The following is a 57,544-nucleotide window of genomic DNA, read 5'->3' as shown; positions in this document are numbered from 1 at the left end:
CTCGCACGAGGTGCTGATCGTCGACGAGGCCCATGAGCTGGTCTCCCGGGTCACCGGCGTCGCCACCGGCGAGCTCACCCCCGGCCGCGTCAACCGGGCCGTCAAGCTCGCCTCCCGGCTGGTCAACGAGAAGGCCGCCGACGCCCTGCTCAGCGCCTCCGAGGGCTTCGAGCGGCTGATGGAGCTGGCTCTCCCCGGCCGCCTGGAAGAGCTTCCCGAGGATCTCTCGTACGCCCTCATGGCGCTGCGCGACGCCTGCCGCCTGGTGCTCACCTCCCTCGGCGAGACCCGCGACCGCTCCGTCCAGGACGAGGACGCGGTGCGCAAAATGGCCCGCGCCTCCGTCGAGAACGTCCATGAGGTCGCCGAGCGCATCGTAGAGGGCTCCGAATACGACGTGCTCTGGTACGAGCGCCACGACCGCTTCGGCGCGTCGTTGCGCGTCGCCCCGCTCAATGTCTCCGGGCTGCTGCGGGAGAAGCTCTTCAACGAGCGCTCCGTCGTGCTCACCTCCGCCACCCTCAAGATCGGCGGCGATTTCAACGGGGTCGGCGCCTCCCTCGGTCTGCCGCCCGAGGGCACCCAGGGTACGGAGGACGAGGACCTGCCGGTGTGGAAGGGCCTCGATGTCGGCTCGCCCTTCGACTACCGCAAGCAGGGCATCCTCTACGTGGCCAAGCACCTCTCCCAGCCGGGCCGGGACAGCGGACGCGAGGACATGCTGGACGAGCTCGCCGAGCTGATCGAGGCGGCGGGCGGCCGCACCCTCGGCCTCTTCTCGTCGATGCGCGGCGCGCAGGCGGCCGCCGAGTCGCTGCGCGGGCGGCTCGACCACCCGATCCTGCTGCAGGGCGAGGAGACCCTCGGCGAGCTGATCCGCCGCTTCGCGGACGACGCCCGCACCTGCCTGTTCGGCACCCTCTCCCTCTGGCAGGGCGTGGACGTGCCGGGGGCGAGCTGCCAGCTCGTGGTCATGGACCGGATCCCCTTCCCGCGCCCCGACGATCCGCTGATGAGCGCCCGCCAGAAGGCTGTCGAGGAACACGGCGGCAATGGCTTCATGGCCGTCGCCGCCACCCACGCCGCCCTGCTGATGGCTCAGGGCGCCGGCCGGCTCATCCGTGCCACAGGTGACCGCGGCGTGGTCGCGGTCCTTGATCCCCGGCTCGCCACGGCCCGTTACGGCGGCTTCCTGCGCAACACGATGCCGGACCTCTGGTACACGACCGACCGCAACCAGGTGCGGAGGTCGCTGGCCGCCATCGACCTGGCGGCCAATGAGCCCGCGGCAGCTGCGGAAGCCGTGGAAGCCGTGGAAGAAGCCGCCGTAGAAGGCGACTGAGCACAACGCGGGGCCCCGAGACCGGCGCAGTGGTCTCGGGGCCCCGGTACTAGGGCGGGCCATGGTCAGACCCGGCGCAACACCGCCACCACCTTGCCGAGGATGGTCGCCTCGTCGCCGAGGATCGGCTCGTACGCGGAGTTGTGCGGCAGCAGCCAGACATGTCCGTCCTCGCGCTTGAAGCGCTTGACGGTGGCTTCGCCGTCGAGCATCGCCGCGACGATGTCGCCGTTCTCGGCGACCTGCTGCCTGCGCACGGTGACCCAGTCACCGTCCACGATGGCCGCTTCCGTCATCGAGTCACCGACGACCTTCAGCACGAAGAGCTCACCGTCGCCGACCAGCTGACGCGGCAGCGGGAAGACATCCTCGACCGACTCCTCGGCCAGGATCGGGCCACCGGCCGCGATCCGGCCGACCAGCGGCACATATGAGGCGGAGGGCTTGCCGGCGGTGTCGGTCGGCTGCACCGCCGAGGTGTCCGATCCGCGCACCTCGTAGGCGCGCGGCCGGTGCGGGTCACGGCGCAGGAAGCCCTTGCGCTCCAGGGCCATCAGTTGGTGGGCCACCGACGAGGTGCTGGACAGCCCCACCGCCTGGCCGATCTCGCGCATGGACGGTGGGTAGCCGCGGCGCTGGACGGAATCCCGGATCACCTCGATGACCCGGCGCTGGCGGTCGGTCAGGCCGGAGCTGTCCGCCCTGATTCCCGGAGGTCGACCGGGAAGCGAGCGTGCGGGCTTGGGTGTGTCGTCGTTCATCGCGTCCATTGGGCGTAGCCGGTCCTGGGAGCGGTCCTGGGCGGTCAGTGTGGCGCTGCTTGCGGTGGTGGTCACGGCGGCCCCTTTCGAGTGTTCTCCCTAGTACGACAACGGTAGTTGCTTTCGAAAGGTTGCGCCAAACACACGTTCGAGTGAATTTATACAGATCGGCTGACACGATCAAGAGATTGGGTGTATAGATCGAATGCGGATTCGAATGATCACGGAATTTCCATCGCTCCGTCGCTATTCGACCATCATGAGCGTGCCGTGACAATACGTACACCCAGCGTGTCGCCGCAGCCCCGCGTCATAGCCGGAACGCGACTTCGCGTAGGCTCCCTCCGCCCGGTGCGCTGCGACACGCGGTTCTTCGGGATTGGGCATCGGGCCACCAGATCTAGTGGTTACATAGGTGCCAGCCACCCACAAGTAGTGGTCCCGGGGTCTCTTCGGCCCGGGGGATCGCCTATGCTTGTGACAGCTTCGCGGGGCCCCGAAGGGCCCTGTGGGCCTTATTGTCGTGTGCTCACTCAGGGTGAGGAGGGAGAGGGAACATGCACTGCCCCTTCTGCAGACACTCCGACAGCCGTGTTGTCGACAGCCGCACCACCGATGACGGCACCTCGATCCGCCGCCGTCGGCAGTGTCCCGACTGCGGTCGCCGTTTCACCACCGTGGAGACGGCCTCGCTGATGGTCATCAAGCGCAGCGGGGTCACCGAACCCTTCAGCCGCAACAAGGTCATCGCCGGAGTCCGCAAGGCGTGCCAGGGCCGCCCCGTCACCGAGGACGCCCTCGCCCAGCTGGGGCAGCGCGTCGAGGAGGCGGTACGGGCCACCGGCAGCGCCGAGCTGTCGACCCACGATGTCGGTCTCGCGATACTCGGCCCGCTGCAGGACCTCGACCTCGTCGCGTATCTGCGATTCGCCTCGGTCTACCGCGCTTTCGACTCGCTGGACGACTTCGAGACGGCCATCGCGGAGCTGCGCGAGCAGACGCCGGACAAGAGCACCACCCAAGGGCCCGACGAGGACATGGACGTCCCCGCTCCCGCCCACGCCGCCGACTGACCGGCGACGCAGAACAACCACAGACTTGCCCGGGTGCCTGCGGCACCCGGGCGGCAGACAACACCGTGTCGCGGGGAAGACCGCGGCGCTCCAGGGCGTTTTGCCTGTATTGGGAGGCGGCACATGACTGAGACGACGAGCGGCCCGGCACGCGGCTCGCGCGCGAAGGCCGGCAAGACGGCGGCCGCGGCGGCGAACAAGGGCCTGCGCATCGAGCGCATCCACACCACCCCGGGGACGCACCCCTACGACGAGGTGGTCTGGGAGCGGCGTGACGTCGTCATGACCAACTGGCGCGACGGCTCGATCAACTTCGAGCAGCGCGGCGTGGAGTTCCCCGACTTCTGGTCGGTGAACGCGGTCAACATCGTCACCAGCAAGTACTTCCGCGGCGCCGTCGGCTCCCCGCAGCGCGAGAGCAGCCTGCGGCAGCTCATCGACCGCGTGGTCAAGACCTACCGCAAGGCCGGCGAGGACCACGGCTACTTCGCGTCCCCGGCCGACGCCGAGATCTTCGACCACGAGCTGGCCTACGCCCTGCTCCACCAGGTCTTCAGCTTCAACTCGCCGGTGTGGTTCAACGTCGGCACCGCCCAGCCCCAGCAGGTCTCCGCTTGCTTCATCCTCTCCGTCGACGACTCCATGGAGTCGATCCTCGACTGGTACAAGGAAGAGGGGATGATCTTCAAGGGCGGCTCCGGCGCCGGCCTGAACCTCTCCCGGATCCGCTCCTCCAAGGAACTGCTCTCCTCCGGCGGCAACGCCTCCGGCCCGGTCTCCTTCATGCGCGGCGCGGACGCCTCGGCCGGAACGATCAAGTCGGGAGGCGCCACCCGCCGCGCCGCCAAGATGGTCGTCCTGGACGTGGACCACCCCGACGTCGAGGCCTTCATCGAGACCAAGGTGAAGGAGGAGGAGAAGATTCGCGCCTTGCGCGACGCGGGTTTCGACATGGACCTGGGCGGCGACGACATCACCTCCGTCCAGTACCAGAACGCCAACAACTCGGTGCGCGTGAACGACGAGTTCATGGCCGCGTACGAGAAGGGCTCGAAATTCGGCCTGCGCGCGCGCATGACCGGTGAGGTCATCGAAGAGGTCGACGCCAAGGGCCTGTTCCGCAAGCTGGCCGAGGCCGCCTGGGCCTGCGCCGACCCCGGCATCCAGTACGACGACACGATCAACCGCTGGCACACCTCGCCGGAGACCGGCCGCATCACCGCGTCCAACCCCTGCAGCGAGTACATGCACCTGGACAACTCGTCCTGCAACCTGGCCTCGCTCAACCTGATGAAGTTCCTCGACGACGACGGCCAGGGCAACCAGCGCTTCGACGCCGTGCGCTTCGCCAAGGTCGTCGAGCTGGTCATCACCGCGATGGACATCTCCATCTGCTTCGCCGACTTCCCCACCCAGAAGATCGGCGAGACCACCCGCGCCTTCCGCCAGCTCGGCATCGGCTACGCCAACCTCGGCGCCCTGCTGATGGCCACCGGCCACGCCTACGACTCCGACGGCGGCCGGGCGCTGGCCGGTGCCATCACCTCCCTGATGACCGGCACCTCCTACAAGCGCTCCGCCGAACTGGCCTCGGTCGTCGGCGCATACGACGGCTACGCCCGCAACGCGGACGCCCACAAGCGGGTCATGCGGCAGCACTCCGACGCCAACGGCACCGCCACGCGCGTGGACGACCTGGACACCCCGGTCTGGGCCGCCGCCACCGAGGCCTGGCAGGACGTGCTGCGCCTCGGCGAGAAGAACGGTTTCCGTAACGCGCAGGCGTCCGTTCTCGCGCCCACCGGCACCATCGGTCTGATGATGGACTGCGACACCACGGGCGTCGAGCCGGACCTGGCCCTGGTCAAGTTCAAGAAGCTCGTCGGCGGCGGTTCCATGCAGATCGTCAACGGCACCGTCCCGCAGGCCCTTACCCGGCTGGGCTACCAGCCCGAGCAGGTCGAGGCGATCGTCGCCCACATCGCCGAGAACGGCAATGTCATCGATGCCCCGGGCCTCAAGCCCGAGCACTACGAGGTCTTCGACTGCGCCATGGGCGCGCGAGCGATCTCCGCGATGGGCCACGTGCGCATGATGGCCGCCGCCCAGCCGTTCCTGTCCGGCGCGATCTCCAAGACCGTGAACCTGCCTGAGACGGCCACCGTCGAGGAGGTCGAGGAGGTCTACTACGAGGGCTGGAAGCTCGGCCTGAAGGCCCTCGCGATCTACCGCGACAACTGCAAGGTCGGCCAGCCGCTCTCCGCCAAGAACAAGGACAAGGAGAAGGCGGAGGCCACCGAGAAGGCCGAGGAGACGATCCGGGCCGCGGTCGAGAAGGTCGTCGAGTACCGCCCCGTGCGCAAGCGGCTTCCCAAGGGCCGCCCGGGCCTGACCACCTCCTTCACGGTGGGCGGCGCCGAGGGCTACATGACCGCCAACTCCTACCCGGACGACGGTCTCGGTGAGGTCTTCCTCAAGATGTCCAAGCAGGGCTCGACGCTGGCCGGCATGATGGACGCCTTCTCCATCGCGGTCTCCGTCGGCCTCCAGTACGGCGTCCCGCTGGAGACGTACGTCTCGAAGTTCACCAACATGCGCTTCGAGCCGGCCGGCCTGACCGACGACCCCGACGTGCGCATGGCGCAGTCGATCGTCGACTACATCTTCCGCCGTCTGGCGCTGGACTTCCTGCCCTTCGAGACCCGTTCCGCCCTGGGCATCCACTCCGCCGAGGAGCGCCAGCGCCACCTCGACACTGGCTCGTACGAGGCCTCCGCCGAGGACGTCGACGTGGAGGGACTCGCCCAGTCCGCCCCCCGCCACATCGAGGCCCCGAAGCCGGCCGCCGTGCCCGCCAAGCCCGTGGCGGCCGTGCCCGCGCCCAAGGCGGCGCACAACTCCACGGAGCTGATGGAGATCCAGCTCGGCCTCAACGCCGACGCCCCGCTGTGCTTCTCCTGCGGCACCAAGATGCGCCGCGCCGGCAGCTGCTACCTCTGCGAGGGCTGCGGCTCCACCAGCGGCTGCAGCTGAGCCGTGAGCTGAGGGGCGGTGGGGCCATCGGCCTCACCGCCCTTCTTCATGTTCTTCATGGCCGGATCAGGACGGGCGGCTGCCCATCAGCTGGGCGAAGGACTCCGGGTCGGCGTCGAATCCGTGGACGTCCGGGTGGAATTCCCATTCCTCCGTGCCATGGCGGGCGAACTCGGCGATGGTGGCGGCCGTGGATCCGGCCACGCCGGAGAAGTCGCTCTTCGCCAGCTCCGTGTACCCCGTCTGGATCAACGAGGCGGGGTGCGCTATGTCGTCGAATGTCATCCGTCCGCCCGTTTGCTGGATGGCCACGCCGACGACGACGCGGGAGTACGAGGCCGAGAGCCGGTCGAGCTCCAGGGTCATGACCTCGTCCCAGCCCAGTCCCTTTCCGTTCACGCTGTCCCGGTTGAGGATGATGGTGCCGTCGGGCGACCGGCTGTCGAAGTGCACGAGATACGCGGGCCTGCCGTGAGGGTCGTTCGCGTAGTAGGTCGCCGCGATGATGTCGAGATCACTGGCGGGCGCGCCCAAGGGGCTGGGATCCCACTTGAGCTTCACTTCGACTTTCCGGGTCCCCTTGTTGAGGCTGGTCACCAGACTTCCCTTCCATCAAGATCATGTCCGCAACTGGCAAGGGTTTCACGTCCATTGACCATGATGCCGTGCGATTCTCCTGTTGTGCCCCGGCGATTGCGCCGAGAGCGTGCGCCGGTTCCCGCCAGTGCGGTGGGCGGGCACAATCCCTTGCCATGAGGCTCTTGATGCTGGGCGGTACGGAGTTCGTGGGGCGCGCCGTCACCGAGGAGGCACTCGCGCGGGACTGGCAGGTGACCGTGTTCCACCGCGGGCGGCATGATCCGCCGAAGGGTGTCACCGTCCTGCACGGCGACCGCGCCGCCGAGGACGGCCTGGCGGCGCTCGGCACCGGGGAGTGGGACGCCGTCGTCGACACCTGGTCCGGCGCTCCGTCGGCCGTGCGCGACGCGGCCCGGCTGCTGGCCGGCCGGGCCGGGCGATATGTGTACGTATCCAGCCGGTCGGTCTACGCCTATCCGACGCCGCCCGGGCTGTCGGAGGACGGCCCGGTGGTGGACGCGTCGGCCGACGACGGCGAGGTGGACTACGCGCGCCTCAAGCGCGGTGGGGAGCTGGCTGCCCTGGACGCCTTCGGCGAGCGGGCGTTGCTGGTGCGCGCTGGGCTGATCATCGGACCGTACGAGAACGTCGGCCGGCTGCCCTGGTGGCTCTCGCGGATGGCGCGCGGCGGTCCGGTGCTCGCGCCGGGGCCCCGTGACCTCGCGCTGCAGTACATCGACGTGCGCGATCTCGCGACCTGGATTCTCGACGCCGCCGAGCGCGGGCTGGGCGGTCCGTACAACCTGGTGAGCCCGCCCGGGCACACCACGATGGGCGGTTTGCTCGACGCGTGCGTACAGGCCACCGGCGGTGTCGCGGAGCTGCGCTGGACCGCGCCGGACGCGATCCTCGCGGCGGGCATCGAGCCCTGGACGGACCTGCCGGTGTGGGTCCCGCCGGGGGAGCTGTACGACACGGTGCACCAGAGCGACGTGTCCAGGGCGCTCGCCGCCGGGCTGCGCTGCCGCCCGGTCGAGGAGACGGCCGCCGACACCTGGCGCTGGTTGCGCACGCTGGGCGGACAGGCACCCCGGCGGCCCGACCGGCCGCCGGTCGGACTGGACCCGGCGATCGAGGCGAAGGTGCTCCGGCAGGCCGGTCAGTAGGACTGCAGTTCGATCAGGGTGCCGTCCGGCGTGCGCAGGTGCGAGGTGCGCAGGCCGGGGCCCCAGTCGGGGCGGTCCTGGGGCTCGGTGAGGAAGGCGGCGCCGTGGGCTGCGAGCTGCCGGGCGGCGGTGTCGACCTCGGCCACGCGCAGTACGAGCATGGCGCTGTCCTGCGCCTCGGCACGCGCGGGCAGTGTGTTGGTGCCGATGGTCATCGCGAGGTTGCGGCGGGCGTAGAGGACGAGAACGGTCTCGCCGTCCAGGTCCCAGTTGGCGTATCCCGCTTCGGGCAGGACCTTGACCGGTTCGATGGAGAGGAGGTCGCGCAGAGCTGCCGTCCAGAAGCGCGCGGCGGAGTCGAAGTCCTCGACGAGGAGGCGTGGATACAGGGCGTCCATGGGCCAGATCGTATTCCCTTACCCGTACGGGGAGTTGGCGGCCTGACCGGGGCGGAAAGCGTGCTGGTGGGCCATAGGATGGCGCGGTGCTGGTGAAGTGGATTCGCTGCGGCGTCATCGACCGGGCGGGGTTCGAACGAGGGCAGCGGAAGTGGGCGGGGCTGCTGGGTGAGCCGGGGTTCCGGGGGCAGGGCGGCGGGTGGAGCCGGGGGCAGCCCGGGGTGGCGCATCTGTTCTCCATCTGGGACACGCCGTCGTATCACGACGCCTTCATGTCGGGCGGCGCCCATGACCGGCTCGCCGCCGCGCAGGAGGGCACCTACGAGAGCCTGGGCGTGAAGCTCTTCGAGCGCAGGCTGGACGTGAAAGTCGGCTTCCGCGCCCGGTTCGCGGACAGCGACCTGCTGCGGCTGGCGCACTGCAAGGTGCGCCCGGAGCGGGCCGAGCACTTCACCCTGATGCAGGAGAAGGTGTGGAACCCGGCGATGGCCGGGTCACCGGGGATGCTTCGCGGGGTCTTCGCACAGGGCCCGGACTCGGACTTCCTGGTGCTGTCCATGTGGGACTCGGCGACCGAGCGTGCCAAATACCGCGACGGTCCGGTCGCCCGGCTGTCGGAGCGCGCCGATCTGGACGCGGATGTGCTGGCTGTGGCGGGTGACGTGGTGGATGTTGTACAGGCATGGACAGTCTGACGCCTGCCACTGACAATCCCGGGTACCCGGATGTCACATCTGCGGCGGCCGGCCCGTCCCCTCTCCGAGACCGGCGATCGAGTCGCCGGGAAGGGACGGGACGCAGTCATGGCCATGGAAATGATTCTGGTGACCGGCGGCAGTGGTGTGCTCGGAGCCGCCGTGGTGCGGCGGCTGCTGGATTCCGGCCGCCCCGTGCGCGTGCTGAGCAGGCGGCCGGAGCGCGGTCCGGACGTGCCGGAGAAGGCCGAGTGGGCGGTCGGTGACCTGGCGGACGGTGCCGGGCTCGCCGCGGCGCTGGACGGGGTCGGCGTGGTGGTGCACTGCGCCAGTGACACCAAGGGCGCCGGGAAGACCGATGAGGCAGGCACCCGCAATCTGATCGACGCCGCACGCGCAGGCGGCGCGCGGCCGCACATCGTCTATGTGTCGATCGTGGGCATCGACCTGGTCCCGTTCCGGTACTACCGGGCGAAGCTGGCGGTGGAACGGCTCGTGGAGGAGTCGGGGCTGCCGTACAGCGTGTTGCGCGCGACGCAGTTCCACGATCTGGTGCTGGCCGTTGCGCAGCAGCTGGCACGGCTCCCCGTGGTGCCGGTGCCCTCGGGCGTGCTCGTACAGCCGGTGGAGGTCGGGGAGGTCGCCGACCGGATGGCGGAGCTGGCGCTGGGGGAGCCAGTCGGGCGCGCGTCCGACTTCGGCGGGCCGCAGGTGTGGACCGCGGTGGACGCGGTGCGTGCGGTCCTGCGGGCCTCCGGCCGGCGGCGCCCGGTGGTGTCCGTGCCGCTGCCGGGCAGGATGATGACGGCGCTGCGCGCGGGCGGGCTGCTGGTGCGCGACACCGATCCCGGCGCGCCGGGACGGCACGGCTTCGGCGAGTTCCTCGCCGCCGCGCCGCTCGGGGACCGTACGTACGGAGCGGCGCGGGCCGGCGCTAAGGGCTGAGCATTTTCCGGAGCGCGGAGGTGAGCTGACCCGCCAGATCGGCGTCGACCGGGGCATGGCGGCTCAGCAGCCGGTACCACATGGTGCCGAAGGCGAAGTCGACGGCGAGGTCGAGCGGTACCTCGGCATCGCTGAGGTCGCCGCGCTCCACACCGCGGGCGAGGATCTCGCGAAGTGCCTGCCTGCGGGGGCCGATGACAGTGCCCTGCAGGCGGGCCGAGAGCCCGGGATCGTGCTGCGCCTCGGCCATCAGGCCGACGATGGCCTTTCCGGTCAGCTGATGGGTGAGGGCGAAGGTCGCCGCGAGGAGACTCTCGACATCGAGCAGGGTGTCCCCGCTGTCGGGGGCGAGCCGGCGGCTTTCGCGCAGCCCGACATCGCGGAGGGCGTCCAGCAGCACCGCCTCCTTGGTGGGCCACCAGCGGTAGACCGTCTGCCTGCCGACACCTGCCGTCTCGGCGATCGCCTTGATCGTCAGGCCTTGGAAGCCGTCGCGCTGGCACAGCTGGAGAGCCGCGTCGAGCACGGCGCGCCGTGCTGTCTCGCTGCGGGGCCTGCCGCGGGGGGCCGCTTCTGTCATGGGATCACCTTAGATCCTCCGGGGGCTTTACAGGACACAGTGCCTCGTTTATATTTAACGAGTCACCGTGTCTTGTAATTGGAGTGGGGCAAGCGATGAGTGAGCGGATTGTGGTTGTCGGCGGCACCTCGGGTATCGGGCTCGCCGTGGCTCAGCGACAGCTGAAGGAAGGCCGTGAAGTGGTCGTCACCGGCAGGGATGCCGGGCGTCTGGCGGCGGCGCTGGAAAAGCTGGGCGACGGCGCTTCGGGAGCCGGCGTCGACGCCAGGGACGAGGAGGCCACCCGCGCCTTCTTCGCGGGGCTGGAGCGGGTGGACCATGTGGTCGTGGCGGTCACCGGGGCGACGGCGGCCGGGCCCTTCCGATCGATATCCGCCGGGGCGCTGCGTGAGGCCGCCGAGGGCAAGCTTCTCGCGCAGACGATCGCCGCCCAGGCCGCGCTCGAAGTGCTCAGGCCGGACGGGTCCCTGACATTCGTCACGGCCGGTTCGGCGGGTGCCGCCATACCGGGCACCGCCGGCCTCGCCGCGGTCAATGCCGCCGTCGAGGCGATGGTGCCGGTGCTCGCGGTGGAGCTCGCCCCCGCCCGGGTCAACGCGGTCTCGCCCGGGATCGTCGACACCCCCTGGTGGGACTGGCTGGACGCCGAAGCCCGGCAGCAGACCTTCGACGCGTACGCCAGGACGGCCCCTGTCGGCCGGGTGGGGCGGCCGGAGGACATAGCCGACGCCATCGCCTATCTCATCGACGCCGGCTTCACCACGGGCACAGTCCTCTCTGTGGACGGCGGATCCCGGCTGCGGCCCGCGGGCCTGTGACAGGTCCTAGGGGGGTGCCATCGTGCTTCCGCATTGGCGGCCACATACAGTGAAGTCATGGCACGACCCCGCCGCATTGTGCTCATCCGGCACGGAGAGTCCCAGGGCAACGCGGACGACACGATCTATGAACGGGTCCCGGACCATGCTCTGGAGCTCACCCCCACCGGTGAGCGGCAGGCACGGGACGCGGGGGACCGGCTCAGAGAGCTGTTCGGCGACGAGCGGGTGCAGGCCTTTGTCTCGCCGTACCGGCGCACCCACCAGACCTTCCATCTGCTGGGGCTGGATCCGAGGCTCACGCGCGCCAAGGAGGAGCCGAGGCTGCGTGAACAGGACTGGGGGAACTACCAGGACGCCGAGGATGTTCAGCGGCAGCGCAAGACCCGGGACGCGTACGGGCACTTCTTCTACCGCTTCGCGCAGGGGGAGTCGGGGGCGGATGTCTATGACCGGGTCGGTGCCTTCCTGGAGACCCTGTACCGGGCTTTCGACAATCCGGACTTCCCGCCGAATGTGCTGATGGTGACCCATGGTCTGACGATGCGGCTGTTCTGCATGCGGTGGTTCCACTGGACCGTCGACGAGTTCGAGTGCCTGTCCAACCCCGACAACGGCGAGACCCGGGTGCTGCTGCTCGGGGCCGACGGCAAGTACCGGCTCGACCGGCCTTTCGCCCGGTGGCGTACGGCCGAGTCGGACCTGGCGAGATATCACGGCTAGGCCAGGGCCCAGTTGTGCGGGTGAGTTTGGGCACAGGGTGATTGACCCCGATGACACCTGATGTCAGAGTTTCCGGCGCGATGATCCCTGACCCCCGAAATTCCGAACGCCTCCTGCGCGCACTCGCGAGCCTGCGCGGACTGGCCCTGGGCGATGCCCTCGGCTCCCAGTTCTTCGTACCCGCCAACTATCCGGCCCTGCAGAGCGGGGCGCTGCCGCCCGGCGTCTGGCAGTGGACCGACGACACGGAAATGGCGTGCTCGGTGGTGGCGGTCCTGCACGCCCACGGCTCGGTCGACCAGGACGATCTCGCCGCGTCCTTCGCGCAACGCCATGACTTCGATCGTGGTTACGGCCCGGCGGTGAACCGGATGCTGCGGCTGATCCGCCAGGAGGGCGCCGACTGGCGCACGCTGGCGGCGGAGATGTTCAACGGGCAGGGCTCCTGGGGCAACGGGGCGGCGATGCGGGTCGCGCCGCTCGGAGCCTGGTACGCGGGGGAGCCGGAGAAGGCGGCCGAGCAGGCGGAGCTGTCGGCGTACACCACGCACCAGCACCGGGAGGCCGTGGCCGGGGCTGTCGCGGTCGCGGTTGCGGCCGCGATAGCCGCCGGAGCGGACGGCCGGGAGGGTCCCACGGCGCTGCTGGACGCGGTCATCGCGCTCGTGCCGCGCAGCGCCGTGCAGGCCGGGCTGCGCCGCGCCCGCGACCTGCTCGACTACGCGGATGTGGCCACCGTCGCCGCGGTGCTCGGCTGCGGTCGGCGCACCAGTGCGCATGACACCGTGCCGTTCGCGCTGTGGGTGGCGGCCCGCGGGCTCGGTGACTACGAGGGAGCGTTCTGGACCACGGCGCGGGCCGGGGGCGATGTCGACACCACGTGCGCGATAGTCGGCGGCATAGTCGCCGCCCGTCCGGACGGTGCTCCGCCGGCCGAATGGCTGGGGCGGAGTGAACCGCTGCCGGCGTGGGTCCCCCTCGGCTGAGGCCGCGATCATCGGAAACCCGTCCCAAAACCCCGCGAGTGTCACGAGCACGTCACAGGCTTGCGCCGGGCGGGCACCCGGGCCTGGGCCGGTGCCGGGCCCGGCGTAGCGTGTCGCACACGCCGCCGGTTGATCTTGACCAGCGTGCGCCGACAGTCGCCGGTCCTGCTCGCGCTCCGTGCCGTGGCGGTCCCGGCTGGGAGGGGGCTCCATGTCTGACACTCCGTCCGATGCCAAACCGCCGCGGAGCAATCCGTACGCGCCGCCGCAGCCACCCCGCGTGCCCGCTTATATGGGGCCCCCGCAGCCGCAGCCGCACCCGCACCCGGCGTGGCCCGGGGCACCGGTGCCGCCGCCGCCGCAGTGGGTTGTCGCCAGCCGTGCCAAGGCACCGGCCGCGATCCGCCCGGGTGTGCTCTGGGCGGTGCTGGCGACCGCGGTCGTGGCCGCGCTGCTGCTGGGCGACGGACTCGGTCTGAATCTGCTCTTCGTCGCGATCCCCGCCGCGGTGGCCGCCGCGGCGGCGGCTCGCGCGGCCGGCCGCCGGCCCCGCCCGTGGACCCTGCTGTGGGCGGTCGGGGGCCTCGCCCTGCTCGCCGTCCCCGCTCTTCGGGACGCGGGCTGGCCCGCTTTCCTCGCCATATTCGCGGCCCTCGCGCTCGGTTCGCTCGCCCTGCACGGCAGCCGCACCTGGCCGGGCGTGCTGCTCGGCAGCGTCGGCATGTGGGGCGCGGTCGTGGCCGGTATCGACTGGGGCCAGCGTGGGCTGCGCGAGCGGACCGGCGGCAACCGCGACCGCTGGTGGCCGGTGGTCAAGGCGACCGGGGTGGCCGTGGTGCTCCTGGTGGTCTTCGGCGCGCTCTTCGCCGGTGCCGACGCCGCCTTCGCCGATCTGATGAGCGATCTCATCCCGGACATCTCGATCGGTGACTTCCCGCTGCGCCTGCTGTTCTTCGTCCTGGCGCTGCTCGGCGCGCTGGCCGCGGCCCGTACCGCAGCCTCTCCCCGCCGCTGGGACCGCATCAAGGTCAAGCCGGGCCGCCCGCGCAGCCGCGTGGAGTGGACGCTGCCGCTCGTGGTCCTCGCCGTGCTCTTCGCCGCGTTCAACTCCGTACAGCTCACAGTTCTGTTCGGCGGCTACGACAAGGTGCTCGCCGAGACCCACCTGACCTATGCCGAGTACGCCCGGCAGGGCTTCTGGCAACTGCTCACCGTCACCCTGCTCACCGTGCTCGTGATCGCTCTCGCCCTGCGCTGGGCACCGCGCGGCAGTGACGGCGACCGGCTGCTCGTGCGCTCGGTGCTCGGCGTGATCTGCGTGCTCACCCTGGTCGTCGTCGCCTCCGCGCTGCGCCGCATGGACCTGTACGTCGACGCCTACGGGCTGACCCGGCTGCGCATCTCCGTGGCCGGTGTGGAGCTGTGGCTCGGCCTGCTCATCGTGCTGATCATGGTGGCGGGAATCCTCGGCAACCGGTGGCTTCCGCGGGCTGTCGTGGCCGTCACGGCTGCCGGAGTGCTGGCATTCGGACTGGCCTCGCCCGACGCGCTGATCGCGGACCAGCAGGTCGGCCGTTCACACAACGCCGAGGACATCGACCTGCAGTATCTGCGAGGCCTGTCCGCCGACGCGGTGCCCGCGCTCGACCGGCTGCCCGAACCGCAGCGCTCCTGCGCACTGGAGGAGATCGAGCGCGGCCTGCGCGACGGCGAGCCCTGGTACGCCACCAGCCTGAGCGAGGCCCGCGCCCGCACGATCCTGGCCGACCGGCCGCTCGCGAGCACAGACGCGTGCCAGGAGGCGGGCTTCACCGACTACCGGGAATGACATGCGGCTGGGCGCGCGGGCCTGGCGCGCCCCGCCCCCGCCACCCCGCCACCCCGCCGCCCCGACCACTCATCAGTCAGGCCCCTGGCACTCCCGCGGTTCCGCTCAGTGCCTCCAGGTCGCTCTTGCGCACCCTCACGACGAACACCGCCGTGAGCAGGGCCAGACCGACCAGCGCCACAGCCGCGATGAAAGCGGTCGCTATGCCATGAGCCAGCACTTCATGGCCCCATGGCGCCGGCATCGTCCCCGTCTTCGCGAACGCGGCCTTCTGCTCCGCCGTGCCGTGGGCCAGGAAGTCCGGCAGCTGTTTTCGCGCCTCGCTGCGGGAGGCCGTGCCGAAGACCGTGACCAGGATCGACAGACCCAGTGAACCGCCCACCTGCTGCGTCGCGTTGAGCAGCCCGGAGGCCGCGCCTGCCTCGTGCTGCGCGACCCCCGAGACGGCGGTCAGCGTGAGCGTGACGAAGTTCAGGCCCATTCCGAAGCCGAAGAGCAGCATCGGCCCGAGCACTCCGGCGGCGTAGCCGCTCTCCGGGGTGATACGGGTCTGCCAGGCCATGCCCAGACCCGTGAAGATCGCACCGGTGATCAGGAACGGCTTGGGCCCGAGCACGGGCAGGAAGCGGGTGGACAGAACCGCGCCGACCAGGATCGCGGCGGTGACCGGCAGGAAGGCGAAGCCGGAGGCGATCGGGCTGTAGCCGAGCACGTTCTGCACGAAGAGGACGATGAAATAGAACATCCCGAACATCGCCGCGGCGAGGCTGAGCATGATCACGTATGTGCCCGAACGGTTGCGGTCCGCGAACATCCGCAAGGGGGTGATCGGCTCCCGCGCCCGCCGCTCGACCAGGACGAACGAGGCGAGCAGCACCACGGCCGCCCCGAATGCCGCGAGTGTCAGCCCGTCCCGCCATCCCTTGTCGGCGGCCCGGATGAATCCGTAGACCATCGAGGCCATGCCGCCCGTCGAGGTGATCGCGCCGAGTATGTCGAAGCGTCCTGGGTGCCGCTCCGACTCGTGGATGAAGATCGGCGAGAGGAAGGCGATCAGGAGGCCGATGGGTACGTTGACGAAGAACACCCAGCGCCAGCTGAGCCAGTCGGTGAGCATGCCGCCGGCCAGCAGCCCGACGGCGCCGCCGCCGGCCGAGACGGCCGCGAAGACGCCGAAGGCCCGGTTGCGTTCCGGGCCTTCGGGGAAGGTGCTGGTGATCAGGGCGAGCGAGGTGGGCGAGCAGATCGCTCCGCCGGCGCCTTGCAGGGAGCGGGCGGCGAGCAGCTGCCACGGCTCCTGGGCGAAGCCTCCGAGAAGGGAGGCGAGGGAGAACAGCAGAATGCCGAAGACGAACACCCTCCGCCGCCCGAGGATGTCCCCGGCCCGGCCGCCGAGCAGAAGCAGGCCGCCGAAGGTCAGCGTGTAGGCGTTGAGCACCCAGGACAGGTCGGTGGTCGAGAAGGAGAGCGCGCTCTGGACGTGCGGCAATGCGATGTTGACGATGGTCGCGTCCAGCACGACCATCAGCTGACAGGCGGCGATGACGGCCAGGGCGATACCCGGGCGTCCGTCCCGCCGTGCGGCACCTGGCTTCCGTGGAGTGGTACCTAATTGCGAAGTCGTCACGAGAGTCCCCCACCAATGACTTAGTGAACGGCATCGTTCACTGTGTGCAACGCTACGGGTTGGATCATAGTGAACGCAAGCGTTCACTAGAATTGATTTTTCGGAGGTGCCATGGTCATGCGGCCTGAAGTCGGCGGACCTGTGAAACCGGTCGTGCTCCGACGCCGCGGCTCGGTGCTCGAACGGGCGATCCTCGACGCCGCGCTGGAACAGCTGAGCACGGTCGGCTGGGCCGGACTGACCATGGAGGGGGTCGCCGCGGGCGCCCAGACCGGCAAGGCCGCCGTCTACCGCCGCTGGCCCTCCAAGCAGACCCTGGTCGCCGATGCCCTGAGGGTGTCGCTCCCCGAGGTCGGCGAGGTGCCGGACCTCGGCAGCCTGCGCGAGGATCTGCTCAGCCTCGCGCTGCGCATGCGCGACGCGATGTACTCGCCCGGAGGTCTCGCCCTGCGCTCGGTGCTCGACGAGTGCGACGCCGAGGCCGCCGGCCTGTTCCACGATCTGATCCTGCGGCGTGTTGTCCAGCCGGGGCAGCAGCTCATCAAGGACGTCGTGCGGCGCGGCATCGAGCGCGGCGACGTCCGCCGGGACGCGACCGCCGACATCGTGGCGGACGTCGTGCCCGCGCTGATGATGTACCGGGCGAAGCTCGGTGGCCGGGAGATCAGCGAAGCGGACCTGGTCGAGACGATCGATCACGTGATGGTTCCGCTGCTCCGGCCCTGAACTCCGGCGAGAGCCCTGAACTCCGGCGGGCGGAGCGGGCGCACTGTGCTTAATGTCACCGTATGCGGCCATGCGTGCATGCCGCACACGGTGCCGGGCAGATGCCGGCGGTACCCGCACCCTCCGGAGGAGAACCATGCCCGAGCTGTTCATCGGCGGCCGCTGGGCGGAAGCCGTCGACGGGGGCACCCGTGAGATCCGGTGTCCCGCCGACGGCACTCTCGTGGCCACCGTTGACGAGGCCGGCCCCAAGGACGCCGCCGCCGCGATCGCCGCCGCCCGCGACGCCTTCGACCACGGGCCCTGGCCCGCCACCCCGGCGGCCGAGCGGGGGCGGTTGCTGCTGCGCGTGGCCGCGCTCATCGAGCGGGACAAAGCGGTGCTCGCGCGCGCGGAGTCGCTGGACACCGGCAAGCGGCTGGTCGAGTCCGAGTACGACATGGACGACATCGCGAACTGCTTCCGCTACTTCGGCAACCTGGTCGCCGCCGGCGGCACCGACCGGGTGGTGGACACCGGCAACGCGGCGGTCGACAGCCGGGTGGTGTACGAGCCGGTCGGTGTCTGCGCGCTGATCACCCCATGGAACTATCCGCTGCTGCAGACCGCCTGGAAGGTCGCCCCGGCCGTCGGCGCGGGCAACACCTTCGTCCTCAAGCCCAGCGAGCTCACCCCGCACACCGCCATCCACCTCATGCGCATGCTGCAGGAGGCCGGACTGCCCGACGGCGTCGCCAACCTCGTCCTCGGCGCCGGACCGGCGGCCGGTGCGCCGCTGTCCGAGGACGAGCGCGTGGACCTGGTCTCCTTCACCGGCGGGCTGCTCACCGGACGGCGGATCATGGCGGCGGCCGCGCCGACCGTCAAGAAGGTCGCCCTGGAACTCGGCGGCAAGAACCCCAACATCGTCTTCGCGGACGCCGACTTCGACACCGCCGTCGACTACGCCCTGATGGCCGTCTTCCTGCACTCCGGGCAGGTCTGCTCGGCCGGCGCCCGGCTGCTCGTACAGGAGGAGATCGCCGACCGCTTCGTGGACGCGGTTGTCGCGGGCGCCCGGCGGATCCGGCTCGGCGGCCCCTTCGACGAGCAGGCCCGCACCGGACCGCTGATCTCCGCCGCCCACCGGGACAAGGTCGAGGCCTACGTCGCCGCGGGCATCGCCGAGGGCGCCGTACTGCGCTGCGGAGGCGCCCAGCCCGACGACCCCGCCCTGAAGGACGGCCACTACTACCTGCCGACCGTCCTGGACGGGTGCCGGGCCGGGATGTCGGTGATCCGCGACGAATCGTTCGGCCCCGTCCTCACCGTGGAGCGCTTCACGACCGAGGGCGAGGCACTCGCCCTGGCCAATGGCACGGTCTACGGCCTGGCGGGCGCGGTGTGGACCACGGACGAGGCCAGGGCCGCGCGGGTCGCCGCAGGGCTGCGGGCGGGCACCGTGTGGATCAACGACTTCCATCCGTATGTGCCCCAGGCGGAATGGGGCGGCATGAAGCAGTCCGGATTCGGCCGCGAGCTCGGCCCCACCGGCCTCGCCGAGTACCAGGAGGCCAAACACATCTGGCGCAACACCGAGGCCGTCCCGCAGCACTGGTTCGACTGACGCGGCTCCGAGGCGACAAGGAGACACAGGGAAACAAAGACACGATGGCAAGGGAGACCCCGTGACCGCCACCGACCGCCCCTCGACCGCCACCACCGATGACGAAGCCCTCGCCGAGCTCGGCTACAAGCCGGAACTCAAGCGCACCCTCGGCAACTTCCACACCTTCGCCGCCGGCATCAGCTACATCTCCATCCTCACGGGCACCTTCCAGCTCTTCTACTTCGGCATCAGCAACGGCGGGCCCGCCTACTGGTGGTCCTGGCCCATGGTCTTCGCCGGCCAGCTGATGGTCGCCCTCAGCTTCTGCGAACTCGCCGCCCGCTACCCGGTCGCGGGCTCGGTCTACAACTGGTCCAAGCGGCTCGGCGGCCCGCATGTCGGCTGGTTGGCCGGTTGGATGATGACCTGCGCCACCGTCGTGTCGCTGTCCGCCGTCGCGCTCGCCTACCAGCTGACGCTGCCGCAGATCTCCGCGACCTTCCAGTTCATCGGCGACGGCAGCGGCACGACCGACGCCGCCGCGAACGCGGTGCTGCTGGGCTCCGCGCTGATCGTCTTCACCACCCTGGTCAACGCGTTCGGTGTCAAGCTGATGGCCCGGATCAACTCCGCGGGCGTCTTCATCGAACTGGTCGCCGCCGTCGTCCTGATCTTCCTGTTCGCCGCGCACATCCACCGCGGCCCGGCCGTCGTCATGGACACCCAGGGCCACGGTGCGGGCCAGAGCCTCGGCTACTTCGGCGCCTTCCTGACCGCCTCGCTGGCATCCGCGTACGTCATGTACGGATTCGACACCGCCTCCTCGCTCGGCGAGGAGTCCCTGAACCCGGCCCGTAACGCCCCGCGCGCCATCCTGCGGGCGCTGATCGCGTCCTTCATCATCGGCGGGCTCATCCTGCTCCTCGCGCTGATGGCGACGCCCGACCTCAATGCCAAGCAGCTGTCCGTCGACGGCCTGCAGTACGTGGTGCTGTCGACACTCGGCCACGACATCGGGCAGGCGGTGCTGTGGTGCGTCGTCATCGCGATCACCGTGTGCGCGCTGTCGGTGCACACCGCGGGCATCCGGCTGGCCTTCGCGATGGCGCGCGACAACAACCTGCCCGGCGGCCCGGCGATGGCGCGGGTCAACCCGCGTACGCAGACGCCGATCCTTCCGACGGTGATCATCGGGCTGCTCGCGATCGCCATCCTGGTGGTCAACATCAACCAGCCGCAGATCTTCTCGGTGGTCACCAGCATCGCCATCATCATGATCTACGTCGCGTATCTGCTGGTCACCCTGCCGATGCTGGTCCAGCGGCTGCGCGGCAACTGGCACGGTGCCGGTCCCGGCCGGTTCTCGCTCGGCCGCCTCGGCCTGCCGGTGAACCTCCTCGCGGTGCTGTGGGGCATCGCGATGACCGTCAACCTCATGTGGCCGCGGGCCGCGGTCTACAACGCCTCCGGACCGCAGCACTGGTACCTGCGCTGGGGCGCCGTGCTCTTCGTCGGGGCGGTCGCGCTCGGCGGCTTCGCCTACTACTGGTTCGTCCAGCGGCACCGCACAGGCGTACTCGCCGAGCACCAGGCGGCACCCGTGCCGGCCGCCTGAACGGCGGGGCGTAGGCTTGGCCTTGCCATGCCGTACCAGCCACCCACCCACAGCGTCGAGCGCTCCTTGCGCGCCACCCTCGGAGCCAAGGTCGTCGTCGGCATCGACGAGGTGGGGCGCGGGGCCTGGGCCGGGCCCGTCACCGTCTGCGCCGCGGTCACCGGACTGCGCCGCCCGCCGGACGGGCTCACCGACTCCAAGCTGCTCACCGTCAAGCGCCGCAACGAACTCGCGGCGGTGCTGACGGGCTGGGTGACCGCGTACGCCCTCGGGCACGCCTCACCGCAGGAGATCGACGAGCTCGGTATGACGGCCGCGCTGCGGCTCGCCGCCGTACGCGCCCTCGACGTGCTGCCGGTGACACCCGACGCGGTGATCCTCGACGGCAAGCACGACTACCTGGGCGGGCCGTGGCGGGTCCGCACGGTCATCAAGGGCGACCAGTCCTGCGTGGCGGTCGCGGCGGCGTCCGTGATCGCCAAGGTGCACCGGGACGCCATGATGACGGAACTGGGCGCGGACCATATCCCGTTCCGCTTCGAGGACAACGCCGGGTACCCTTCGCCGGTGCACCGCGCCGCGCTGGAGGAGCTGGGTCCCACCCCGCACCACCGGCTGTCGTGGGCGTATCTCGATGTGCTGCCGCGCTGGCAGCATCTGAAAAAGGTACGGACAGGGGTAACGGCGGACCCCGGGGAGCAACTCGGTTTCGAATTCTGACCCGAGTTGTGACCTACCCGCCGCTGCGCCCGCAAGGTGCATTTGATAGACATCACCACATGCCTCTCTCCTCCGAGGAGCCTCAGATTCACGAGAGTGTCCCGGGTCCCCGCGTAGCACCGGCCGCCGGCCGTCCCGCACCGACCCCCCGCCCTGTCCCCGGTCCCGGGCCGCGTCCCGCCGCACCTCGCCCCGCGCCTCCGCGTGGTGCGTCCGGCGCGAGCGCCCGGCCCGGCCGTCCCGGTCCTGCCCGCGGGCCGGTCCCGCCGCAGCAGCAGCGTTCGCCGCGAGACGGCGAGCTCTCGCCGGCCCCGGCCGACGCTGCCGCCGCCGCGCAGTTCCAGCTCATCCCGGCCCCCGCCGACGGCGCGATCGACGCCGCCGACGAGGCGGTCGACCTGCTGCTCGACACCGGTCGTGCGCCTGGCGACATCCTGGTGCTGACCACCGGCGAGCAGCACCCATGGGCGGCGCACGAGCTGTCCTTCGGCGAGACGTCGTACTGGGCTCAGTACGAGGCCGGCGACGACGTGTTCTACGCGGGCATCGACGCCGAGCGCGCCAAGGGCCGCCCGGTCGTGATCGTCGCGGTCAACGGCGGTACGGACGACACGACGGCGGGAACGCTGCCCACGGCGATGGCCCGGGCCGGCGCGCTGCTGATCGTGTGCGGTGACCCGCAGCGCATCAACGGGCTGCTCGGCGCGAGCGCGAACGCCTGACCCCGGGCTCCGGCCGGGCTGGTTCAGCGGGCCGCCGCGCGGCGCAGTGCCTCGGGCGCCCCGGTGGGGCGCAGAGCCGCTGCGCCGCCCGGCGTCTCCGACCAGGACGCGGCTTTCGGGGTGCGGCCGCCGCGGTTCTCGCCGATCACATGCCAGCCGTCGCGGGTCAGCGTGATGTAGGCGCCGCTGCGCAGCCCGTACAGCGAGCAGGCGTCGCGCAGGCCCCACATCCAGGCGCCGTCGGTCTCCGTCCAGCCCGGTTCGCCGTCCCGGCACACCAGCAGCACGGCGGTGCGCACCGGGTGCCGGCGTCGCAGGTCGTCCGAGGTCACCCGGCGCAGGTGGGCGAGGATCGCGTTGCGGCGCTCCCAGCCGTCGGTGGTGTCGGCCCGCTGAGCGAAGGAGGCGCTGGCCGTCAGCCGTCCGTCCGGTGAGAACACCGCCACCACGGCGGTGCCCGGAGCCGGAAGGTGCCGGGTGTGCAGGTCCTTGACGACCTCTCGGGGGTTGGTGAGCAGAGGGATGCCCGCCGCGGTCCACTCGGCCGCTTCCAGGGTGCGGGCCAGACGGGAGGAGGTGCTGGCGGTGCGCGCCGGAGCGAAGCCGATGGTCACGGTCCTCCCTTCATGGACGGTTCCCTCAGCCGCCGGGGCGCGGGCGCACGCCGGTCAAGGGCTCCAAGAGCCGGTCGGGGGATCCACGTCCAATTCTGGCTCCCGTACGGGCATGCGGCAACGTCGACTTTGTCGACTCGACCTGGTATCGGCCTTTCCGCCGGATAGATCCCCTCCAGCGGTTTTCTGACGCCCGGTCAGCCCATTAGGGCCAGGACCAGCGGAAACAAGCCTGTTACACCCGAACGGCGGAGCGGTCGGGCAACCACCGCGAGAGTCCGTCGGGCTTCTGTGAAGTAGTCGACCAGCAGCATCGGTCCGGGTGACCCCGCCGGCGTACGGCGAGCCGGGAGCTCTTTGTCACGCCGGGTGAATTGGTCGATTGTCCTTGCCATCGGGTTGCATGGGGGCATGGACAACCTGGAGCTCCGCGCTGAAGCCGATGCCATCCTCGCTGAGCTCGTCGGTGCCCCGGGGGGTTCCGCGCGATTGCGGGAGGACCAGTGGCAGGCGGTGGCGGCCCTGGTGGAGCAGCGCCGGCGGGCACTGGTGGTGCAGCGCACGGGCTGGGGCAAGTCGGCGGTGTACTTCGTTGCCACCGCACTGCTGCGGCGGCGTGGATCGGGCCCGACGGTGATCATCTCGCCGCTGTTGGCGCTGATGCGTAACCAGGTCGACTCGGCGGCGCGGGCCGGTATCCGGGCGCGCACCATCAACTCGGCCAACCCGGAGGACTGGGACGCCATCTACGGGGAGGTCGAGCGCGGTGAGACCGACGTCCTCCTTGTCAGTCCGGAGCGCCTCAACTCCGTGGATTTCCGCGAGCAGGTGCTGCCCAAGCTGGCCTCCACGACCGGTCTGCTCGTGGTCGACGAGGCGCACTGCATCTCCGACTGGGGCCACGACTTCCGTCCGGACTACCGCCGGTTGCGGGCGATGCTTGCCGAGCTTGCCCCCGGCGTGCCGGTGCTGGCCACGACGGCTACGGCGAACGCGCGGGTGACCGCGGATGTGGCCGAGCAGCTGGGGACCGGCGGCGCCGAGGCACTGGTGCTGCGGGGGCCGCTGGACCGGGAAAGTCTGCGGTTGGGGGTGCTGCGGCTGCCGGACGCGGCGCATCGGCTGGCGTGGCTGGGGGAGCGGCTGGGGGATCTGCCGGGTTCGGGGATCATCTACACGCTGACGGTGGCGGCGGCGGAGGAGGTGGCGGCGTTCCTGCGGCAGCGCGGGTATCCGGTGGCCTCCTACACAGGGAAGACGGAGAACGCCGATCGGTTGCAGGCGGAGGAGGATCTGCTGGCGAACCGGGTGAAGGCGCTGGTGGCGACCTCGGCGCTGGGGATGGGTTTCGACAAACCCGACCTGGGGTTCGTGGTGCACCTGGGGTCGCCCTCGTCCCCGATCGCGTATTACCAGCAGGTCGGGCGCGCGGGGCGTGGGGTGGACCATGCGGATGTGCTGCTGCTGCCGGGGCGGGAGGACGAGGCGATCTGGGCGTACTTCGCCTCTGTGGGCTTCCCGCCCGAGGAGCAGGTGCGGCGCACGCTGGCGGTTCTGGAGCAGGCAGGCCGTCCGTTGTCGCTGCCGGCGCTGGAACCGCTGGTGGATCTTCGGCGTTCGCGGCTGGAGACGATGCTGAAGGTCCTGGACGTGGACGGGGCCGTCAAGCGTGTGAAGGGGGGCTGGGCCGCCACGGGGCAGCCGTGGGCGTACGACGCGCAGCGGTATGCCTGGGTGGCCCGGCAGCGGGAGGCGGAGCAGCAGGCCATGCGGGACTACGTGGCGACCACGGGGTGCCGGATGGAGTTCCTGCAGCGGCAGCTCGACGACGAGAAGGCGGCCCCGTGCGGTCGCTGCGACTCCTGCGCCGGGCCTTGGCTCGATCCCGCCGTCTCGCCCGGCGCTCTCGCGGGCGCGGCGGGTGAGCTGGACCGCCCGGGGGTCGAGGTCGAGCCGCGCCGGATGTGGCCCTCGGGCATGCCCGCGGTCGGGGTAGACCTCAAGGGCCGTATCCCCGTGGGCCAGCAGGCGGTCACCGGGCGTGCGCTGGGCAGGCTGTCGGACATCGGCTGGGGCAACCGCCTGCGTCCGCTGCTGTCGGCGCAGGCCGCGGACGGGCCGGTTCCGGACGAAGTGCTGGCCGCCGTCGTGACGGTGGTGACCGACTGGGCGCGCTCGCCGGGCGGCTGGGCCAGCGGCTCCCCTGACGCGGTGGCCCGGCCGGTGGGCATCGTCGCCATGCCGTCCCGCACCCGCCCGCAGCTGGTCGCCTCCCTGGCCGGGGGCCTGGCCCGGGTCGGCAGGCTCCCGCTGCTGGGCAGCCTGGCCTACACCCCGCAGGCCGGCGAACATGCCGCGCACCGCAGCAACTCCGCCCAGCGGCTGCGCGCCCTGGCCGCCTCCTTCACCGTGCCCGACGACCTCGCCGCCGCCCTGGCCGGCACCCCCGGCCCGGTCCTGCTCGTCGACGACTACACCGACTCCGGCTGGACCCTGGCCGTAGGCGCACGCCTCCTGCGCCAGACCGGAGCCGACCAGGTGCTCCCGCTCGTCCTCGCCCTGGCCGGGTAGACGACCAGGGCCTGTCCGCCTCTCAGGAGGCGGGGTAGGGCAGCAGCCCGCCGGCTATGGCCTCCCAGGAGGACTTGAGCTCCGCGAGCAGCTCCGGCTTGTCGGCGGCGAGGTCGGCCTCACCGCAGGGGCCAGAGCGCCCTCACCACCGCCCTACGGGTCCTGGCCGCCCCCGGTTCCCCCGTCCTGGTCGAATCACCCACCTGTCCCGGCATGCTCGCCGTCGCCCGCGCCGCCGGTCTGCGGCCCGTCCCGATACCGGTCGACGCCGACGATCCGGACGGCGTCGTCATTCACGTGCGCTCGCTCACCAAGGCGGCCTCCCCGAGCCTGCACGTCGGGGCCCTGTCCGCCCGCGGTCCGGTACTGGAGCGGTTGCGCGCGATCCAGGTCGTCGACAGCTTCTTCGTCCCCCGCCCACTGCAGGAGACCGCCCTCGAACTGGTCGGCTCGCCCGCCCGGACCAGGGCTACGGCTGCCCGACGGCACCGACGAGCCCGCCATCGCCGCGAACGCCCTTCGCCACGGCGTGGCCGTCACCGCCGGCACCCCCTACTTCACGAAACCCACCGGGGCGCGTAAGTGTCAGAGCCAGCCGTTGCGGCGGAAGCCGCGGTGGATGAGGAAGCAGACGGTGGCGATGAAGCCGAGGACGAGCGGGTAGCCGTAGGTCCAGTGCAACTCGGGCATGTGATCGAAGTTCATGCCGTACACGCCGCACACCATGGTGGGGACGGCGAGGATCGCCGCCCAGGAGGTGATCCTTCGCATGTCCTCGTTCTGGGCCACGCTGATCTGCGCGATGTTGGCCTGCAGGATCGAGTTGATGAGTTCGCCGAAGGCGTTGACCTGCTCGGTTACGCGGGTGAGGTGGTCGGCGACGTCGCGGAAGTACTTGCGGATCTCGGGATCGACCAGATGTGACGGCTGTTCGGCGAGCTGCTGGAGGGGGCGGCCGAGCGGGGCGACCGCCCGCTTGAGTTCCAGCAGTTCGCGCTTGAGCTGGTAGATGCGGCCGGCGTCGGCGCCCCGGCCGTGGTGATCGGAGAAGACCTCGATCTCGACCAGGTCGACGTCGGCCTCCATGGCGGTGGTGACCTCGAGGTAGTGGTCGACGACATGGTCGGCGATGGCGTGCAGCACGGCCGACGGGCCTTTGGCGAGGTGCTCGGGCGTGGCCTCCAGGCCCTCGCGGAGCGGGCCGAGGGAGCCGTGGCCGCCGTGCCGGACGGTGATGACGAAGTCGGGGCCGGTGAAAACCATGATCTCGCCGGTCTCCACCACCTCGCTGGTGGCGGTCAGCTCGGTGTGCTCTACATAGCGGACGGTCTTGAGGACGGTGAACAGCGTGTCGTCGTACCGGTCGAGCTTGGGCCGCTGATGGGCGTGCACAGCGTCCTCGACGGCGAGCGGGTGCAGCCCGAAGAGCTCGGCGATCCCGGCGAACTCCGCCTCGGTGGGTTCGTACAGGCCGATCCATACGAAGCCCTTGCCGTGCTTCTTGCGGACCAGCTCGATCGCCTCGTCGGCCGGGCAGTGGCCGATCTGGCGAACGCCGTCGAGATAGACCACGCAGTTCACGACAGAGCTGCCGAGCGGGGACCGGGCCGGGTGGCTGAGGTCCACACGGCGATGGCGCCGGTCGGCGAGACGGACGGCTTTGCGGAGGTTGTGAATCATCGACACGCGCACTCCAGCGGCTGACGGAATATCCAGTATGCGCAAGCCGGACAGGCCCTGTTCGACGGCCCGGCAATTCCGGGGACAAAGCTTGTAAAAGGCCTGATTGACGCGTTGCGGAAGCGAGCCCTACGCTCCATGTGCAGTGATGGCATAAGGAAGCTGGTGAAATTCCAGCACGGTCGCGCCACTGTGAGCCTGCCACCGGAAGGTGGCCGGCGAGTCAGACACTGAGCCCTCACAACGCCCGCACACGCAAGGGACGCACGATCCCCGAAGGAGAGCTCACCTTGAGCAGCATTTCCACACCCCGCCCGGTGTCCACGCCGGTCGTCCTGCCCGTATCGAAGTCCGTGCTCTGGCTGGTCGGCACCGTCCTCATAGCGCTGGCCGTCTACTACTTCATCGGCGTCGACCAGGGCGCCGTCTCGGTCTTCGGCAAGGACATGCACATCCACGAGTTCGTCCACGACGCCCGCCACTTCCTCGGCTTCCCCTGCCACTGACCCCATCGGCACCCGGACGTACGGACAACTCGACGTGGAAAAGAAACTGATACTGCGCGGCGTTCTCGTCGGCGCGGTCGCGGGTCTGCTCGTGTTCGTCTTCGCGCGGATCTTCGCCGAGCCGCAGATCGCCAAGGCCATCGACTACGAGAGCGGCCGTGACGCCGCCCAGGCGGCCCTGGACAAGGCGGCGGGGCTGACCGTCGAGGCCGCAGGTCCCGATCTGTTCAGCCGCACCATCCAGGCCAACGTCGGCATCGGCGTCGGCATGGTCTTCTTCGGCATGGCAATGGGCGCCCTGTTCGCCGTCGCCTACACCGTCTGCCTGGGCCGGGTGGGCGCCCTGCGGGCCCGCACCCTCGCCTTGCTGGTCGCCGGAGGCGGCTTTCTCGGCCTGTACCTGGTGCCGTTCCTGAAGTACCCGGCCAATCCTCCCGCCATCGGCCACGAGGACACCATCCAGGCCCGCAGCGCCCTGTACCTGATCATGGTCGTGTGCTCCATCGCCTTCCTTGTCGGAGCCGTCTGGCTCGGCAAGCGGCTCCAGGCACGCTTCGGCAACTGGAACGCCACGCTCCTGGCCGTCGCCGCGTTCGTCGTCGCGATCGGGATCGTGATGCTGATCCTGCCCCCGCTCGGCCACCTCGCGTACAACAAGGACAACTTCGGCAACCACGCCACCGAGACCCCGCTGCCGCTGACCGATTCCAAGGGGACCATCGTCTACTCGGGCTTCCCCGCCGACGTGCTGTTCGCCTTCCGCTTCTACTCCGTCGCCGCCCAGCTCATCCTCTGGACGGCCATCGGCCTGGCCTTCGCGCCCCTGGCCGAACGTCTGCTGCGGCCCTCGCGTCCGGACACCACTGCCCCCTCACGTGAGCCGGACCCCTTCCCCGCATGACCAGTCCCGCGACGGCGGGCGCGGCGTTCGAGGAGATCGCCGCGCTCGGCCCGTTCTTCGCCGTACGGACCCACCCACCCGGCACCGAGCCGTCCGGGCCCTGGGAGCCGATGTCCCGCCCGCTGCTCGAAGCCCGCGTGAGCGCGGTACGGGACTGGCTGGCCGCCGCTGGTGGGCAGCCGCCCGGCGCGATCGAACCACGGGTGGCGGCCTCAGTGGCCCATCTCGGGCTGGCCGCCCGGCTGGTGTCGCCCGCCCTGGCCGCCGCCGTGCTGCACGGACTGGTCCTCGCCCCCCGTCTCGCCGACCTGCGGTGGCAGCCCGTTCTCGGCGGCCCGGTCCCCCTGTCGCTGCCCCATGACGCCTTCGGCACCGGCTCCGGCTCCGCCGACCCGCCGGCGCGGCTGGCCGACCGGCTGGGCCGCTGCCTGCTGGACGGCCCGTTGCGCGAACTGGCCGACGCCATGGGGCCGTTCTCGGTCTCCCCGCACATCCTGCGGGGCAACACCGCATCGGCCGTCAACGGAGCGGCGACCATGCTGAAAGCGGCCCGCCCGGAGCTCACCGGTCGGACCGTCGCGATCACCTCGCTCCTCCTGGACGGCCCTGCGCTGCGAGACGCGAGCACCACCGCACCCGACGGAGCCTTCCGGCGCCGCAGTTGCTGCCTGATCTACCGTGCCGCGCCCGGCGGCAGAGGCGCCCTGTGCGGCGACTGTGTCCTGTCCCGTTGAGGCGCCGGACGAGGCGAATCTCCGACCCTTGTGGCAGATGACGGCTCGCGGTGCGGTGCTGGCCGTTGCGGATATGTCCCCCACTCAACCCGATGGCACTGACAAAGTGCGAGCTCCGGCCCGCGGCCTGTGGATAACCAACTCGCTGCTTATATGCCGATATTCACGGGTTATCCACAGGTCTCGGGAGGGGCCTGGCGGAGATCGCCCGTCTGCGTCACCTTCGGATCATGACTCAGCACAACGAGACCCAGCCCGACCAGTCGCCCCGGCCCGCTCACACGGCCAAGGTCACCCTGCGAAGCCCGGCCGAGCTGGCCGACGCGCTTCCGTACCTCTTGGGCTTCCATCCGACCGACAGCGTCGTGATGGTGGCCCTGCACGGCAGGCACAGCCGCTTCGGCGGCAGGCTGCGACTCGGAATTCCCGCCGATCCGCTGGAGTGGCCCGATGTGGCCACCGAGCTCGCCGAGTGCCTGGTGCGCGGCAGCGAGCAGCGAGGAGGCCGCCCCGACTCGATCGTCGTCTTCCTGTGCCCGGAACCGGCCGACGGGGAGCGGCCCGCGCAGACCATGGAGCGCATGCGGCCGCTCGCCCAGCTGCTGCGCGTCGCGTGCGGCGCCCTCGACGTACCCGTCATCGAGGCGCTGTGCGTGTCGGACGGCCGCTGGTGGTCCTACACCTGTGCGGACACCGGCTGCGGCTGTCCGCCGGACGGCGCCGAGATCAGCCCCTCCGTGGACTCCGTCATGGCCGCAGCCGCCGTCTACGCGGGCATCCGGGTGCGCGGCTCGCTGCGGGAGATGGAGGCCAGGTTCGCGCCGCCGGCCACTGCCACGTCCGCCCTCCAGGAACAGGCACTGGACGCCGCGGCGGCGGAGCTGGTGCCCCGGATGCTCGGCGGGGACGAGGACGCCGTCGAGACGGTGCGCAGCGAGACCCTGGCGCTGGCCGAAGCCGCCCTGAAGCGGTTCCGTGAGGCGCCGCCCGAGGAGGACGGGCTCAGGGGCGACACCTGCGACGACCTGCTCCTGGACGACGCGGAGGCAGCGGCGATCATCCTCGGCCTCCAGGACCGCGTGACCCGCGACCACGCCGCCGAATGGATGGAGCCCCCGCACACCGAACCGGCGCTCCGGCTGTGGCGCGCCCTGGCCCGGCGCTGCGTCCGCTCATTCGAGGACCACGCCGCGGCTCCGCTCACCCTCGCCGGCTGGGTGGCCTGGTCCGCCGGTGACGAGCCCACCGCACGGGTCGCCTTCGGCCGCGCCCTGGCGCTCGACCCGGACTACACCTTCGCCCGGCTGCTGCATGCGGCGCTCAACAACGGACTGGACCCCGAGCCGCTGCGCGGCTGCCTGCGCAAGCTGCGGCGACAGCGGCTCGGGCGCCCCGGGACCTGCGCTAAACCTCGCCGCGGACCAGCCGGATCAGCCGGTCGAGGACCCGGCCGCCGCTCACCCGGAGCCCGTCGTGCTCGTATTCGTCGGTGACCCAGGTACGCAGGCCCCGCACGGCCCGGGCGGTGGCCAGCGAGTCGGCCGTGTCGACATACATGTCGTCGTGGTAGACGGCCGCCGCCACCGGGACTTCGTTGCGGGCCAGACGCTCCGGGGCGTACAGATCGGGCCAGTCCTCTCGCAGCGCCAGCTGGTGCGCGGTCTCGCGCAGCGGGACCAGGGCGGGGTCGGTGGCGAACATCCAGGGGTAGATCATCTCGCCCGTCAGCAGCACGGGACCATCGCCCGCGAGTGCCTTGTCCACGTCGAACTGGGGGAACTCACCACGCACCGCCTCCGCGGCCCAGCCGGTGCGCCGCGGTGGGACCGACCGCTGGCCGTAGGTCGGCTCGTGCAGCACCGCGTAGAGAGGATTGCCGGCGAAGGACAGATGACTCTGGACCTCGGCGAGGAAGGAATCCGACAGCAGCGGCGCCGCCGCACCCGGCACGAAGGCGTCCTCCAGCAGATAGTGCAGGGTGTGCGAGCCGGTGCCGGTGCCGAGCAGCAGCCCGAGCGACTGGAATGCCTCGGCGGTGAGCAGACCGCCGCCGGGCAGCGTCACCTCGTTGTCGCGCAGGTGCCGTGCCAGCGTCCGTACGGTGGCGACGTCCTCGGGGTAGCGGGCGTAGTGCGCAGCCACCTTCCGCTCGACGCGCGGGTATGCGGCCCGGTAGGCGTCCTCGGCGCTGCTGCGAAGCCCGGCGAGGCCACCGGTGATGAACGCCTCCCGTACCCCTGCGGGGGCGAACGACAGATACGTGAGCGCGCAGAAGCCGCCGTAGCTCTGGCCGAGCAGGCTCCATCGGCCGTCCTCGCCGAGCAGTTCACGCCGGATCAGCTCGCAGTCGGCAACGATCGAGTCGGCGCGGAAGTGCGCCAGATACGAGGCCTGGGCGGAGGCGTCCCCTCGCGCGGGCAGCGTCTGCCGGGTGGCCGGGGTGGAACGGCCGGTCCCGCGCTGGTCGAGCAGCAGCACGCGGTAGTCCTCCAGGGCGCGGCTGAGCCAGCTGTCGCTGCCCAGCGGACGGGGTGAGCGGCCGCCGGGACCGCCCTGCAGGAACAGCAGCCAGGGCAGCCTTTCCCGGTCGGCGTGGTCGTGCTTGCCGGCCGCCACGACCTCGCGGGCGTAGATCTGGATCCGCTCGCCGGCCGGATCGGCGTGGTCCAGCGGCACCAGGAAGGTGTGGTCGGTGATGACGGTTCCGGGCTGGCGGTACACGGCCATGGGCTGCTCATTCCGGTGCTGGCGGCCGACAGGGGGACGGCCTCCCGGGGAGGAACGGTAGACGGCCCGTGACCCGAGCGGCCACCCGGCCGTTCACCTGGGTGTGTCCAAAGAGCCGAGGAGGCTGGGAGGTGGCATGAGCCCGCATCACAACACTCCGCCGGTCCAGCCGGGCCGGCCGGACCGGGGCCCGCAGCCGGTGCACGACGCGGTGATGTGCGTCGCGGCACCGGCGCTCGCGGTCTCGGCGGCGCACGGTCAGCTGCTCGGTCAGGGACTGGACGGCTTCTACCAGGACGGCCGTCGGGTGCTGGCGCGCTGCGAACTGCGGATCGCCGGCATCGCCCCGATCCCGGTTCAGGGCGGGCTGGTCGCGGCGGGCCGGGCCCGGTTCGTGGCGGTGGTGCGCACCGGCGCCGACGGTGGCCCCGACCCGGCGGTCACCGTGGAGCGGCTGCGCACGGCCGGGGGCGCGGAGCGGATCACCGTGCACAACACCGGGCCGAGAGGCCTGCGGCTGCCGGTGGAGGTGGGGCTGGGCACCGACCTGGCGGACCTGGCCGCCGTGGCCTCGGGCCGGACGGGGCCGGACCTGCCGGCCAGCGTCTGCGATTCCGGGCTGCGCTGGTCGCGGGACGGGGTGGGGGCGCGGATCACCGCCCATCCGGCGCCGGACAGCGCGCTGGCCTCGGCCGGGCTGCTGCGCTGGGACCTGTCGGTGCCGCCCGGAGGCTCCTGGACCGTCGAACTGCGCGCCGTCCTGGAGGCCACACCGGGCGGGCAGCCAGCCCGGCCCCGCTCCCTGCCTTCGGCGGGAGGACAGCCGGGCCAGCGGGAGGGGACGGTGCCCGTGCCCTGGTCGGCGGCCGAGGTGTCCTGCGACGACGCGCGGGCCGGGGTGCTGCTGCGCGCCGCCCTAGACGATCTGCGGGCCCTGCTGCTGCGCGACCCGGCGCGGCCGGCCGATGTCCACACGGCGGCCGGGGCCCCGTGGCGGCTCGGTCTGGCGCCGGCCGACGCCCTGTGGGCGGCCCGCATGGTGCTGCCGCTGGGCACCCGGCTCGCCGCGGGCACTCTGCGCACCCTGGCCCGCCGCCAGGACCCCCGCAGCGGGAAGGTGCCCGGCGTCCTGCGGCACGCCGGGCCCCATCTGCCGCCGACCTGCTCCGGGGTCGAGGCGACCCTGCTCTTCGTGACCGTTCTGGCCGAGGCCCGCCGCTGGGGACTGCCCGAGCGCGAGGCCGAGGCGCTGCTGCCGGCCGCCGAGCGCTGCCTGCACTGGCTGCTGACCGCCCTCAACGACGACGGCTATGTGCCCGACCCGGCCCCCGGCGGCCCGGCCCGCTGCGAGGTCCAGGCTCACGCGCACCGGGCCATGCTGCACGGCGGCGACCTGCTGGAGGCGTACGGGCGGCCGGGCGCGGAAGGCTGGCGGGAGCGGGCGGCCGAGCTGCGGCGCGGCTTCCGCGAGGACTTCTGGCTCGACGACCGGGCCGGCGGCCGCCCGGCCGCCGCCCTCGCGCCGGACGGCAGACCGGCCCCGCACCTCGGCTCGGCCGCCGCCCATCTGCTCGACACCGGCCTGCTGGGCGGCAGCCGCCTCGCCGAAGGACTGCTCGACAAGGCGCAGACCGAGCAGCTCGCCCGGCTGTTCGGCGCCCCCGACCTCGACTCCGGCTGGGGCCTGCGCACCCTGTCGGCCAAGGCCCCGGGACACAATCCCTTCGGGCACCGGGGCGGAGCCGTACGCGTCCACGAGAGCGCCGTGGCAGCCGCCGGGCTCGCCGCAGCGGGCTATGAGAAGGAGGCGTCAGCCCTGCTCAGGGGCGTGCTCGACGCTGCTGAAACCTTCGGCCACCGGCTCCCCGAGATGTACGCGGGGGAGCAGCGAACCGCCGACCGGGCCCCAGCCCCGCATCCCACCGCCGGCCGCCCGGCGGCCGTCGCCGCGGCCGGCGCGGTCCATCTGCTCACGGCCCTGGCCGGAGTACGCCCCGACGCCCCCGACCGGACCGTCGCCGTGCGGCCGATGGGCAGCGCCCCGCTCGGCGCCGTGCAGTTCTCCGGGCTGCGGGTGGCCGAGGAGCCGTTCTCCGTACGGATCAGCAGGCTGGGCATGGCCATGGTCGAGGAGGCCGCGCCCGGCCTTCAGCTCGGCACGTGAGCTGATGACTGTGCGACCGCCCCGGCGACTGCTGTGCCAACCGGCTGCTTATCGTCAGGCAGACGACTAAGATCACCGCCATGCCGCCCTACGACCCGTCAGCTTTCCCGCCCTTCGCCGTCACCGTGGACCTCGTCGTACTCACGGTGCGTCACCACGCGCTGTGCACGCTGGTGGTACGCCGTGGCGAGCCGCCCTACCAGGGCCGCTGGGCGCTGCCCGGCGGCTTCGTCCGGGCCGACGAGGACCTGGGCGGGGCGGCGGCCAGGGAGCTTGCGGAGGAGACCGGGCTGCGCGCCCGCAGCGGCGCCCATCTGGAGCAGCTGGCCACCTACGGCGACCCGCACCGCGACCCCCGGATGCGCGTGGTCAGCGTCGCCCACCTCGTGCTCGCCCCCGACCTGCCCGCCCCCCGGGCCGGCGGTGATGCCCGCAGCGCCCGCTGGGCCCCGGTGGGCGACCTGCTCGACGGCAACCACGGCAACCACGGCGACCACGGCAACCGTGAAACGGGGGACGCCGGCACCCTCGCCTTCGACCACGACCGCATTCTCGCCGACGGCGTCGAACGCGCCCGCTCCAAGATCGAGTACTCCTCCCTCGCCACCGCCTTCTGCCCGCCCGAGTTCACCGTCGGCGAGCTGCGCCGGGTCTACGAGGCCGTCTGGGGCGTCGTCCTGGACCCCCGCAACTTCCACCGCAAGGTCACCGGCACCCCCGGCTTCCTCGTCCCCACCGGCGGAACGACGACCCGTCAGGGCGGTCGGCCCGCACAGCTGTTCAGGGCCGGGGGAGCCGCTCTGCTGAATCCGCCCATGTTGCGCCCCGAGGTCTGAATTCCGGGCGATTCCGGGCGTTATCGTGCGAAGGTGATCCAGGCCATCGGACTGACCAGCATCGCCCGGGGCGACCGGCCGCCCGCCGTCGACGACCTCAGCTTCGAGGCCCGCCCCGGGGAGGTCACCGCCCTGCTCGGCGACAGCGGGGCCGGCAAGTCCACCGCCCTGCGGCTGATGCTCGAACTCGAGGCCGGCCGCGGCGTCACCCTCTTCGACGGCCGCCCCCTCCACCGCCACCCGCACCCCGCCCGCCGGGCCGGCGCACTGCTCGGCGATGTGCCCGGCCACCCCGGCCGCACGGTGCGAGGCCACCTGCGCATGCTGGCCGCCGCCACCGGCGTCCCCGCCACCCGCGCCGAACAGGTCCTGGAGACCGTCGGCCTGACCGGCATGGCCGGCCGGCGCCTCGGCGCCCTCTCGCTCGGCATGGACCGCCGACTGGGCCTGGCCGCCGCCCTCCTCGCCGACCCCGCCGCCCTGCTCCTCGACGACCCCGTCCGCGACCTGTCCCCCCGTGACACCGGCTGGCTGCACGGACTGCTGAAGTCGTACGCCGCCCAGGGCGGCACCGTCCTGGTCACCGGCCGCGACCCCAAGGCGCTCGCCCGCCTCGCCGACCGCGTCGTCACCCTCGACCAAGGACGGCTCGTCGCCGACCAGCCCGCCGCCGAATTCGGCCGCACCCGGCTGCGCCCGTACGTCGCCGTGCGCTCCCCGCACGCCCAGCGCCTCGCCGCTCTGCTCACCCAGGACGGCACCGAGGTGATCAGCGGCAGCGGCAGCCGCATCGCCGTCTACGGCACGACCCCCGCCCAGGTCGGCGAGACCGCCTTCCGCAACGGCATCCTGCTGCACCAGCTCGCCGACGCCACCGCCGACTCCGGCCCGCCCCCCGCCCCGCCCGCGGACCCGTACGACACGATCCCCATGCGGCCCGTCCACGACGCCGTGCCCCCGCCCGGCCCCGTCCGGCCGCTGCGCTACGAACTGCGCCGCCTCACCGGCGTGCGCGCCCCGTGGCTGATCGCCGCAACCACCGCGCTGGTCTCGCTCATCGGCACCCTGGCGCTGCTGCGCGCCGGTCACCCCGCCTCGCTGCGCCTGGCCACCGGCTGGCCGCATCTGCTGCCGCTGCCACCCGCCGCGCTGGGCGCCGGACTGCTCGGGGCGCTCTCCTACGGCCAGGAGTTCCGCTACCCCGCGCTGACCCCGGACCGCTCGGCCATGCCCCGCCAACTCCGGCTGCTCGCCGCCAAACTCGCCGTCAGCGGCGTGGCCGCCCTGCTGCTCGCCGCACTCGCCGCCGGGCTCGGCGCCGCCGCCGTACGCCTCCTCCAGGGCCCCGGCAGCGCCCCCTTCCCGGCCGACCGCCCGGCGCTCGTGGCCGGCTGGGCGGCGCTCACGGTGGGCTGTGCCTGGGCGGGCGTGCTGGCGGCGGGAGTGTTCCGAACGACCGCGCTGGGGATGGCCGGAGTGCTCGCCGTGCCGCTGCTGGTGGCCCCGGCGCTGCGGAAGCTGGCCACTGCCCCGGCGATCGACGCCGTACGGCTGGCCGCCGAACCGGTCCGGTATTCCTTCGTGTTGGCCCTGCTCGCTCTGCTGTGCGCCTATCTGGCCACGGTGTTGAAGGGCCGCGCGGGTTGACCGCGGAGTTGACGGAGAGTCGACCGGCGGTTGACGGAGTCCAACTTGCGGTCAGATAAACCGAAGTGCTCCAGAACCCTGCAAGAAAGCCCATTTCCGTCCGATAAAGCGTCAATTATCAGGTGATGAGCGCTCACCCTTTCGTGTGCTTTTCAGCAAAGCCCTCAAGGCGCCGCGCGCCATCGCCGACAAAGGATGCGTGAGTACCCTTGCGCACACCATGATGACCGCGGCCCGCCCCGCCGACCCCAGCATCGTCGGCCCGGGCGAGCTCGACCGCTACCCGTACGGTGAAGTACCCGCCGTCGACCATCGAGCCGACCATCGAGCGGACCACCGAGTCGACCACCGAGCCGATCACCGGCCGGGCGTCTCGGGGATCCCCTCCTGGGACAGTGCCGACTCCGATCTGGGCCGGGTCGGCCGCCGGGCGGGCGGCAGCCGCGGCCGCGGACTGCACGGCCAACTCGTCCAGCAGCTCGGCCAGATGATCGTCTCCGGCGACCTGGGAGCCGACCGCCCGCTGGTTCCCGAGGAGATCGGCCAGCGTTTCGAGGTCTCCCGCACCGTCGTACGCGAGTCGCTGCGCGTGCTGGAGGCCAAGGGCCTGGTCAGCGCCCGCCCCAACGTCGGCACCCGGGTCCGCCCGGTCAGCGACTGGAATCTGCTCGACCCCGACATCATCGAGTGGCGCGCCTTCGGCCCGCAGCGCGAGGACCAGCGCCGCGAGCTGTTCGAACTGCGCTGGACCATCGAGCCACTCGCCGCCCGGCTCGCCGCCGGACACGGCCGCGAGGACATCCAGCAGCGCCTCGCCGACATGGCGGAGATCATGGGGCACGCCGCCGGCCAGGGCGACTCGCTCACCTTCTCCCGCGCCGACGCCGAATTCCACGCCCTGCTCCTGCAGGTGGCGGGCAACCGCATGCTGGAGCACCTGTCCGGCATCGTCTCGGCCGCCCTCCAGGTCTCCGGCGGACCGGCGATCGGCTGCGAGCGCCCCGGCGACCACTCCGTAGGGCTGCACCAGCGGATCGTGGAGGCCCTCGCCTCCGGCGACGGGGCGGAGGCCGAGTCGTCCATGCGCCAGCTGCTCGCCGTCCACTCCGAGCCCGGCGCCCCGGGCACGCCCGAGCACGTGGTGCCCGCCCCCCGCGAGCACTGACCGCACGACCCGTAAGGCCGTACGCCCCGCACGGGCCCGTAAGGCCCGCACAGCCCGCTCCAGCCGCCGCCGGACCCTTCCCTCCCGGGCCGGCGGCGGAGTCATCCGCGCGGGCATCTGCGCGGGCATCCGCGGAGAGTGTCCGGCTATGGTCGGTTCATGGGGTTCCGGGGTGTGACTGGGGCCACGCGGATGGGGCGTAACGCTCGGACGCGGCAGCGCGATGAGGTTAGAGGTGGCAGCCGCACGAGGAATATCCGCGACATCTATGACGCTGAGTTACTGAGTGGTTCCCACCGTAGTCGTTCCCATCGTTCCGAGAGGTTGTTCGTGTCGGCCAGCACATCCCGTACGCTCCCGCCCGAGATCGCCGAGTCCGAGTCTCTGTTGGCGCTCATCGAGCGGGGTAAGGCTCAGGGTCAGATCGCCGGCGACGACGTGCGTCGAGCCTTCGAAGCGGACCAGATTCCGGCAACCCAGTGGAAGAACGTTCTGCGCAGCCTCAACCAGGTCCTCGACGAGGAGGGTGTGACGCTGATGGTGAGTGCCGCTGAGGCGCCCAAGCGCACCCGTAAGAGCGTCGCAGCCAAGAGCCCGGCGAAGCGTACTGCCACCAAGACCGTCGCCACCAAGGCCGCCCCGGTCAAGAAGACCGTCGCTGCCAAGACCGCCGCGCCCGCGGCGGCCGTGGAGGCGGAGGCCGTGGCGGACGTCGCAGACGAGGCCGCGGCTCCCGCGAAGAAGACCGTCGCCAAGAAGGCGGCGGCAAAGAAGACGACCGCCAAGAAGACCGTGGCGAAGAAGACCACCGCGGCAAAGGGCAAGGACGGCGAGGATGCCGTCGAGGGCGAGGAGCCCCTCGACGACGCCGCGACCGGCAAGGACGAGGAAGGCCCCGACAAGCCCGAGGCCGAGAGCTTCGTCCTGTCCGACGACGACGAGGACGACGCCCCCGCGCAGCAGGTCGCCGCGGCCGGCGCCACCGCCGACCCCGTCAAGGACTACCTCAAGCAGATCGGCAAGGTCCCCCTCCTCAACGCCGAGCAGGAGGTCGAGCTCGCCAAGCGCATCGAGGCCGGCCTGTTCGCCGAGGACAAGCTGGCGGCGGCCGACAAGCTCGCCCCCAAGCTCAAGCGCGAGCTGGAGATCATCGCCGAGGACGGCCGCTGGGCCAAGAACCACCTCCTGGAGGCCAACCTCCGACTGGTGGTCTCGCTGGCCAAGCGCTACACCGGCCGCGGCATGCTCTTCCTGGACCTCATCCAGGAAGGAAACCTGGGCCTGATCCGTGCGGTCGAGAAGTTCGACTACACCAAGGGCTTCAAGTTCTCCACGTACGCGACCTGGTGGATCCGCCAGGCCATCACCCGCGCCATGGCCGACCAGGCCCGCACCATCCGTATCCCGGTGCACATGGTCGAGGTCATCAACAAGCTGGCCCGCGTCCAGCGCCAGATGCTCCAGGACCTGGGCCGCGAGCCCACCCCGGAGGAGCTGGCCAAGGAACTCGACATGACCCCCGAGAAGGTCATCGAGGTCCAGAAGTACGGCCGCGAGCCCATCTCCCTGCACACCCCGCTGGGCGAGGACGGCGACAGCGAGTTCGGCGACCTCATCGAGGACTCCGAGGCCGTCGTCCCGGCCGACGCGGTGAGCTTCACGCTTCTGCAGGAGCAGCTGCACTCGGTGCTCGACACGCTCAGCGAGCGTGAGGCAGGCGTGGTCTCCATGCGCTTCGGCCTCACCGACGGCCAGCCGAAGACGCTGGACGAGATCGGCAAGGTCTACGGGGTCACCCGTGAGCGCATCCGCCAGATCGAGTCCAAGACGATGTCCAAGCTGCGCCACCCCTCGCGCTCCCAGGTCCTTCGGGACTACCTGGACTAGGCCCCGGGGTTTGTACGCCGGTACGGGCCCGTGACCGCCGCTTCTGCGGTAGTCACGGGCCCGTCGGCGTTTCCGGATGCGCCTTGCGCCCGCGTGTATCACTCTGGGTGTTCAGGGAATTGTGCTGGGTCAGATCCCCGGGGTCAGGAGAACGCATGCGGTTCAGGTTTCGGGCACTGCTTTCCGCCGGGGTGCTCGCGCTGCTGCCCGCTCTCGCGATGCCCAGTGCCGCGCATGCGGCACACGCCCCGCATGCCGACGGCGGCATCATCGGCGGCAGCCCGGTCTCGGCCGAGCAGTATCCCTGGACGGTGGCGGTGGCCAGCCGGGCCCGGTTCGGTGCGGCGCGGTCCGGACAGTTCTGCGGAGGCGCCCTCATCGCTCCCACGACGGTGATCAGCGCCGCGCACTGCTTCGGGCAGGCGGCGCTCGGCGGTTCCTGGTCGGACGTACCCGATCTGCGGATCATCTCCGGCCGTACGGATCTGAGCGGTACGGCCGGCCGGGAGATCGCGGTGAAGCGCGTCTGGGTCAATCCGGACTACGACCCGGTGACCAACAGCGGAGATGTGTCAGTCGTCACACTCGCCGAGCCGCTTCCCGCCGGCTCCGCCATCCGCATGGCCGGCCAGGCCGACGCGCAGGACTACCGCGCGGGCACCGCGGCCCGGGTCTTCGGCTGGGGTGATGTCACCGGCTACGGCAGCTACTCGTCCGTTCTGCGGGCGGCGACGGTGAGCGTGCTGGCCGACGCGGTCTGCGAGCGGGCGTACCCGGGCAGCAGCGACGGCACCTACCGGCGTCAGGACATGGTGTGCGCCGGTGACCCGGCGGGCGGGCACGACGCCTGCCAGGGCGACAGCGGAGGCCCGCTGGTCGCGGGCGGCAAGCTGGTCGGGCTGGTCTCCTGGGGCGCGGGCTGCGCCGACCCCGAGCATCCGGGCGTCTACACCCGTGTAGCGGCCGTCACAGGGCTTGTCGCGGCCCACTCGTGAGCACGACGGCCTGTGGGACGCGCGAGCACGCGTACGGGCGGCCCCCCGTGAGGGAGACCGCCCGTACGCACAGAGCTCGTCGCAGGGGACTATTCGTCGGGGCCGTGGCCGTCAGTGTTCGTCGTCGACCGCCAGGGCAGCGGGGGAGTCGGTCAGGCGACCGGTCTCATCCTGTATTTCCGCAGCGATCTTCTTCAGTTCAGGCTCGAACTTACGCCCGTGATGCGCGCAGAAAAGCAGCTCGCCGCCGCTGATCAGAACGACGCGCAGGTAGGCCTGGGCGCCGCAACGGTCGCAGCGGTCTGCCGCCGTCAGCGGGCTTGCGGGGGTCAGAACAGTAGTCACGTCGCCTCTTCTCTAGCTCGACGAGCTGTCGTACCAGGGTCAACATCCAACCAGGCCGAAAACGTTCCCGCTCGTGGCTTTTCCTTGAAAACAGTTCTCGTATGTCTTGGATGCTACCGATTGGCGGCGAATAGGTCTCTGGTGCGCTCGTTGTCGTCTTTAGGTTGATCTGTCCGGTTTCATCCCCCCGGCTGGCTTGCCGGTTGATGATGAGGACGTGCCCGGAGCCTAAATGGTTCATGCCTCTATGGGAACGTGACATGTGTATCACTCGAAAGAGGGATCGAACATGCGATCGAGTGAGGACTAACATGAGGTGGAAACCGGGTCATGGCACAAGCGCTCCACCAGGCCTCGGTACCCTCTCACCGATACGGCTGAAGAACTTCATCGAGGAGACGCCCGCGTGACCGCCGAAACATCCGTGCCGTCCACTGCGCTGCTGACCGGTGCAGATCGTGACGGCTCCAACTACACTGCGCGGCACCTGCTCGTCCTCGAAGGCCTCGAGGCAGTCCGCAAGCGCCCCGGCATGTACATCGGCTCGACCGACAGCCGCGGCCTCATGCACTGCGTCTGGGAGATCATCGACAACGCGGTCGACGAGGCCCTCGGCGGACACTGTGACCGCATCGAGGTGCAGCTCCACCAGGACGGCTCCGTCGAGGTCCGTGACAACGGCCGCGGCATCCCGGTCGACGTCGAGCCCAAGACCGGCCTGTCCGGCATCGAGGTCGTCATGACCAAGCTGCACGCCGGCGGCAAGTTCGGCGGTGGCTCCTACGCCGCCTCCGGCGGTCTGCACGGCGTCGGCGCCTCGGTGGTCAACGCGCTGTCCGCCCGACTCGACGTCGAGGTCGACCGCAGCGGCCAGACCCATGCCATCAGCTTCCGCCGCGGCGTCCCCGGCGTCTTCGCCCAGGCCGGCCCGGAGGGTCCGTTCGATCCCGCGAGCGGCCTGCACAAGACCAAGAAGGTGCCCAGGACCCGTACCGGCACCCGGGTCCGGTACTGGGCCGACCGCCAGATCTTCCTCAAGGACGCCAAGCTCTCCCTGGAGCACCTCCACCAGCGCGCCCGGCAGACCGCCTTCCTCGTGCCGGGCCTGACCATCGTGGTCCGCGACGACCGGGGACTCGACGGGGAGGGATCCGCCGAGGAGACCTTCCGCTTCGACGGCGGCATCAGCGAGTTCTGCGACTACCTCGCCCAGGACAAGCCCATCTGCGACGTCCTGCGGCTCACCGGCACCGGCACCTTCAAGGAGACGGTGCCCGTCCTCGACGACCGCGGGCACATGACCCCCACCGAGGTCACCCGCGAGCTGGGCGTCGACATCGCCCTGCGCTGGGGCACCGGATACGACACCACTCTGCGCTCCTACGTCAACATCATCGCCACCCCCAAGGGCGGCACCCATGTGCGCGGCTTCGAGGGCGCCGTCGCCAGGACGGTGAACGAGGTGCTGCGCACGGCCAAGCTGCTGCGCGTCGCCGAGGACGACATCGTCAAGGACGACGCCCTGGAGGGCATGACCGCAGTCGTCACCGTCCGCCTCGCCGAGCCGCAGTTCGAGGGCCAGACCAAGGAGGTGCTCGGCACCTCGGCCGCCAACCGCATCGTCGCGGCGGTGGTCTCCAGGGAGCTCAAGGCATTCCTGACCTCGACCAAGCGTGACGACAAGCAGCAGGCGCGCGCCGTGCTGGAGAAGGCCGTCGCCGCCGCCCGTACGCGGATCGCCGCCCGGCAGCACAAGGAGGCGCAGCGCCGTAAGACCGCGCTGGAGTCCTCCTCGCTGCCGGCCAAGCTCGCGGACTGCCGCAGTGACGACGTGGACCGCAGTGAACTCTTCATCGTCGAGGGCGATTCGGCGCTGGGCACCGCGAAGCTGGCCAGGAATTCGGAGTTCCAGGCGCTGCTGCCCATTCGCGGAAAGATTCTGAACGTCCAGAAGTCGTCGGTCTCGGACATGCTCAAGAACGCCGAGTGCGGCGCGATCATCCAGGTGATAGGAGCCGGTTCCGGCCGGACCTTCGATATCGACCAGGCGCGGTACGGAAAGGTCATTTTCCTCGCCGACGCCGATGTCGATGGTGCACACATCCGGACTCTTCTGCTCACCCTGTTCCAGCGGTACATGCGGCCGATGATCGAGGAGGGGCGGGTCTTCTCCGCGGTGCCTCCGCTGCACCGCATCGAGCTGAGCAACCCCAGGAAGGGCCAGGACAAGTACATCTACACGTACTCCGACAACGAGCTCCGGCAGACCCTGATGGACCTCCAGCGCCGGAACGTCCGCTACAAGGACAGCATTCAGCGCTACAAGGGCCTCGGCGAGATGGACGCCGACCAGCTCGCGGAGACCACGATGGACCCCCGGCACCGCACACTGCGCCGGATCAACATCAGTGATCTGGACGCCGCGGAAGAGGCGTTCAATCTGCTGATGGGAAATGACGTCGCGCCGCGCAAGGAATTCATCACCAGTTCGGCCGCGACGCTGGATCGTTCGCGTATCGACGCGTGATGAGGTCACGCCCCCCGTTGCGTCACCTGATGGGGTGAACGTTTCGGCTTGAGGTCTCCGGATCTTCCCGCTCTGTCCAATGCTGGGCCCACGGCCGACCACCGGCCGGCGGAGCGAGGAGAGTTTGTGGACGAGCACGACGGAGCCGAGTCCGGAGCGCTCCGGATGGACGACCCCTGGTACGACGCCCACGCGGCGGGGGAGTGGCAGCACGACGCTGCCGCCCCCGTCGCCGTGAGCGTGGACGCGAGCGCGAACCCCACGGAGCACGACGACCCGACGTCGGTCTATCTGGACGTCCAGCACAGCGCCGCCTTCCAGGAAGTGCGGGGCCGCTACCGGGGGTTCGCGTTCCCCGCCGTGGCCGGATTCCTCACCTGGTACCTGCTCTACGTCGTGCTGGCCATGACCGCGCCCGGACTGATGGCCCGCCCGGTGGCCGGCGAGATCAATGTCGCGATGGTGGCCGGGCTGGCCCAGTTCGCCTCGACGTTCCTGCTGACCTGGGCCTACGCGCGGCACGCGCGGCTGCGCCGGGACCGGGCGGCGCTGGACCTGCGCTGGGACACCCAGGAGCGCATCCGGTGACGGGCAATCACCAGGGGCTGGCGCTCCTGCTGTTCACGGCATTCGTGTCCGTGACGCTGGCGATCACCGCGTGGGCCGGGCGGCGGCGCAACTCCTCGGTCGAGTTCTTCGCGGGCGGACGGCTCTTCTCGCCGATGGAGAACGGTTTCGCCATCGCGGGCGACTACATCTCGGCCGGTTCGCTGCTCGGTGTCTCCGGACTGGTCGCCCTCGTGGGATACGACGGGATGCTGTACTGCGTCGGCTTCCTGGTGGGCTTTCTGGTCGTGCTGATGCTGGTCGCGGAACTCGTGCGCAACTGCGGGCGGTTCACCCTCGCCGACGTGCTGTCCGTGCGGATGGGGCAGCGCCCGGTGCGGATCGCGGTCGGGGTGTCCTCGGTCATCGTCTCCGTGATCTACCTGGTCGCCCAGATGGTCGGCGCGGCCAGCCTGGTGAGCCTGCTGCTGGGCGGGCAGGGCGTTGCGGCCCGCACCTGGACCGTGATCGGCGTCGGCGCTCTGATGGTCTTCTACGTCGCCTTCGGCGGGATGCGGGCCACGACCTGGATCCAGATCGTCAAGGCCGTACTGCTCATGCTCGGTTCGATCGGGCTCACCGTGCTCGTCCTGATGCGTTTCCACGGCGACATCGGCGCGCTGCTGCGCTCGGCGGCGGACGGCAGCGGGCACGGCACCCGTTTCCTCGGGCCCGGGCTGAAATACGGCGGCAGCTGGACCTCACGGCTGGACTTCATGAGCCTGGGGCTCGCGTTGGTCCTCGGCACGGCCGGGCTGCCGCACATCCTGTCCCGCTTCTACACCGTGCCGACCGCGCGCTCGGCCCGCCGCTCGGTGGTGTGGGCGATCGGGCTGATCGGCTCCTTCTACCTGATGACGATCGTGCTCGGCTTCGGCGCCGCCGCGGTGGTCGGCTCGGACGCGGTCCGCGGCTCCAACAAGGCCGGGAACACCGCGGTGGCGCTGCTCGCCATGGACCTGGGCGGCGGGGCCGGTTCGACAGGCGGAACGGTTCTGTTCGCGGTGGTCGGAGCGGTGGCCTTCGCCACCATCCTCGCCGTAGTCGCCGGGATCACCCTGGCCTCCTCGGCCTCGGTCGCCCACGACCTGTACGCGTCGCTGCACCGCGCCACCCGGCGCAAGCCCCGGGAGAACGAAGACGTGAAGGTGGCGCGCTTCGCGGCCGTGGGCATCGGCGCGGTGGCCATCACCCTGAGCCTGTTCGCGCAGGGCCAGAATGTCGCCTTCCTGGTCGGCCTGGCCTTCGCGGTGGCAGCCTCCGCCAATCTGCCGGCGCTGCTGTTCACCCTGTTCTGGCGGCGCTTCACCAACCGGGGCGCCGTATGGGCGGTTTACGGCGGCCTGGGCCCGGCGGTGCTGCTGGTCATCCTCTCGCCGGTGGTCTCCGGCAGCCCCGAAGCGCTGTTCCCCGGCGTCGACTTCCAATTCTTCCCGCTGCAGAACCCGGGCCTGGTCTCCATCCCGCTGGGCTTCCTGGCCGGCTGGCTCGGCACCGTACTGTCGCCCGAGCCCGCCGACGAGGGCAAGCACGCCGAGGCGGAGGTCCGCTCGCTGACGGGGGCCGGCGCGGTGTGACGGTACGCCGTATAACCGTTCGGCCAACCGTTCCATGTCATGGAATGGCCGCGTTGCCGCCGCGGTATGCGGGCCCGATGCTGTGCCGACGGCGGAGAAGGCGGGAGCCCGCAGGCCATGCAATTGTCATCGGTGACAGCATCGCTCAAGCGCGACGGAAGGCCGTCGGCGCTGCGCCATCTGCTGCGGGACGAGACCGGGGTGGCCGCCGTCCTGGTGCTGCTGGTCCTCGCGGTCGGGATCGCGTACCCGGACTTCATGGACCGCTCCAACCTCACCAGCACCGCCCACAACGCCTCGTACGTGGGTCTGATGGCCGCCGGCATGGTCTTCGCCCTGGCCATGCGCGAAGTCGACCTGTCGGTGGGCGGTGTGTACGCCCTGGGGATGACCGTCGGCGCGGTGTGCGTCCGGGACGGCTGGTCGCCCTGGGCGGCGGCGGTGGCCGTACTGGCAATGTCGGCCGCGCTCGGCGCGGGCAACGCCGTCATCGCGACCTATCTGGGTCTGCCCACCTTCATCACCACGCTGGCCACCGCGATGCTCTTCCGGGGCATCGCCCTGGCGCTGGCCGAGGGCAAGCAGATCAGCGGCATGCCGCAGGACCACGCCTTCTTCCGGGTCGTGGGCGGTGACATCGGCGGACTGCCGACCGCCGTATGGGTGCTGATCGCCGCGACCGCGGGCCTCGCCGTGCTGCTCACCCGCACCCGCTTCGGCGCGCAGGTCAGGGCGGTGGGCTCCAACCCGGACGCCGCGCACTTCACCGGCCTGCCGATCGTGCGCACCCGGATCAAGGCGATGGCGCTGTCCGCGTCGATGGCGGGGCTGGCCGCGGTCCTCGCGCTGGCCTTCTTCATCTCCGGTGACCCGACCATCGGCCAGGGCTACGAACTGAGCGCCATCGCCGCCGCGATCATCGGCGGCACCCCGCTCGCGGGCGGCCGGGGCTCGGTGCCCGGGGCGGTGATCGGGGCGCTGATCCTGGCGACCGTGGCGTCGGCCCTGGTGTTCTTCAGCGTGCCCATCAACTGGACGACGTTCGCGACCGGAGCGGTGATCCTCGCCGCCGTCGCCGCCGACAGCGCGCTGCGCCGCCTGCGCGAGCGGCCCAACTGACCTGACCCATCCACCTGGAGGGCACCATGGCTCAACCCGCACGGCCGGGCCCCACCCGGAGGCTCATCCTGATGGCCGGAGCGGCCGCACCGCTCGGGCTGGCCGTCGCCTGCGGCGACGACAACTCCTCGGGAGGCGGCAAGGGCGGCACCCTGCACATGGGCATAGCCGTCGCCAACATCGGCCTCAACTTCGCCGTGGAGATGGTGAACGGCGCGAAGTCCGCCGTCGGCCACCTGGGCGGTGTGGACCTCAAGGCCGTCGGCCCGGCCAGCACCGACGGCCCGGCGGAGGTGACGCTGTTCCAGAACCTGACGCACACCTCCAAGGACGGCATCATCCTTTTCAACCTCGATCCGCCGCTGTTCGTACGCCCCGCCGCCACCGCCGTCGACTCGGGCATCCCGGTGGTGGCGCTGGACACCGCCCCGCTGGACGGCAGCAAGATCACCTTCTACGTCGGCAACGACAACTACGAACTGGGCGCCAAGCTCGCCGAGGAGGCCATCAAGCGCCTCCCGGCCAGTCCCACCGGCTCGGTCGTCGTGGGCGTCCCCAACCCCGGCACCCCGGTCCTGGACAGCCGGGCCAACGGCATCAAGGACACCTTCGCCAAGAAGGCCCCTGGCGTGAAGGTGCTGGGCCCCTACCAGACGTACAGCGACCCGGCGCAGAACTTCGGGGCGTGGCAGAGCCAGGTGCACGCCAACCCCAAGGCGCTGGCCTTCCTCGGTGTCGGCGACGCCGACAGCTACAACCTAGGCAAGATCAAGGAGGCGGAGAACGGCAGCTACCTGGTCGCCGCCGCCGACGTGGACGCCAAGACACTCCAGTACGTCAAGAGCGGCGCGAACTTCTGCACCGTGTCCCCGGAGCACTTCCTCAAGGGCTATGTCTGCACAGCCCTGTTCGTGGACGCACTCAAGAAGGGCAAGGACCTGCCCAAGGGCTGGTTCAAGACCCCGAGCCTGGTCGTCGACAAGTCCAACGTGGACGAGGTGATCGCCCGGCAGAAGAGCACCACGGCGGCGTACGACTTCTTCAAGAGCCAGATCGACAGCCTGCTCGCCAGCCCAGACAGCAGCATCAAGCCGCTGAAGGACCAGCGCTGACATGCCCCCTCCTCCCCCCGTGCTGGCCGCCCGCGGCCTGGTCAAGGCCTACGGCGGCGTGCTCGCCCTCGACGGTGCGGGCATCGCCCTGGCCGCCGGTGAGGTGCACGCGCTGGCCGGGGAGAACGGCGCGGGCAAGTCCACGCTGGTCAGGATGCTGCTCGGCATCGAGCGGCCCGACGCGGGCGCCGTCGAACTCCAGGGCGCGCCACTGCCCTTCGCCGGCGCCCGCAAGGCCGCGGCGGCGGGCATCGCGGTCGTCGCCCAGGAGCTCAGCCTGTTCCCCGACCTGTCCGTCATGGAGAACCTCTTCCCGTACGGGCCGCCGCGCCGGGCCGGACTCACCAGCCCGGCCCGCGCCCGCGACAAGGCCCGGGCCGTCCTCGACGAGCTCGGCCTGTCCGGCATCCCCTGGCGCTCCCCGCTCGGCCGCCTCGACCTCGCCGACCAGCAACTCGTCGAGATCAGCCGGGCGCTGCTGGAGCGGCCACGCGTCCTGATCCTCGACGAGCCCACCTCCGCCCTGCCCGTCGACGCCGTCGAACGGCTCTTCACAGTCATCCGCCGGCTGGTGGGCCAGGGCCTCGCCGTGCTCTACATCTCGCACTTCCTGGAAGAGGTGCGCAGCCTCGCCGACCGGATCAGCGTGCTGCGCGACGGCCGCAACGTCATGGACGGCACCCCGGTCGCCCAGGTCCCGCTGGACGTCCTGGTCGAGGCGATGCTGGGCGACACCCCCGACACCCCCGAAACGGCTGCCGTGCCCGCGGACACCCCCGCCCCCGCGCGGGCACGGCAGCTCAGCTTCCACAAGGTCAGCCTCGGCCGCCGCCTGCACGAGATCAGCTTCGACGCCCCCGCCGGTCGGATCACCGGCTTCGCCGGGCTCCAGGGCGCCGGGCATCTGGCCGCCCTGGAGGTGGTGTGCGGCCGGGCCCGGCCGTCGTCGGGCGTGGTGACGCTGCCCGGCGGCGAGCCGCCGCCGCGCGACGTGCGCAGGGCGGTGCGGGCCGGAGTGGCCTTCGTGCCGAGCGACCGCAAACGCTACGGCCTGATGCTGGACCGCACTGTCTGGGAGAACACCTCCGCCGTCTCCTGGCTCGCGCGCGGCGAGGGCTCGCCCTGGCTCAACCGGGGCCGGCACATCGCACGCGCCACTGCGCATGCCGAGCGGCTGCGGCTGCACGGCGACGCGCGCACGCCGGTTTCCGAGCTGTCCGGGGGCAACCAGCAGAAGGTCGTCTTCGCCAAGTGGCTGGACATCGAGCCGCAGGTGGTCGTCCTCGACGACCCGACACGCGGCGTCGACATCGGGGCGCGGGCCGAGATGCACGGGATCGTACGGGAGCTGAGGGCGGCCGGGAAGGCCGTCCTGGTGGCCTCGACCGACCTGGCCGAACTGGTGGAGCTGTGCGACCGCGTGCTGGTCTTCCAGCGCGGCCGGATCGTGGCGGAGCTGTCCGCGCCCGAACTGACCGAACGGGACCTGAGTCTCGCGATGAACGCAGGCTTCGCCGGAACCACCACCTAAACCACGCAAGGGAGCGGACAGCATGGGACGCCTCGACGGGAAGGTCGCCCTGATCACCGGCGGCGAGAGCGGTATCGGCCTCGCCACCGCACGCCTGTTCGCGGCGGAGGGCGCGCTGGTGCACCTGGTGGGCCTGGACGAGGCCGCGCTGCGCGAGGCGGCCACCTCCCTCGGCGCAGGGCGCTGCGTCGCCTCGATCGCCGACGTCACCAACGGCGCGCAGGTGGCGGCGGCCGTCGAGGAGGGCCTGGCCCGCTTCGGGCGGCTGGACGTGGTCTTCAGCAACGCAGGGATCAGCGGCGAGGTCGCGGCCATCGAGGACTACCCCGAGGAGGCCTTCCGACGGGTCCTGGACGTCCACGCCGTCGGCGCCTTCCTGGTCCTCAAGCACACCTTCCCGCACCTCGGCCCCGGCGCCTCCGTGATCATCAACTCCTCGGTCGTCGGCCTCACCGCCGACCCCGGCATCAGCGGCTACGCCACCGCCAAGCACGCGCAGGTCGGCCTGATGCGGGTCGCGGCCCGCGAGGCCGCCGCCCGCGGCATCCGAGTCAACAGCATCCATCCCGGGCCCACCGACACCCCCTTCATGCACCGCCTGGAGACCGCCGCGACCGGCGAGAGCGCGGAGCGCGCGGCGAAGGTCTTCGACGCGGAGATTCCGCTGGGGCGGCACGCGACGCCGGAGGAGATCGCACGGACGGTGCTCTACCTGGCGGGGGACGAGTCGAGTTTCACGACGGGAGCCACGATCGCGGTGGACGGCGGCATGAGCGTATGAGCGGGGACAGGCTGATATGACAACCGCACTGCGGGCCCTGCTAGAGATCCTGGACGACGAGGGCGTCGACCGGGTCTTCGGCAATCCCGGCACCACGGAACTGCCCTTCCTCGACGCGCTCGCCGACCGGGCCGTCCCCGAATACGTCCTCGGAGTGCAGGAGGCCTCCGTCGTCGCCATGGCGGACGGCTACGCCCGCGCGACCCACCGCCCGGCCTTCGTGAGCCTGCATGTCGCGGCAGGCACGGCGAACGGGCTGATCGGCATGCTCAACGCCCGCCGTTCGCGTACGCCGATGGTGGTCGTCGCGGGGCAGCAGGACCAACGGCACATGCTGCAGGACCCGATGCTGTCGGGCGACCTCGTGGCGCTCGCGGCGGGGGCGGCCAAGCATGCGCAGGAGGTGCACCGCCCGCAGGATCTGCCCGTGGTGCTGCGCAGGGCCTTCGCGCTGGCGCAGCGGCCGCCGCAGGGGCCGGTGTTCGTGTCGGTGCCGATGGACGTGCTGATGGACGGGGCGCCGGTGGAGGTGCCCGTCCGGTCGCCGATGGCGCCGGCGGGCGCGGCCCAGGACCTCGACCGGGCGGCGGCGCTGCTCGCGCGGGCGGAGCGGCCGGCGATCGTGGCGGGCGACGGGGTCGGGCGGGACGGCGCGGTGGCGGCGCTGGTGCAGGTGGCGGAGGCGCTGGGGGCGGTGACGTACCACCAGCCGATGAACGACTGCCTGGACTTCCCGGGCGGGCACCCGCTGTACGCGGGCCCGCTGCCGCCGGTCAACGCGGGGATCCACAAGGAGCTGACCGGCTATGACGCGCTGCTGATCGCCGGCTGCCGGGCCTTCACGCCGCACCACTACAGCGCGGGCCCGCCGGTCCCCGACGGCCTCACGGTCGTCCAGCTCGACACCGACCCCGCCGAGCCCGGCCGTAACTTCCCCGTCGCGCTGGGCCTCACCGGGCCGCTGGACGCCTCTCTCGCCTCGCTCGCCGGGCATCTGCGCCTGCAGGTCCCCGAGCGAACCGCCCGGCGGCGTACCAAGGAGGCGGCGTCGCGGCACGCCACGGAGCGCGCCGCCCTCGATCTCGCGGCGCTGGCCGCCTACGGCCGGGCCCCGCTCGACCCGCTCGCCGCCGCCCATGCGCTGGCCGCCGCCCTGCCGGACGACGCGGTCCTGGTCGAGGAGGCCATCACGGTGGGGGTGCAGCTGCGCCGCGTCCTGCGCCGGGACATGCCGGGCGGCTTCGTCCACACCGTCGGCGGCGGCCTCGGCTGGGGCATCGGCGCCGCCGTGGGGCACCGGCTCGGGGCGCCGGACCGGCCGGTGGTGGCGGTGCTGGGCGACGGCTGCGCCATGTTCGGGCTGCAGGGGCTGTGGACGGCGGCCCGCATGCGCGTGCCGGTGCTGTTCGTGGTCATGGCCAACGGCGAGTACCGGACCCTGAAGGACACCCTGGACACTCTCGACGGTCTCGACGGCCGCTCCGCCGCCCTGCACCGCTACACCGGCCTGGACCTGGGGGAGCTGGACTGGCGCGACGCGGCCCGTTTCTTCGGCATCCCGGCGCTGCGGGTCGGCACGACGGACGAACTCGGCGCCGCCGTCGGCGCGGTGGCCGCGCTCGACGGGCCGCTGCTGGTCGAGGTTCCCTTGCGGGGACACCCGTGAGCGACCAGGATGCGGGCATGACGGGGCCAGGCACAGGAGCAGGGCCAGGCACAGGAGCAGGGCCGGCACAAGGGGCGGGACAGTCCATGCTGGCGCGCGGATCCGCGTTGCTGCACGCCTTCGGCGCCGGCGAGGACGAGGTGCCGCTGGCCACCCTCGCCGCCCGGACCGGCCTGCCCAAACCCACCGTCCACCGGCTCCTCGGCCAGCTCGCCGACCTGGGACTGGTCGAGCGCGGCGACTGCGGCGGCTACCGGCTCGGCCTCACCCTGTTCGAACTGGGCCAGCGCGTCCCGTACCGGCGGCTGCGCGAGCAGGCGCTGCCGTACCTGGAGGAGATGTACGAGGCCACGCACGAGAATGTGCACTTGGCCGTCGTCGAGGGCACCGACTCGCTCTTCCTGGACAAGCTCACCGGCCACCGCTCCATGCGCATCCCCACCCAGCCCGGGGCCCGGCTGCCCGCCTACTGCACCGCGACCGGCAAGGCGCTGCTGGCGTACGGTCCCGACTGCGGGCTCAGCGCCGTGCTGGGCCAGGGCCTGCGTCGCCGTACCCCGCGCACGATCGTGCTGCCCCGCCTCCTCCAGGAGGACCTGGTACGCACCCGGGCCCGCGGATACGCCGTCAACTGGGAGGAGGCCGAAGTGGGCGTATCGGCCATCGCCGCGCCCGTGTTCGGCCCCAGCGGGGCCCATCCAGTCGCCGCGATCTCCGTCACCGGCGCCACGCGGGGCCTGAGCCTGGACCGCATCGCGCCGGTGGTGTGCGCGGCGGCCCGGGCGCTGTCGCATCAGCTCGCGCGGGCCCAGGCGTAACGGTGCTCGGGGCGGCCGGTGTCGCCGTACTTGAGGGTGAGGCTGATCCGGCCCGCGCGCTCCAGGTACTTGAGATAGCGCTGGGCGGTGGAGCGGCTGATCCCGGCCCGCTCGGCGACCTCGTGGGCGGACAGCGGGTGGTCGGCCTCGTTGAGGACCCGGCGGATGAGGTCGGCGGTGGGCGCGGAATGGCCCTTGGGCAGGCCCGCGGTCGGTGAGGCCTCCGCCGTGCGCAGCGCGGAGAAGATCCGGTCGACCTGCTCCTGCCCGGCCTCGCCCCGGCCGCCGCCGACGCCGTCGAGGGTGCGGCGCAGGGCTGCGTACGCGTCGAGCTTCGCGCGCAGGCCGCCGAAGCTGAACGGCTTGACGAGATACTGCAGGGCTCCGTAGCGCATCGCCGCCTGGACGGTCGCGACATCGCGGGCCGCCGTCACCATGATCACGTCGGCGGAGTGGCCCAGCTGCCGCATGCGCCGCACCAGGGTCAGGCCGGTCTCGTCCGGCAGGTAGTGGTCGAGCAGCACGAGGTCGATGTGCATGCGCTCCAGCGTGGCCAGCGCCTGCGCGGCGGTGTGCGCGCGGGCGGTGACGCGGAAGCCGGGGATCCTGGCCACGTACGCGGCGTTGATCTCGGCCACCCGGAAGTCGTCGTCCACGACCAGGACGTCGATCATCGTGACTCTCCCATTGCCGTGAGTTCGCGTGACGTCAGCGCCTCGGGCAGTACGACGGTGAAGACCGCGCCGCCGCCCGCGCGGGCGGTGACCCGGGCCATTCCGCCGTACCGCTCGGCCAGCCTGCGCACGAGCGCCAGGCCCAGGCCCCGGCCGCGATGCGCAGGGGGCGCTTTGGTGGACCAGCCCTCGGTGAAAACCAGCTCGCGCATGCCGGGCGGCACTCCGGGGCCGTTGTCGCTGACCCGGAGCACCGCCGTGGTGCCCTCGGCGAGCAGCTCGACCTCCACGAAGGTGGCGACGTCCAGAGCGTTGTCGATCAGGTTGCCCAGTACGGTCACCAGGTCGCGCGGGTCCACCACCTGGTCCGGCAGCAGCGTGTCGGGGGAGATCCGCAGGGATGCGCCGCGCTCGGCCGCGATGGCCGACTTGCCGACCAGCAGCGCGGACAGCAGCGGGTCGTGGACCCGCTCGGCGATCTGCTCGGCCGAGGCCCGGTGGCCGTCGGCGACCTCGGCGACGAATTCCACGGCCTCGTCGTGCAGGCCCAGTTCCAGCAGTCCGAGGAGGGTGTGCAGACGGTTGGCGTGCTCGTGGTCCTGCGCGCGCAGCGCGTCGAGCAGGCCGTGCGTGGAGTCCAGCTCACGGCCGAGCAGCTCCAGCTCGGTGCGGTCGCGCAGGGTGGCCACCGCCCCGCCGTCGGCGGTCGGCATCCGGTTGGCGACCAGCACTCTTCCGCCGCTGACGGTGAGCAGATCGGCGCCGTCGACCCGGCCGGCCAGGACGTCGGTCGTACGGCCCGGGGGCAGCACCTCGTCGAGGTCGCGCCCGTCGGCGTCGGGGCCCAGGCCGAGCAGCCGCTGGGCCTCGTCGTTGACCAGCCGGATCCTGCCCCGGGCGTCGAGGGCGACGACGCCCTCGCGGATGCCGTGCAGCATCGCCTCGCGCTCGTCGAGCAGCGAGGAGATGTCGGCGAAGGCCAGCCCGTGGGTGCGCCGCTGGAGCCGGCGGGAGACCCCGAAGGCGGCCAGGACACCGACGGCCAGGGCCGCGCCCGCGTAGAGCAGCAGGCTGGGCACCGTACGCAGCAGCTGCGCGCGCACGCTGTCGTACGCGATGCCCACCGAGACCGCGCCGACGATCTTCCCGGTGTCGTCGCGCAGCGGCACCTTCGCACGGGCCGAGGGGCCCAGGGTGCCGCGGTCGATGTCCATGACCTCCTGGCCGGACAGGGCGGCGCTGGGGTCGGTGGAGACGGTCCTGCCGATCTCGGAGACGGTGGGGTGCGACCAGCGCACATGGTGGGTGTTGAGGACCACGATGTACAGCGCGTGGGTGGCCAGCCGGATCCGCTCGGCCTCGGCCTGCACGGGGCCGTCGGCGCTGGGCTTCGTGGTGGTCAGCTCGCGGGCGAGGCCGGGCTCGGCGGCGGTGGTCTCGGCGATGGCCAGGGCCCGGCGCATCGCCTGGTCGTCGAGCTGGGCGCTGAGCGGGGCGAGGAAGAGCCCGGTGGCGAGCATGATCACCCCGGTGGTGGTGGCCAGCTGCACCAGCAGGACCTGGGCGAAGACACGGCGGGGCCAGCGGATCCGCATGCGGTCACCTCGCCTCTCGCCGGTTGCATCTCGCCCGTTCGGAACATACCGCTCCGTTTTGCCTCGCTGTGAACGCAACGTAAACGCCCGCAGGGGCCTTGCCCAGACCTCGTAGCGCATTCGTTGTGCTACGGCGAGCAAAACGAGCAGAACAGCCGCCTGTGGGCACAAGCCGGAGTTGTGACCGCAAGGCTGCCGCTGTGGCCCGGGCCACATCTAGCGTCCCGCCCCATGAACAGCCAAACGAGCAGCCCCGCGATCGAACTGCGGGGAGCGAGCAAAGCGTTCCGGACCCCGTCCGGGGCGCTCCACACCGCCGTACGGGATCTGGACCTGACCGTCGGCCGCGGCGAGTTCGTCGCGGTGGTCGGCCCCACCGGGTGCGGCAAGTCGACGACCCTGACCCTGGTCAGCGGTCTGGAGGAGCCCACCGAGGGCGAGGTGCTGGTGGCCGGCGAGCCGGTCAGGGGCATCGGCGACAAGGTCGGCTTCGTCTTCCAGCAGGACGCCGTCTTCCCCTGGCGCACCGTCCTGTCCAACGTGATGGCCGGCCCGCGCTTCCGCGGCGCACCGAAGGCCGAGGCGAAGGAACGGGCCCGCGAATGGCTCGCCCGGGTCGGCCTGTCCTCCTTCGAGGACCGCTACCCGCACCAGCTCTCCGGCGGCCAGCGCAAGCGCGTCGCGCTGGCGGCCACCTTCGTCAACGACCCCGAGATCCTGCTCATGGACGAGCCCTTCTCGGCCCTGGACGTGCAGACCCGGGCCCTGATGTCCGACGAACTGCTGGACCTGTGGGCGGGGACCGGCGCCTCGGTCGTCTTCGTCACCCACGACCTGGAGGAGTCCATCGCGCTCGCCGACAAGGTCGTGGTCATGACGGCCGGCCCGGCGACCGTCAAGGAGGTCTTCGAGATCGACCTGCCCCGGCCGCGCAAGGTCGAGCAGGTGCGGCTGGAGCCGCGGTTCCTGGAGATCTACCGCGAGATCTGGTCCTCGCTCGGTGAAGAGGTCCGCATCACCCGTGAGAGGGGTGCCGTCAATGTCGCCTGAGACCGTAACCGCTGCGGCCCCGGCCCTTGTGAAGACCGAGCGCACGCAGGCCAGGGCGAAGGCCGCCCGCAACCGCAAGCTGCTCGTCCTCGGCAGCCGGGTCGCGCTGCTCCTGGCCGTCCTCGGCCTGTGGGAGTGGCTCGCGCGGGCCGCCGTCATCGACCCGTTCAACTTCTCGATGCCGTCGAAGATCTGGGACCAGATCCACACCTGGGTCGTGGACGGCACCGCCCAGGGCTCCCTGTGGGAGCAGATCTGGTACACGCTCTACGAGGCGCTGCTCGGCTGGGTCATCGGTGTGATCGGCGGCGTGCTGCTGGGCATCGCGCTGGGCCGGATCCGCTTCCTCGCCGATGTCCTCGGGCCCTACATCAAGGTGCTCAACGCGCTGCCGCGCATCGTGCTCGCCCCGATCTTCCTGATCTGGTTCGGCCTCGGACCGGCCTCGAAGGTGGCCTCGGCGGTCGTCCTGGTCTTCTTCCCGGTCTTCTTCAACGCCTTCCAGGGCGCCCGCGAGGTCGACCGCAACCTCGTCGCCAACTCCCGCATCCTCGGCGCCAGCAACCGCCAGGTCACCTTCCAGGTCGTCATCCCCTCGGCCACGTCCTGGATCTTCACCAGCCTGCATGTCAGCTTCGGCTTCGCGCTCATCGGCGCCATCGTCGGTGAGTACATCGGCGCCACCAAGGGCCTCGGCCTGCTGGTCGCCGCCTCCCAGGGCACGTTCAACGCCGCCGGTGTCTACGGGGCCATGGTGATCCTCGCGATCGTCGCCCTGCTCGCCGAAGGGCTGCTGACCTTCCTGGAGAAGCGCCTCTTCCGCTGGAAGCCGGCCGAAGCCGGCTCCGCCCGCTGACCGCCCGCTGACCTCTCCCCGTAAAGCCACACTCTTCACAAGGACGTGAACCAGATGCGCAGATTCACCAAGATCTCGGCGGCCGCCGTCACCGGGGCGCTGGCCCTGACCACCCTCACCGCCTGCGGCGGCGACTCCTCCGCCGCGTCCGGCGGCAGCGGCGACAAGGTCAAGATCATGGTGGGCGGCCTGGACAAGGTCATCTACCTCCCCGCGATGCTCACCGAGCGGCTCGGCTACTTCAAGGCCGAGGGCGTGAACGTGACGCTCCTGACCGAGCCGGCCGGCGTCCAGGCCGAGACCGCCCTGGTCTCCGGCGACGTCCAGGGCACCGTCGGCTTCTACGACCACACCCTGGACCTGCAGACCAAGGGCAAGGCGGTCGAGTCGGTCGTGCAGTTCTCGCAGGCCCCCGGCGAGGTCGAGATCGTCTCCAACAAGGCCGCCGCCGACATCACCTCGGCCAAGGACTTCAAGGGCAGGAAGCTCGGCGTGACGGGCATCGGCTCCTCCACCGACTTCCTGACCAAGTACCTCGCGGTCAACAGCGGTGTGCAGACCAGCGAGTTCACCCCCGTCGCGGTCGGCGCGGGCCAGACCTTCATCGCCGCGCTCCAGCAGGGCTCCATCGAGGGCGGCATGACCACCGACCCGACGGTCGCCACGATCCTGGACAAGAAGCTCGGCAAGGTCCTGATCGACATGCGCACGCCGGAGGGCTCCAAGGCCGCGCTCGGCGGGCTGTACCCGTCCTCCAGCCTCTACATGCAGACCTCGTGGGTGAACAGCCACAAGGACACCGTCCAGAAGCTGGCCAACGCCTTCGTCAAGACCCTGAAGTGGATGTCCACGCACAGCGCGGCCGAGATCGCGGCGAAGATGCCGTCCGACTACGCGCAGGGCGGCGGCACGGCGCTCTACACCCAGGCCATCGA

The 57,544-nt window shown here is 71.2% G+C and carries 49 protein-coding genes, 1 pseudogene and 1 riboswitch (2 of these 51 cut by a window edge); of the genes and pseudogenes, 39 read left to right on the top strand and 11 right to left on the bottom strand.

Annotation, left to right across the window (positions count from 1 at the left end; genetic code table 11):
- Window positions 1-1,342 carry the 3' portion of an ATP-dependent DNA helicase gene (locus OG607_RS11825; protein WP_405722310.1) on the top strand. 692 nt of this gene lie to the left of the window's left edge, so the window shows 1,342 of its 2,034 coding nt (coding positions 693-2,034); the start codon falls outside the window, past its left edge; it ends in the stop codon at window positions 1,340-1,342.
- A gap of 65 nt (window positions 1,343-1,407) precedes the next feature.
- Here the strand turns inward: OG607_RS11825 and lexA are convergent, their stop codons facing one another.
- Window positions 1,408-2,178, bottom strand: a complete 771-nt coding sequence (gene lexA, locus OG607_RS11820) for a transcriptional repressor LexA (protein WP_329311616.1) — start codon at window positions 2,176-2,178, stop codon at window positions 1,408-1,410.
- 482 nt (window positions 2,179-2,660) lie between these two features.
- Here lexA and nrdR point away from each other — a divergent pair, with 482 nt between their 5' ends.
- A complete protein-coding gene (gene nrdR / locus OG607_RS11815; protein WP_405722306.1) occupies window positions 2,661-3,176 on the top strand; it encodes a transcriptional regulator NrdR in 516 nt (171 codons plus the stop codon).
- Between the two features lie 123 nt (window positions 3,177-3,299).
- A complete protein-coding gene (locus tag OG607_RS11810; RefSeq protein WP_405722304.1) occupies window positions 3,300-6,209 on the top strand; it encodes a vitamin B12-dependent ribonucleotide reductase in 2,910 nt (969 codons plus the stop codon).
- Window positions 6,210-6,275: 66 nt separating this feature from the next.
- On the opposite strand, the gene OG607_RS11805 is transcribed toward OG607_RS11810, so the two are convergent.
- A complete protein-coding gene (locus OG607_RS11805; RefSeq protein ID WP_405722301.1) occupies window positions 6,276-6,806 on the bottom strand; it encodes a TerD family protein in 531 nt (176 codons plus the stop codon).
- Window positions 6,807-6,961: 155 nt separating this feature from the next.
- Here OG607_RS11805 and OG607_RS11800 point away from each other — a divergent pair, with 155 nt between their 5' ends.
- Window positions 6,962-7,954 carry an NAD-dependent epimerase/dehydratase family protein gene (locus OG607_RS11800; RefSeq protein ID WP_405722298.1) on the top strand — a complete coding sequence of 331 codons (993 nt, stop codon included), beginning with the start codon at window positions 6,962-6,964 and terminating at the stop codon, window positions 7,952-7,954.
- Here OG607_RS11800 and OG607_RS11795 read toward each other — a convergent pair.
- Entirely contained in the window at window positions 7,948-8,352 is a 405-nt protein-coding gene (locus OG607_RS11795) for a VOC family protein (protein ID WP_405722296.1), read from the bottom strand. The genes OG607_RS11800 and OG607_RS11795 overlap by 7 nt on opposite strands.
- 86 nt (window positions 8,353-8,438) lie before the next feature.
- On the opposite strand from OG607_RS11795, the gene OG607_RS11790 reads away from it, so the two are divergent.
- Both OG607_RS11790 and OG607_RS11785 read left to right on the top strand, forming a co-directional pair.
- Complete coding sequence (locus OG607_RS11790; protein WP_405722295.1) at window positions 8,439-9,047, top strand: YdbC family protein; 609 nt, start codon at window positions 8,439-8,441, stop codon at window positions 9,045-9,047.
- A gap of 114 nt (window positions 9,048-9,161) precedes the next feature.
- A complete protein-coding gene (locus OG607_RS11785; protein WP_405722293.1) occupies window positions 9,162-9,992 on the top strand; it encodes an SDR family oxidoreductase in 831 nt (276 codons plus the stop codon).
- Here the strand turns inward: OG607_RS11785 and OG607_RS11780 are convergent.
- Window positions 9,982-10,572: a TetR/AcrR family transcriptional regulator gene (locus OG607_RS11780; protein ID WP_405722291.1), complete on the bottom strand. Its 591-nt coding sequence runs from the start codon at window positions 10,570-10,572 to the stop codon at window positions 9,982-9,984. The two genes, OG607_RS11785 and OG607_RS11780, sit on opposite strands and share 11 nt — an antisense overlap.
- Window positions 10,573-10,667: 95 nt before the next feature.
- Between OG607_RS11780 and OG607_RS11775 the strand changes: the two genes are divergently transcribed.
- The 4 genes from OG607_RS11775 (at window position 10,668) to OG607_RS11760 (ending at window position 14,927) form a co-directional block, all read left to right on the top strand.
- Window positions 10,668-11,390 (top strand): SDR family oxidoreductase, encoded by a 723-nt coding sequence (locus OG607_RS11775; protein ID WP_405722290.1) that lies wholly within the window; start codon window positions 10,668-10,670, stop codon window positions 11,388-11,390.
- A 57-nt stretch (window positions 11,391-11,447) separates the two neighbouring features.
- On the top strand, window positions 11,448-12,113 hold the full coding sequence (locus tag OG607_RS11770; protein WP_329311599.1) for a phosphoglycerate mutase family protein: 666 nt from the start codon (window positions 11,448-11,450) through the stop codon (window positions 12,111-12,113).
- Window positions 12,114-12,193: 80 nt separating this feature from the next.
- The gene (locus OG607_RS11765) at window positions 12,194-13,099 is read left to right on the top strand and encodes an ADP-ribosylglycohydrolase family protein (protein WP_405722288.1); all 906 of its coding nucleotides are present in this window, start codon (window positions 12,194-12,196) and stop codon (window positions 13,097-13,099) included.
- A 211-nt stretch (window positions 13,100-13,310) separates the two neighbouring features.
- On the top strand, window positions 13,311-14,927 hold the full coding sequence (locus OG607_RS11760; protein ID WP_405722286.1) for a DUF4153 domain-containing protein: 1,617 nt from the start codon (window positions 13,311-13,313) through the stop codon (window positions 14,925-14,927).
- A gap of 76 nt (window positions 14,928-15,003) precedes the next feature.
- Here OG607_RS11760 and OG607_RS11755 read toward each other — a convergent pair whose 3' ends face one another.
- Window positions 15,004-16,554 (bottom strand): MFS transporter, encoded by a 1,551-nt coding sequence (locus tag OG607_RS11755; RefSeq protein WP_405722284.1) that lies wholly within the window; start codon window positions 16,552-16,554, stop codon window positions 15,004-15,006.
- A gap of 111 nt (window positions 16,555-16,665) precedes the next feature.
- Between OG607_RS11755 and OG607_RS11750 the strand changes: the two genes are divergently transcribed.
- The 5 genes from OG607_RS11750 to OG607_RS11730 all read left to right on the top strand — a co-directional run bounded on the left by OG607_RS11750 (window position 16,666) and on the right by OG607_RS11730 (window position 21,925).
- Window positions 16,666-17,280, top strand: coding sequence for a TetR/AcrR family transcriptional regulator (locus OG607_RS11750; RefSeq protein WP_405722282.1), 615 nt, complete (start codon window positions 16,666-16,668; stop codon window positions 17,278-17,280).
- Window positions 17,281-17,416: 136 nt separating this feature from the next.
- Window positions 17,417-18,886, top strand: a complete 1,470-nt coding sequence (locus tag OG607_RS11745; protein WP_405722281.1) for an aldehyde dehydrogenase family protein — start codon at window positions 17,417-17,419, stop codon at window positions 18,884-18,886.
- Window positions 18,887-18,947: 61 nt separating this feature from the next.
- Complete coding sequence (locus tag OG607_RS11740) at window positions 18,948-20,483, top strand: APC family permease (protein WP_405722279.1); 1,536 nt, start codon at window positions 18,948-18,950, stop codon at window positions 20,481-20,483.
- Window positions 20,484-20,510: 27 nt separating this feature from the next.
- The gene (locus OG607_RS11735) at window positions 20,511-21,203 is read left to right on the top strand and encodes a ribonuclease HII (protein WP_405722278.1); all 693 of its coding nucleotides are present in this window, start codon (window positions 20,511-20,513) and stop codon (window positions 21,201-21,203) included.
- Window positions 21,204-21,262: 59 nt separating this feature from the next.
- On the top strand, window positions 21,263-21,925 hold the full coding sequence (locus OG607_RS11730; protein WP_405722276.1) for a hypothetical protein: 663 nt from the start codon (window positions 21,263-21,265) through the stop codon (window positions 21,923-21,925).
- Window positions 21,926-21,948: 23 nt separating this feature from the next.
- Here OG607_RS11730 and OG607_RS11725 read toward each other — a convergent pair whose 3' ends face one another.
- Entirely contained in the window at window positions 21,949-22,539 is a 591-nt protein-coding gene (locus OG607_RS11725; protein ID WP_405722275.1) for a hypothetical protein, read from the bottom strand.
- A gap of 411 nt (window positions 22,540-22,950) precedes the next feature.
- Between OG607_RS11725 and OG607_RS11720 the strand changes: the two genes are divergently transcribed.
- The gene (locus OG607_RS11720) at window positions 22,951-25,110 is read left to right on the top strand and encodes a RecQ family ATP-dependent DNA helicase (protein ID WP_405722273.1); all 2,160 of its coding nucleotides are present in this window, start codon (window positions 22,951-22,953) and stop codon (window positions 25,108-25,110) included.
- Window positions 25,067-25,672 (top strand): annotated as a pseudogene (locus OG607_RS11715) (hypothetical protein); the annotation flags it as partial. The gene OG607_RS11720 and the pseudogene OG607_RS11715, both read left to right, overlap by 44 nt.
- Before the next feature lie 23 nt (window positions 25,673-25,695).
- Here the strand turns inward: OG607_RS11715 and corA are convergent.
- Window positions 25,696-26,790 (bottom strand): magnesium/cobalt transporter CorA, encoded by a 1,095-nt coding sequence (gene corA / locus OG607_RS11710; RefSeq protein ID WP_405736691.1) that lies wholly within the window; start codon window positions 26,788-26,790, stop codon window positions 25,696-25,698.
- A gap of 157 nt (window positions 26,791-26,947) precedes the next feature.
- Window positions 26,948-27,021: riboswitch (cobalamin riboswitch) on the top strand.
- Between the two features lie 59 nt (window positions 27,022-27,080).
- Here corA and OG607_RS11705 point away from each other — a divergent pair.
- The 4 genes from OG607_RS11705 to OG607_RS11690 all read left to right on the top strand — a co-directional run bounded on the left by OG607_RS11705 (window position 27,081) and on the right by OG607_RS11690 (window position 30,424).
- Window positions 27,081-27,296 (top strand): CbtB domain-containing protein, encoded by a 216-nt coding sequence (locus tag OG607_RS11705; protein ID WP_405722272.1) that lies wholly within the window; start codon window positions 27,081-27,083, stop codon window positions 27,294-27,296.
- A 34-nt stretch (window positions 27,297-27,330) separates the two neighbouring features.
- Window positions 27,331-28,197, top strand: a complete 867-nt coding sequence (locus tag OG607_RS11700) for a CbtA family protein (protein ID WP_405722270.1) — start codon at window positions 27,331-27,333, stop codon at window positions 28,195-28,197.
- Complete coding sequence (locus OG607_RS11695; RefSeq protein WP_405722268.1) at window positions 28,194-28,931, top strand: (2Fe-2S)-binding protein; 738 nt, start codon at window positions 28,194-28,196, stop codon at window positions 28,929-28,931. Before OG607_RS11700 ends, OG607_RS11695 begins: the two co-directional genes overlap by 4 nt.
- Before the next feature lie 230 nt (window positions 28,932-29,161).
- Window positions 29,162-30,424: a DUF4192 domain-containing protein gene (locus tag OG607_RS11690; RefSeq protein WP_405722266.1), complete on the top strand. Its 1,263-nt coding sequence runs from the start codon at window positions 29,162-29,164 to the stop codon at window positions 30,422-30,424.
- Here the strand turns inward: OG607_RS11690 and OG607_RS11685 are convergent.
- Window positions 30,336-31,658 (bottom strand): alpha/beta fold hydrolase, encoded by a 1,323-nt coding sequence (locus OG607_RS11685; protein WP_405722265.1) that lies wholly within the window; start codon window positions 31,656-31,658, stop codon window positions 30,336-30,338. The genes OG607_RS11690 and OG607_RS11685 overlap by 89 nt on opposite strands.
- Window positions 31,659-31,794: 136 nt before the next feature.
- Here OG607_RS11685 and OG607_RS11680 point away from each other — a divergent pair, with 136 nt between their 5' ends.
- The 6 genes from OG607_RS11680 to OG607_RS11655 all read left to right on the top strand — a co-directional run bounded on the left by OG607_RS11680 (window position 31,795) and on the right by OG607_RS11655 (window position 40,352).
- Complete coding sequence (locus tag OG607_RS11680; protein ID WP_405722263.1) at window positions 31,795-33,822, top strand: glycogen debranching N-terminal domain-containing protein; 2,028 nt, start codon at window positions 31,795-31,797, stop codon at window positions 33,820-33,822.
- Window positions 33,823-33,902: 80 nt separating this feature from the next.
- Window positions 33,903-34,658, top strand: coding sequence for an NUDIX domain-containing protein (locus OG607_RS11675; protein ID WP_405722261.1), 756 nt, complete (start codon window positions 33,903-33,905; stop codon window positions 34,656-34,658).
- A gap of 33 nt (window positions 34,659-34,691) precedes the next feature.
- Window positions 34,692-36,305, top strand: coding sequence for an ATP-binding cassette domain-containing protein (locus OG607_RS11670; protein ID WP_405722259.1), 1,614 nt, complete (start codon window positions 34,692-34,694; stop codon window positions 36,303-36,305).
- Between the two features lie 145 nt (window positions 36,306-36,450).
- Complete coding sequence (locus OG607_RS11665; protein ID WP_405722257.1) at window positions 36,451-37,470, top strand: FadR/GntR family transcriptional regulator; 1,020 nt, start codon at window positions 36,451-36,453, stop codon at window positions 37,468-37,470.
- A 330-nt stretch (window positions 37,471-37,800) separates the two neighbouring features.
- Window positions 37,801-39,357: an RNA polymerase sigma factor gene (locus OG607_RS11660; protein WP_405722256.1), complete on the top strand. Its 1,557-nt coding sequence runs from the start codon at window positions 37,801-37,803 to the stop codon at window positions 39,355-39,357.
- A 155-nt stretch (window positions 39,358-39,512) separates the two neighbouring features.
- Window positions 39,513-40,352 (top strand): S1 family serine peptidase, encoded by an 840-nt coding sequence (locus tag OG607_RS11655; RefSeq protein WP_405722254.1) that lies wholly within the window; start codon window positions 39,513-39,515, stop codon window positions 40,350-40,352.
- A 111-nt stretch (window positions 40,353-40,463) separates the two neighbouring features.
- On the opposite strand, the gene OG607_RS11650 is transcribed toward OG607_RS11655, so the two are convergent.
- Window positions 40,464-40,697: a hypothetical protein gene (locus OG607_RS11650; protein WP_329311574.1), complete on the bottom strand. Its 234-nt coding sequence runs from the start codon at window positions 40,695-40,697 to the stop codon at window positions 40,464-40,466.
- Between the two features lie 406 nt (window positions 40,698-41,103).
- Here OG607_RS11650 and OG607_RS11645 point away from each other — a divergent pair, with 406 nt between their 5' ends.
- The 9 genes from OG607_RS11645 (at window position 41,104) to OG607_RS11605 (ending at window position 52,434) form a co-directional block, all read left to right on the top strand.
- Window positions 41,104-43,224 (top strand): type IIA DNA topoisomerase subunit B, encoded by a 2,121-nt coding sequence (locus tag OG607_RS11645; RefSeq protein ID WP_405722251.1) that lies wholly within the window; start codon window positions 41,104-41,106, stop codon window positions 43,222-43,224.
- A gap of 126 nt (window positions 43,225-43,350) precedes the next feature.
- Window positions 43,351-43,812: a DUF485 domain-containing protein gene (locus tag OG607_RS11640; RefSeq protein ID WP_405722249.1), complete on the top strand. Its 462-nt coding sequence runs from the start codon at window positions 43,351-43,353 to the stop codon at window positions 43,810-43,812.
- Entirely contained in the window at window positions 43,809-45,407 is a 1,599-nt protein-coding gene (locus OG607_RS11635; protein ID WP_405722247.1) for a cation acetate symporter, read from the top strand. The genes OG607_RS11640 and OG607_RS11635 overlap by 4 nt, the downstream gene beginning before the upstream one ends.
- Window positions 45,408-45,539: 132 nt before the next feature.
- The gene (locus OG607_RS11630; RefSeq protein WP_405722245.1) at window positions 45,540-46,526 is read left to right on the top strand and encodes an ABC transporter permease; all 987 of its coding nucleotides are present in this window, start codon (window positions 45,540-45,542) and stop codon (window positions 46,524-46,526) included.
- A 26-nt stretch (window positions 46,527-46,552) separates the two neighbouring features.
- Entirely contained in the window at window positions 46,553-47,638 is a 1,086-nt protein-coding gene (locus tag OG607_RS11625) for a sugar ABC transporter substrate-binding protein (protein ID WP_405722243.1), read from the top strand.
- A 1-nt stretch (window position 47,639) separates the two neighbouring features.
- Window positions 47,640-49,169: a sugar ABC transporter ATP-binding protein gene (locus OG607_RS11620; RefSeq protein WP_405722241.1), complete on the top strand. Its 1,530-nt coding sequence runs from the start codon at window positions 47,640-47,642 to the stop codon at window positions 49,167-49,169.
- A gap of 22 nt (window positions 49,170-49,191) precedes the next feature.
- Entirely contained in the window at window positions 49,192-49,950 is a 759-nt protein-coding gene (locus OG607_RS11615) for an SDR family NAD(P)-dependent oxidoreductase (RefSeq protein WP_405722239.1), read from the top strand.
- 16 nt (window positions 49,951-49,966) lie between these two features.
- The gene (locus OG607_RS11610; RefSeq protein WP_405722237.1) at window positions 49,967-51,616 is read left to right on the top strand and encodes a thiamine pyrophosphate-binding protein; all 1,650 of its coding nucleotides are present in this window, start codon (window positions 49,967-49,969) and stop codon (window positions 51,614-51,616) included.
- Window positions 51,617-51,702: 86 nt separating this feature from the next.
- Window positions 51,703-52,434, top strand: coding sequence for an IclR family transcriptional regulator (locus OG607_RS11605; protein WP_405722235.1), 732 nt, complete (start codon window positions 51,703-51,705; stop codon window positions 52,432-52,434).
- On the opposite strand, the gene OG607_RS11600 is transcribed toward OG607_RS11605, so the two are convergent.
- Both OG607_RS11600 and OG607_RS11595 read right to left on the bottom strand, forming a co-directional pair.
- Window positions 52,410-53,108 carry a response regulator gene (locus OG607_RS11600; RefSeq protein WP_405722233.1) on the bottom strand — a complete coding sequence of 233 codons (699 nt, stop codon included), beginning with the start codon at window positions 53,106-53,108 and terminating at the stop codon, window positions 52,410-52,412. The genes OG607_RS11605 and OG607_RS11600 overlap by 25 nt on opposite strands.
- Window positions 53,105-54,703 carry an ATP-binding protein gene (locus OG607_RS11595; RefSeq protein ID WP_405722232.1) on the bottom strand — a complete coding sequence of 533 codons (1,599 nt, stop codon included), beginning with the start codon at window positions 54,701-54,703 and terminating at the stop codon, window positions 53,105-53,107. Before OG607_RS11595 ends, OG607_RS11600 begins: the two co-directional genes overlap by 4 nt.
- A gap of 231 nt (window positions 54,704-54,934) precedes the next feature.
- On the opposite strand from OG607_RS11595, the gene OG607_RS11590 reads away from it, so the two are divergent.
- The 3 genes in view from OG607_RS11590 to OG607_RS11580 are tightly spaced (at most 54 nt apart) and all read left to right on the top strand, a layout consistent with a single transcriptional unit that may run on beyond the window.
- Window positions 54,935-55,753 carry an ABC transporter ATP-binding protein gene (locus tag OG607_RS11590; protein WP_405722229.1) on the top strand — a complete coding sequence of 273 codons (819 nt, stop codon included), beginning with the start codon at window positions 54,935-54,937 and terminating at the stop codon, window positions 55,751-55,753.
- Window positions 55,743-56,609, top strand: a complete 867-nt coding sequence (locus tag OG607_RS11585) for an ABC transporter permease (protein ID WP_405722226.1) — start codon at window positions 55,743-55,745, stop codon at window positions 56,607-56,609. The genes OG607_RS11590 and OG607_RS11585 overlap by 11 nt, the downstream gene beginning before the upstream one ends.
- A gap of 54 nt (window positions 56,610-56,663) precedes the next feature.
- Window positions 56,664-57,544: the 5' portion of an ABC transporter substrate-binding protein gene (locus tag OG607_RS11580; RefSeq protein WP_405722223.1), read on the top strand. The gene runs 157 nt beyond the window's last position; the window shows 881 of its 1,038 coding nt (coding positions 1-881); it begins with the start codon at window positions 56,664-56,666; its stop codon lies off the right edge, out of view.

The organism is Streptomyces sp. NBC_01537, from assembly GCF_045040445.1.
Taxonomy (GTDB): Bacteria; Actinomycetota; Actinomycetes; order Streptomycetales; family Streptomycetaceae; genus Actinacidiphila.
The sequence above is the reverse complement of the archived record's forward strand: the minus strand, read 5'-3'. Positions and strand labels throughout refer to the sequence as shown.

Excerpts from the sequence above, each read along its gene's own strand:
- nrdR (WP_405722306.1), top strand. The coding sequence starts at position 2,661 with ATGCACTGCCCCTTCTGCAGACACTCCGACAGCCGTGTTGTCGACAGC.
- OG607_RS11810 (WP_405722304.1), top strand. The coding sequence starts at position 3,300 with ATGACTGAGACGACGAGCGGCCCGGCACGCGGCTCGCGCGCGAAGGCC.
- OG607_RS11800 (WP_405722298.1), top strand. The coding sequence starts at position 6,962 with ATGAGGCTCTTGATGCTGGGCGGTACGGAGTTCGTGGGGCGCGCCGTC.
- OG607_RS11795 (WP_405722296.1), bottom strand. The coding sequence starts at position 8,352 with ATGGACGCCCTGTATCCACGCCTCCTCGTCGAGGACTTCGACTCCGCC.
- OG607_RS11785 (WP_405722293.1), top strand. The coding sequence starts at position 9,162 with ATGGAAATGATTCTGGTGACCGGCGGCAGTGGTGTGCTCGGAGCCGCC.
- OG607_RS11780 (WP_405722291.1), bottom strand. The coding sequence starts at position 10,572 with ATGACAGAAGCGGCCCCCCGCGGCAGGCCCCGCAGCGAGACAGCACGG.
- OG607_RS11775 (WP_405722290.1), top strand. The coding sequence starts at position 10,668 with ATGAGTGAGCGGATTGTGGTTGTCGGCGGCACCTCGGGTATCGGGCTC.
- OG607_RS11770 (WP_329311599.1), top strand. The coding sequence starts at position 11,448 with ATGGCACGACCCCGCCGCATTGTGCTCATCCGGCACGGAGAGTCCCAG.
- OG607_RS11765 (WP_405722288.1), top strand. The coding sequence starts at position 12,194 with ATGATCCCTGACCCCCGAAATTCCGAACGCCTCCTGCGCGCACTCGCG.
- OG607_RS11760 (WP_405722286.1), top strand. The coding sequence starts at position 13,311 with ATGTCTGACACTCCGTCCGATGCCAAACCGCCGCGGAGCAATCCGTAC.
- OG607_RS11750 (WP_405722282.1), top strand. The coding sequence starts at position 16,666 with ATGGTCATGCGGCCTGAAGTCGGCGGACCTGTGAAACCGGTCGTGCTC.
- OG607_RS11745 (WP_405722281.1), top strand. The coding sequence starts at position 17,417 with ATGCCCGAGCTGTTCATCGGCGGCCGCTGGGCGGAAGCCGTCGACGGG.
- OG607_RS11735 (WP_405722278.1), top strand. The coding sequence starts at position 20,511 with ATGCCGTACCAGCCACCCACCCACAGCGTCGAGCGCTCCTTGCGCGCC.
- OG607_RS11730 (WP_405722276.1), top strand. The coding sequence starts at position 21,263 with ATGCCTCTCTCCTCCGAGGAGCCTCAGATTCACGAGAGTGTCCCGGGT.
- OG607_RS11720 (WP_405722273.1), top strand. The coding sequence starts at position 22,951 with ATGGACAACCTGGAGCTCCGCGCTGAAGCCGATGCCATCCTCGCTGAG.
- corA (WP_405736691.1), bottom strand. The coding sequence starts at position 26,790 with ATGATTCACAACCTCCGCAAAGCCGTCCGTCTCGCCGACCGGCGCCAT.
- OG607_RS11695 (WP_405722268.1), top strand. The coding sequence starts at position 28,194 with ATGACCAGTCCCGCGACGGCGGGCGCGGCGTTCGAGGAGATCGCCGCG.
- OG607_RS11690 (WP_405722266.1), top strand. The coding sequence starts at position 29,162 with ATGACTCAGCACAACGAGACCCAGCCCGACCAGTCGCCCCGGCCCGCT.
- OG607_RS11685 (WP_405722265.1), bottom strand. The coding sequence starts at position 31,658 with ATGGCCGTGTACCGCCAGCCCGGAACCGTCATCACCGACCACACCTTC.
- OG607_RS11680 (WP_405722263.1), top strand. The coding sequence starts at position 31,795 with ATGAGCCCGCATCACAACACTCCGCCGGTCCAGCCGGGCCGGCCGGAC.
- OG607_RS11675 (WP_405722261.1), top strand. The coding sequence starts at position 33,903 with ATGCCGCCCTACGACCCGTCAGCTTTCCCGCCCTTCGCCGTCACCGTG.
- OG607_RS11655 (WP_405722254.1), top strand. The coding sequence starts at position 39,513 with ATGCGGTTCAGGTTTCGGGCACTGCTTTCCGCCGGGGTGCTCGCGCTG.
- OG607_RS11625 (WP_405722243.1), top strand. The coding sequence starts at position 46,553 with ATGGCTCAACCCGCACGGCCGGGCCCCACCCGGAGGCTCATCCTGATG.
- OG607_RS11620 (WP_405722241.1), top strand. The coding sequence starts at position 47,640 with ATGCCCCCTCCTCCCCCCGTGCTGGCCGCCCGCGGCCTGGTCAAGGCC.
- OG607_RS11615 (WP_405722239.1), top strand. The coding sequence starts at position 49,192 with ATGGGACGCCTCGACGGGAAGGTCGCCCTGATCACCGGCGGCGAGAGC.
- OG607_RS11610 (WP_405722237.1), top strand. The coding sequence starts at position 49,967 with ATGACAACCGCACTGCGGGCCCTGCTAGAGATCCTGGACGACGAGGGC.
- OG607_RS11605 (WP_405722235.1), top strand. The coding sequence starts at position 51,703 with ATGCTGGCGCGCGGATCCGCGTTGCTGCACGCCTTCGGCGCCGGCGAG.
- OG607_RS11600 (WP_405722233.1), bottom strand. The coding sequence starts at position 53,108 with ATGATCGACGTCCTGGTCGTGGACGACGACTTCCGGGTGGCCGAGATC.
- OG607_RS11595 (WP_405722232.1), bottom strand. The coding sequence starts at position 54,703 with ATGCGGATCCGCTGGCCCCGCCGTGTCTTCGCCCAGGTCCTGCTGGTG.
- OG607_RS11590 (WP_405722229.1), top strand. The coding sequence starts at position 54,935 with ATGAACAGCCAAACGAGCAGCCCCGCGATCGAACTGCGGGGAGCGAGC.
- OG607_RS11585 (WP_405722226.1), top strand. The coding sequence starts at position 55,743 with ATGTCGCCTGAGACCGTAACCGCTGCGGCCCCGGCCCTTGTGAAGACC.